The organism is Hydrocarboniphaga daqingensis (assembly GCF_900129825.1).
Classification (GTDB): Bacteria; Pseudomonadota; Gammaproteobacteria; order Nevskiales; family Nevskiaceae; genus Hydrocarboniphaga; species Hydrocarboniphaga daqingensis.
In genome coordinates this window covers 57672-114843 of the sequence record NZ_FQWZ01000005.1, presented here as the reverse complement: position 1 = coordinate 114843, position 57172 = coordinate 57672, and the positions used below count along the sequence as shown (strand labels likewise).

Below are 57172 nucleotides of genomic sequence, written 5' to 3'. Positions count from 1 at the left end.
AAGCGCGGAGCCAGCAACGGTTGGCGCACGCGCTGCTGCTGGCGGGCCCAGCTGGGGTCGGCAAGCGGACGTTTGCCAGCGCGCTGACGCAAACACTGCTGTGCGAGGCGCCCGCCGCCGGTGGTTACGCCTGCCGGGTTTGTCGCAGCTGCGTGCAGTTCGCGGCCGGGTCGCATCCGAACCTGTTCTGGCTCAGGCCTTTGGTCGACGACAAAACCGACAAGCAGAAGCGGGACATCAGCGTCGAACAACTCCGCGACATGGGTGACAAGCTGGTGCTGAGCGCGCATTACGGCGGCGCCAAGGTCGCTCTACTCGACCCGGCCGATGCGCTGAACACCAACGGCGTCAATGCGCTGTTGAAAACCATCGAAGAGCCGCCGCCCAATACCTATCTGCTGCTGATCTCGGAGCGCCCGATGGCACTGGCGGCCACGCTACGCAGCCGCTGTCAGCGACTCAGGTTCAGTCCGCCGTCCTCCGACGAGGCCCAAGCCTGGCTGCAGCAGCAGGAACCGGTACTGACCGGCGCGCTGCTCGAACACGCACTGACGTCCAGCCAAGGTGCGCCGCTCCGAGCGCTGGCCGCGCATCGCTCCGGCCTGCTCGATCTGCAGCGTAAATGGCGCAGCGACTGGTTGGATGTTGCCGCCCAGAAGCGACCGCCGACCGCTGCAGCCGTCGCGGTCGGGAAAGATCGCGAGCAGGTATCGGCGTGGCTGTCCGCCTTCATCGTGTTTCTCGCCGAACTGTTGCGCGTCCGGGTTTCGGGCCAGCCCTCTGCCGACATCGGGGCGATCGCAGCGCGTATCGCGCCCTCGGGCTTGCAAGCGCTGATCGACGAAGCCCATGAATCCGCGCGCCGCATTACCACCAGCGCCTCGCCGCAGCTGGTCGTCGAGTCGCTAATGATCGCGTGGTGGCGCTGGAGCATGGCGCGCGGCGCGGCTGCCCGATAAGGTTGAGCTTCGATTCTTCGCGCAGGCCCGTCGCCCATGGATCCGCAGACACGCGTTGGCACCCAGCCCGGCATCTTGACCTTGAACCTCAAGGACAAGAGCGCGCTCTATGTGTCGTACATGCCGTTCATCAAGAACGGCGGCCTGTTCATTCCGACCAACAAGGAATACCGGCTAGGCGATGAGGTGTTCATCCTGCTGACCTTGCTCGACAACGCCGAGCGCTTGCCAGTCGCCGGCAAAGTGGTGTGGGTGACGCCGCGCGGCGCACAAGGCAAGCGGGCGCAGGGCATCGGTGTGCAGTTCAGCAGTCAGGACAGCGGCGTCACGCAGAAGAAGATCGAGTCGATTCTGGCCGGCGCACTGGGTGCCGAGCGACCCACGCACACGCTGTAGGTTAACGGTTATCAGTAGGCGGCCGCTCGCGCCGCTACTGAAGCGTCGGCGCTGGCGGCGCCGCATCACGCAGCAGCGAATACGCATCCAGCCCATGGTGCATCAGCACTGACGCCGCCACTGCGCTGCGACAACCGGTGTCGCACAGGCAGATGTAGGTGGTATCCCGGCGCAACTCGGTGATGCGTTGGCGAAGCTGGAAGTCGGGGATCCACAGCGCTGATTCCGGCGGGCGAGTGCGCTGCTCGCTGGCCGGACGCACGTCGAGCCAGCAAGCGCTGCCTGCGGCAATACGTTCGCTGGCGTCATAGCCACTCAAGCGACGCGTCCACGACACCGACAGCAAGCGTTTGAAGTCGATCTGCCGCATTTGAAGCAAGGTGACGTCGGTGGCAGCAATGACCGACGCGTTGCGCGGATTGCCCGACAGTAGCGCGTCCTCACCAAAGCAGTCGCCTGGGCCTAGCGTCGCCGCGACGACTGCGGGCAGGTCGGGCTGCTCGCATTCCACACGGCACTGGCCGTCGACGATCACGAAGAATGCGTCGCCGGGCGCGCCTTGGCGCACCACGCGGGTGCCGGCCGGATACCGCACGTGCTGCATGCAATGAAACATTTGCTGAAGCACCGACGGAGACAGGGTGTTGAACCGACGCCGCTGCAACAGCCGTAACATCCAGTCGCCATCATCGAGGGCTGGATCCAGTCCGACTTCGCGGACTTCGACCTTGGGGGGCTCGGCACCCCAGTTCAGCATGACATCGAGCAGACTGGTGTCGACGGTCAGACACTCGACTTCGGTCAGGCAGCGGGCACTGTGCCGATAATGCGGTACATCGGCCAGCGGCTTGGACGCCGCGTCGTCGCCTGCGCTGATCGACCGGCTCAGCAAGCCGGACGGCGTTTCAAAACCGAGCCGGCCACGCAGCAGAAAGTACGTCATCACCGGACGCTCACCGTTGCGATAGAGGTAGCCGTTGACCGGCCACCGCGCGACATTGGCGTGCTGTGCCAACTGCGTCGCGCTTCGGTTGTTCAGGCTCCGCAGCAGCGGATAGCGGGCAAAGAGCGACAAGCTGGCGGCCATCGGAGAACCTCATTTGGTCTTTAAGTAACCCCGCTTTTTTGTGCCACAATGCTGTATTGAATGGCTTGAAACGGTTCACGGTCCCGTTTGGGCGCTGGCCCCAGCAAAACATAGGGATCGGGGCAGGCGGGCGGGGCAGCAAAACGCGAGGGTGACTCCAGAAGTACGCTGCGATCAGATAACGGAGAGATTCGACATGGCGTCCAAAAAGACTTCGAAGTCGGCACCTGCACCAAAAAGCAAATCAGTAGCGTCGGCAGCCAAAAAGCTGGTCAAGAAGTCCGCGGCCGTTGCCAAGGCGGCGTTTTCCAAAAAGCCGGTCAAAGCGGCAGTGAAGACACCGGCAAAGGCGCCCGCGAAAGCGCCGGCCAAGTCGGTCAAGCCGTCCGCCGTCAAGGCGCCGCCGGCCAAACCGGCCAGCAAGCCGGTGGCAAAAGCACCCGCAAAGGCTCCGGTAAAGGCGCCTGCAAAGGCAGCCGCGAAAACCGTTGCCAAACCGGTTCCTAAAGCAGCGCCGAAACCCGCGCCTAAAGCCGCTGGCAATGCGGCACCGAAAGTGACGCCCAAAGCGCCGGCCAAGTCTGCCAAGCCGGTCGCGGCGGCACCCAAGCCGCAGGTCGCTACGCCTGCGCCCAAGCCCGCCGTGGTCTCACCCGCGCCAGCAGCCAAAGTCACCAAGCCCGTCAAGCCTGCCGCGGAGCCGCTTCCGTCGTCCGTCTCAAGTTCTGCAGGCGGCCTGCCGATTGCTAATCAAACGCCTCCCCAAAACCCTGGTCCGGCTGGAACGCCGGCCGCAACAGGAAAGATCGCCAAGATGATGTCAGCGTCCAAATCTTCCTCCAGTGCCAACGCGTCGACGCCGGCGGCCAAGCCGCCCAAGACGGCGGTCCGCAAAGGGGCCGACAATGCCCGGACCCTGACGGAAGACGAGATCCGCAACGCGCCCGCGTCCGACTACATGAACGACGATCAACTCGCATTTTTCCGCGAGCGTCTGCTGCAGATGCGCTCCGAGGTCCTGGCCCGCGAAATCGACGTCAAGGAACGGCTGCATCAGCGCGAAGTGTTCGCCGACCCAGCTGACCGCGCCAGCGCCGAAGAAGAACATTGGCTCGACTTGCGCCTGCGGGAGCGTGAATCGCTGCTGCTGCGCAAGATCGAAGACGCATTCCGCCGTATCCGCGACAAGGAATACGGTTACTGCGAGAAGACCGGCGAGCCGATCGGCATCGCGCGCTTGCTGGCACGTCCGACGGCGACGGTCTGCGTCGACGTCAAGGGCCAGGACGAGCGCGCCGAATCGCAGTACCGGGATCGCTAAGCAACACCCGCGGCCATCTGGTCGGTCGTAAGCGGCAGAATCGGTGAGCACCGGTTCTGCCGTTTTCATTTGGGCTACCAGAGCGTCGCCGCGGGAGGAAATGTTGAGCGTCGTAGGCTCTTTTGCTCCGTCTCCTATCGCCTCGGATATGGACGCATTGTATATTATGTTAAGTGACGCACGTCTAAGTTTGAGGCTGGTTTATGCAAGGTCCGCCTGTTGAACCGTACCCGCTGCTACCGCAGCGGGCTCAGACCAAACTGTCGGCGATCAACGGCCCGCCTCCAGCGTCAGCGCCATGATCTGTTGCGTCGGGTCGCGCTGGAGACGCACGGCGTTACGCGTGCTGGCGAATACCAGCACGCCACCGTCAAGCGCGGGCCAGCCGTTGTTGCCCTTGCTGAGCAACAACTCGGCACCGGACCAGCCTGCATCAACGGACTGACGCGCTGTGCCGATGCGCCAGCGCCAGTCCGCTGACCTCGAATCTGCCCACGCCACGCGCAAGCGGCCGTCAAGCCCCGTCCCGATACGCGGATTCTGGCTAGATCCAAGGCCCTCGTCGGTGATCGCAACGGGCTCGCTCCAACCCGTGACACCGTCCAGAGATTCGCTGCTGAGTACCGCCAGGTTCACGCCGGCTGCGCTGAGCACTTTGCTGTCCCAGACCGCGACCAGTTTGCCGGCCGGGTCATAAGCCACATCGGGATGGCGATCGGCACGATCGGCCGCGCCGAGCGTGATCAGTGCTGACCAGTCCGTCGCACCGGCTGCGCGTTGCCGCAGCCGGATCTGCCAGTCGTCCGGATTGGTGCCTTCGCCGCTACCGGACTGCCCGGTCCACAAGGGATCGGGATCGTCGCGATTGTCCTGCCACGCGATGGCGAAGCGACCATCCGCGGCGACGGCCACGGTGGGCCAGACCGATGCGGGATAGCGCGCGCTGCGCGTATCCAATGGATTGGCCGCGGCAATCGACTTGCCTTCGCCAGACAAATTGATCGGTGCGGTATCGACACCGAGCAACTGCGCATAGATGTCGAATGGTTGGTCGGGCGTGATCTGCTGCCAAGCGACCATGACGCGGCCCTGTCGGTCCACCGCGATCGCCGGATGCTCGGCGCGTCCGTCAGGCTCGGCGATCGTCTGCACCGCCTGCCACTGGCGGCCACCGTCGAGCGATTGCCGCATCAATATACGCGGACGCTGCGGAATCTCGCGCCCGTCGCTGTCTTGCCACACCACGTAAACCATGTCCCCCAATGCCGCCACACGCGGAAAGCGTGCGGCCACGCTGTCGCCCGACAACACCACCGCTGCGGCAGCAGCGTCGTCGGCCCGGCGATACAGCACGCGCGAGCGCCCTGCGTCATGCGCTTCGGCGACCACGTGCAACTTGTTTTGATCGGAAACCGCGATATCGGCAAAGCCGCTGAACTGCCCGATGCTGCCAAGCGCAGCGACGGCTGAATCGTCGACGCCGGTGTCGGCGGGCAACGGAGTGGCGACTTGAGGTTCGACCGGGCCGCTGGATACGAAAATCGGCGACACCATCAGGCGCAATTGCCCGGTCAGCGACAAGGCGCCTCCGAGCACGAACCCCAGCGGATCATCGGCCAGCGCAGCGTAGTCCACTGTTTGTGGTGCGCCGAGGCCTCGAACTTCGAGCCGATACCAGGTCGGCTGGCTCTCAACCGAGACCGGCAGGCTCATCTGCAACTGACCGCTAAAGCCGATCGTCTGCGTCGACACAGCGGCTTGGCTGCGCCCGGGTGATCGGAACACGCGGACGACATCGCCCGGATTGCCGCTGACGTCGTACTGCAGCGTCAGCGCTGTGCCGACTGATGCAACGACCTCGTCACCCGGTTGGGCGGCAATGCCGTCGGCGCTCAGCGTCATCGTGCCCGAGGCACCGCGCTCGTCGGCACGAACGCGCGAGCGACCCGCCCGAAGCCCCGCCACGATCGCGCGCTCGGTCAGCGCTGCGGCCAGTACGCCGCTACGTGGCTGCCCCGGCCCGGCCAGCAGCCACAGCTCTTTGAAATGGTTGTCGCTTGCACCGGCTACGCCGAACCGGAAGCCGGCGTTCCAGCGGTTTTCGGCGTAATCAATCTCGATCTCGGCGTTGCTCGCCTTGTTCCAGACCTCAACCGCATCAATGCCGACGGCATCCGCGAAATCGTTCGGCTGGCCTTGCTCGTCGACCTCTCCGTCATCGGGATGGGCCGTGATCCACACCGCGTCTTGCAGATGCGCATCCCAGATCGATTGCTGCAGGCTGCGGCGCGCCGGTGCACCCGCGACGTCGGCGCCCTGCACCACCGTGTCGACCGCTCCATGCACGGTCGCGTGCGGCGCACCGTTGGCTTCTTCGCCCGGGATCAGCAACAGCGAATCAGAGCGCCACAGCGGGTCGTAATGCTGATCGTAAGTGCGGTGATCGGTCAGCGGCAGAAAATTCAACGCACGAAGCTGCGCGATGCCGATCTGATCGGTAATCGACATATTGCCAGGCAAGCGATCGTCACTCGCCTGGCGAGGCAAGCTGCCGTCAGACGAGTGATCGTCATGGACGTGCAAATCCCCTTCTTGCCAGCTTGGATTCGGGTCTTCGAATGTCGGCGGATTCGATGACGGCGCCGGCGTTGGCTTCGGCCCCGATGCCGTCGGCGGTGGCGTGCCGCCACCTCCGGAATCAGGATCGTCCGGTGATGGCCCACTGCCCGATCCGCACGCAACGAGGAGGACTGCCACCAACGTTGCTACAACAGCGGCCATCGGAAAACGCCCGGTGCGTAGTCCCGATCCACTGGCTTGGCCACGACGGCTCGACGCGCGCGCTATTGAATCCATCTCGATCTGTGGTTTTGATGCAGACCGCTGACGATAGCGAGCGCGCATTGCGAAGCAGTGACGCCTTCCGTTCGACTAGCATCCCGCTATGGATACCCTCGAACTCAGCAGTCCGTCGTCGACACTCCGCGTCGAGAGCGGTGCCATCGTCGCGCTGCGCCTGTTCGACGTTGCGTACTCGATCGACCTTGCGGCTGCTGAATCGGCTTGGGCCCATCACAGTCAGGGCGCCAGTAGTGGCCGGCGTAGCCAGCTGAGCGGTACACCGGCCAAGGCGATCGCGTTCGATGTGCCGCCGGTGTTGCTGCCGTTACCTGATGTCCGCCTGTCACTGAGCATCGGCGACGTCGATGCCCAGGTCAGTGCGCGGCTCTACGATTTCGGTGTGATCGCGCTCGCGATCCGCATCACGGTCAGTGGGCAGACCTGGTCAACTTTCAACGAGTGGCTCGAATCGGTGAGTCAAGCCATTGGCGTGAGCGCGGCGAGCTCGGTGTGGGACCAGACGCTTGCGCATCTGATGCCGCGCATCGACAGCGCGCTGACCCGACCGAACACGTCGACGATCCAGGAAGACTATCTGCTCGGCATCGTGCATCGCTGGAACGAGCCGCTGACCAGCAGCCAGCTACTTGAGCGTGTCGATCTGGTGCCGATGCTGTCGGGCGAGCGACGACCGCTATCGGATGCCGCGCGCCGCGATCTGATGCGGCAGCGCTATTCCTACTATGACGATGATCTGGTGGTGCTCACCTGGGATCGCGCCTTCATCTACGAACCTCGCGGCGATTCCGACGTGGCCGACGTTCTGGAAGTGGCCAACGCGCAGCTGCTCGAGATGCGCTACTACGATGAGCTGCTCGACGACGAACTTCCGCGAATGAACGATCTCGTCGACGCGACACGCGGATCGATCGGCATCCTCGCGCCGCGTCGCTTCGCGCACTTGGCGAGGCGCTTGTACACGCTGGTCGCCGAAGTTACCGAGCTGACGGAGAAAGTCGACAACGCCTTGCAGGTCACCGAAGACGTCTATCTGGCGCGCATCTACAGCGCTGCGCTGGAACTGTTCCGTGTGCCGACGGTGAGCGCAGCGGTGGATCGCAAGCTGTCGATCATCCGTGACACTTACACGGCGCTCTACAACGAGGCATCGGGTGCGCGCGGCGAACTGATGGAACTGGCCATCGTGATTCTGATCGTTGCCGAAATCGTGCTGGCGCTGCTGCGGCATTGAGCCGCAGCAGCGCGCTCTGCAGGTAACCGGCGCGCGTCAACGCCGGCTGAAGATGCCCACGATCGGCGTGCCATGGGCGCGCAGGGCTGGCTCGATGCGACGATGCAGCTCGTGATAGCGGTAAAACGGCACCCGTGGAAACAGGTGGTGGATCGAATGCAGGTTCTGGCCGAACCAGAACCATTCGAGCGGCTTCATCCACTGAGGCATCAGCAGGCTACTGGTGTTGCGATAGCGCGCCGCATCGTTGTACGGAAGATGCGGACGGTATGCGAACCAGTAGACCGTGAAGAACGCGCCGCCGAGATAGCCGGCCACGAGCAGCAACACCGTTGCGGCACTCGGCACCATCCACAGCAAGGCCGCACGCCAGCCGATGGCCAGCGCGATTTCAGCCCAGTACGCGCTGCGCTCGCGCAGCGAGGCCGTGGCCCAGTAGTCGCGGAACAGGAAGGTGTTCTGCACCCACAGAAACCGCAGTGCGCTGCTGATGAACGCAAACGTACCGTTGCGCATATTGCTGACCAGATAATCCGGATCGCGATCAGGCTGATTGGTGTAACGGTGATGGGTGAAGTGCTCCACCCGGTGCGTCGAGTACGGCACCATGATCAGCGGTGCCATCGCGTAGCCGCAGGCATCGTTCAACCACTGCAGATGCGCTTGGCCGCCGTGGATGTTGCCGTGTGCCGACTCGTGCAGCGGTGTGTACGAAACGTACGTCAGCACCGCATACGCCGGAATCGCCACCCATAGCGACACGGCGCCGGCCACGTACAGGCTCATCAGCCCCAGAAACGCGGCGACGACGACCAACACCATCAGCACGGTCAGCCACGCGATCCCGCCGGTGTATTCGCGGGCAGCGGCAATGGCCTGCTGATTGAGTTCGTTCAAGTGCTGCACCGGGGCTGAGCTCATGGCTATGATCGGCAGTGGGTGGGTCAGGTCTGTAAGTTAACCGTGATACTGCCCGCAACACAGCGCACTTTCGGCCTGCGGCCTCGCCTAATCGGCCAGCCGTCCGTTTCGGGGCGCGCCACGCAACGGAGCAGCAGTGGCAGAGGATGTCAGCATCCGTCACCCGGTCGCCATTGGCCAGGTCATGGTCAATTTTGCCGCGCGCTACGGCGTCGATGCCGCGACCTGCCTGCTTGGCACCGGGATCGAGCCGTCGCAGTTGCGCGACGCCGACGCCCTGATCGAACGCGATCAGGAGATGCGGCTGGTCGAGAATCTGATTCTGGCGCTGCCGCATGTGCAGGCGCCGGGCTTTCAGCTGGGCTTGCAGTACAACGTCGCCACGTTCGGCACCTGGGGCTTTGTGCTGCGTATCAGCCGCAACGTGATCGAGGCCATGCGTGCTGCACTGCGGTATCTGCCGCTGAGCACGGCTTACTGCCAGTTCACGACGGTACTCGACGAGCATGAGTTCAGCGTGGTCGCGCACCCGCAGTCGATTCCGCCGCATCTGCGACAGTTTTTGCTGGAGCGCGATACCGCAACAGCGCTGAACCTGTGCCATGAACTCGGCTTGTCGGCATTCCGCGTCAAGCGCATCGAGTATCAGGGCCCTGCCCCGCTGCATGCGGCTCAGATCGAGGCCTTATGTGGCATCGCCCCGGTGTACCGCAGCAGCCGCAATGCCCTGGTACTTGATCGACGCGACGCCGAGCTGCCGCTGCCGATGTACGACCCGCATCTGGTGCGACTGCTCGAAGACGAATGCCGAGCCCAGCTGGAGAAGCGGCAGGTCAGCGGCCTGTCGGGCCAGATTCGCCAGTTGATCCTTGGCCCGCTCGGCTTGGTCGCGTCGATCGACGATGTGGCGCAGCACTTGGCGATGTCGCCGCGCAGCCTGCGTCGCCGGCTTGACGAAGAGCAGACCCGCTTTCGCCAGATCGTCGATACCGAGCGCCGCCAGATGGCGACGCGCTTGCTCGAAACCACCGAAATGAAGCTCGACGAGATGGCCGTGCTGCTCGGCTACAGCGACACGGCGAGCTTTACGCGCGCGTTCCGTCGCTGGTTCAACCGCTCGCCGGGCGACTACCGCAAGACACCTCAGGCCTGAGTCGCCTGCGCCGATCCGCATCGCGTCGCGTCAAGCGAACGCGACCACCGGCGCATGATCGCCTTCAACCACAATGCGGCGGTACTGGCATTCACCCACGCCGCGCTGGAAGGCCGTGTTGGCGATCAGCCAGACGCCCACCACGCGCTGCGGGTCAGGGCCTCCGATCGCCGCCCGGTAATCGGCCAGCAGCGAGCGGCGCTCGGCCAGCCACTGGCCGAGTTGCTGCGTGCCACTGCGCAGCACCCAGTGCGTTTCGCGCTGATCCCACCACGGCAGTGGGCACTGGAACACCGTGCCTTCGGCCAGCGATGCGCTCCACATCCAGGTCAAATCGAGGCCGTTGTCGAACTCGATGGCGATCGACAGGTAGTCGTGTGTGGGCTGGATATGCTCGGGCAGCGCCGACGGCAATCGGTCGACGCACCATTGCCACGACAGTTGCGTGGCGTCGGTCAGTGGAACATCGAGCGGGAATTGCAGAATACCGACGTCGGACGCGGTGCGGCAGCGCAGGCTGTGCTGGCCACCGTGATCGTGGCTGTGGAAGATTTCGCCCTCGCCGAGGCGCCACAGATAATGCCAACCAGCCGGCGGCGTCACCGGCGCGCGCAAGCGCTGCAGCAAAGGGCCGAAGTGCGTCGGATCGACCGCTGCGCAGCGCGCGATCGCCGCCTCGCCATCGTCTTGCCAGCGCAGCACGGCAATGTTGAACGCCCCCGTCATCGGATCACGTTTTTGCGTCGGGTCGAAGTCGCCGTGACGATCGGCGAACTCACCAGGCGGCTTGGTAACGACCTGCAAGGTCCCGTCGCTGTCGGCGGTGAACGTCGAGGCGCTGCCGACGATTTTGCCGACGCGGCCGTTGCCGACACGAAACCAGAGCCCGACCTTCGGGCCGAAGCCGACATCGAACGCTCGCGACAAATGCACCATGCCGTCGGCGAGCAGCGAGCATCGCTGGCCCGCACGCAATTCAACCCCGGTATCGGTCCAGCCGCTGCCGGGCGTCAGCGGGCGCCAGTCACAGCGCACCGCTCCGACATCCAGCGTCGCCAATGCCGCGTCGACCGCATGTCGAAAGTCGGCATCGGGCGTTGGCAGCCCCTGCCGCCAGCGTCGCACCAAGCGCGCGGCCATGAAGCGCAAGGTCGTCGGGACCGCGGAAGGCGCCTGTGAGATCGTCATGAATCGAGACTAGCAGCGATGCGCCCGACCTTGGCCACCCGGACGAGCAGTTGCAAGGCAGCCGTTTGATCCACTACGGTTGCACGCGGTGCAGCGCCGATCCGTCGGCGGCTTGCCACCACCCCACCCGATTCGCGCCGAGCCAGCCACTGCCAGCTTCTGCGCTTCCTGTGCCCTAGGGAGCCTGAAGATGATCACTGTCGCCTCGCCGTCCGCGAGTTTGCATTTCCCCCGCTCCGGTGCCGCTTGCCGGCGCCCGATCTCACGATGAGCGCTTGGTCTCGCGGCCTGCTGGCCGGTCCCGTCGTGTTCGTCACCGCTGCCACCGTAATGGCCGGCGCGGCGCTCTGGCTGCCGGCCGGGCCCGCGCAGATCGACAACCTGGTGTTGCCGATCGTGCTGTTTCCGGCGATCTGGGCAGCGCTGTTCTTCTACGCCTGCCTCGACCGCCGACTGCGCCGCGCCTGGGGCCTGACGCTGCTGCTGTTGCTGGCCAACGCGGCGCTGATCGCCAGTCGCTTCGTCGGCACGCCGGCGGTGCGCCCATGATCGCGCTCGAACGCGACCGTACGCGCACGCTGCTGGCAATCCACGGCTGGGCCGGTGTGCTGCTGGGCTTGCTGCTGTACGTCGTTATCGCCACGGGTGTGGTCGCGGTATTTGCCGACGAAATTGGCGACTGGGCGAGCCCGATCGACCCGCCGGCGGCAGCCCCGTTCCCAGCCGGCCTTGGCTTGCGCATCGCGGAGTTGTCGCGCCAGATCGATCCGGCCTACGTCGACGAACTGAACCTGTATCCGCGCGCCGGTGGACGGATCGAGGCATTTTTTCATCGTCACATCAGCGTCGCAGGTGATGCGCAGCCGCATGCCGAAGGCGCGGTGTTCGAACTGCATCCGCGAACGCTGGAAGTGTTGTCGCGCCGCGACGGCATCGACGACGAGGTCCAGGCCCGCGACGCCAGCAATGCACTGGCGGCGTTCCTGGTGGACTTGCACGTGAGCCTGCATCTACCGACGCCGTACGGCTACTTGGTCACCGGCGTGCTCGGCTTGGCGATGATGGTCGCCGCCGTCACCGGCCTGCTGGTGCATCGGCATCTGCTCAAGGAGCTGTTCACGATCCGCCGCTTCCGCGACGCATTGCTGGCGCGCCGCGACCGGCACGTCGTCGCTGCCAGCTGGAATCTGCCGTTCGCATTCGTGCTGGCGTTCACCGGCAGCTACTTCAGCTTTGCCGGCTCGATCGGCATCCCGGTGATGGCGATGGTCGCCTTCGGCGGCAATCAAACCGCGTTGATTGAGGCCATCGTCGGCACGCCGCCGACGGAGAACCCCGCGCCCGCACCGATGGCAGATCTGGACCGGATGCTGGCCGACGCCGCGCGCCGCGCCGGCACGGCGGCCTCGTTCGTCAGCGTGTCGCACTACGGCCGCGCCGATGCGCAGGTCACCGTGTTCACGCCGCCGGCGGCGGGCGAACTGATCAGCCATAACCTGGTGTACGACGGCAGCAGCGGCGCGTTCGTCCGCGAAAAGCCTGGCCTGGGCTTGGTGCCATCGGCCGGCGGAGCACTGGCCGCTGTGATGGCGCCGCTTCATTTCGGGAACTTCGCTGGGCTGCTGTCGAAGAGCGTCTGGTTCGCGCTCGGCTTTGCCAGCTGCTACGTCACGCTGACCGGCCTGCAGTTGTGGACGACCCGGCGCGCCGAATCGCCGCCATGGCGAGCCGCGGCGCGCGTGGTGATCGGCGTCGGTTATGGCCTGCCGCTGGCGCTGGCGGCAACGCCGATCGGTTACTTCGCTGGGCGGGTCGCCGGCGTCGATCGACTCGAAGCGCCGATGCTGCTGGCGCTGGCGGCTGCCGCCGCGCTGACGGCGCTGCTGGGGACCGGCCGCGTCCCGGCCGAGCGCAACGCGTCCACGCTGCTGCGCCTGACCGGTGCTGTGCTGCTGAGCCTGCCGCTGCTGCGCTGGGCCAGCGGCGGTCCTGGCTGGATCACGGCCAGTGCGCATGGGCTGACCACGCTGATGTCGATGGACGCCGTGCTGATCGTCGGCGCTTGGCTGTGCTGGCGAGCGGGCCGACCGCGCGCCGCGCCGACCGCGCTGGCCACCACCGGCGATGCCGCCGCGCCATTGGAGTCCGCGCCATGATCGCCAGTGCTGCGCTGCCGCTGTTTGCTTGCGCTTGGAGTCTGCTGGCACTGGCCGGCCGTGCCTTGATCGATCCGAAGCGCTTGCGCGCCAGTGGCGCGGCCCGCAGCGACCGACGCCTGACGCTGCGTCCGATCGTGAAGCGCCTGTTGTGGACGCTGGTGCTGGCGCCGGGACTGCTGCTGATCGCGCTCGACGCCTGGCCCGCGCTGCTGATCTGGCTCGGAGCGACGACTGCCATTGGCTGGGGTCTGGCTCATACGCTGGCGCCACCGCCCCGACGTTGACTCCTTGAAGGCCATCGGCTGTCAAGCCCTCGCAGGACGAGTCCGCCGCCCGCCGCCTTGGCTAACGTGACTCCCAAACTCGGGGGAGACGAGGCCATGACGCAAACCAAGCACACGTTCTGCCGCATCTGCGAAGCCTCATGCGGGCTGGTCGCCGAACTCGACGGCAACCGCATCGTCGATCTCAAGCCGAACAAGCAGCACATCGGCACCGATGGCTTTGCCTGCATGAAGGGGCTCAACCAGCACCACATGTACGACTCGCCCGACCGCCTGCAATACCCGCTCAAGCGCGTCGGCGACCGCTTCGAGCGGATCAGCTGGGATCAGGCGTATCGCGAGATCGGCGCCAAGCTGCGCGCACTGCGGGCCGTCAGCGCCGAGTCGATCTCGATGTACGTCGGCACCGCGGCGGGATTCAGCCTGCTGCATCCGATCTTTGCCGAAGGCTTCATGAAAGGCGTCGGCTCGCACAACGTGTTCTCGTCGTCGACGCAGGACTGCGCCAATCGCTTCGCAGCGGCGACCGAGATGTACGGCTTCCCGTTTACACAGCCGTTCGTCGATCTGGATCACGTGCGCTACATGCTGATCGTCGGCACCAATCCCGTGGTATCGAAGTGGACGTTTCTGCAGGTCGCGCACCCGGTCAAGCGCTTGAAGGAAGTACTCAAGCGCGGCGGCCGCATCGTCGTCGTCGACCCGCGCCTGACCGAAACCGCCAAGGTTGCCGACACGCATCATTTCATCCGGCCGAACACCGACGTGTTCTTCTTCCTGTCGTTCCTGCATGAACTGTTCGTGCAGAACGGCGTCGATCGCGCCCACGTGTCGCGCTACATGCGCGGATTGGACGAGGTCGAAGCGCTGGCGCGGCTATGGCCGGCGCAGCGCACCGCGGAGCTGACCGGCGTCGCCGCCGACGCACTGCGCCAGATCGTCGCGGACTACATCGCCGCCGGCGCATCGGCGATCGTCACCGGCACGGGGCTGGGCATGGGCCGCCACGGCACGCTGGCCCAATGGCTGGCCGAGGTCATCAACGCGGTCAGCGGCAATCTCGATCGCCAGGGCGGCGTGCTGCTCGGCGAAGGCTTGTTCGACTTTGCTGCCTACGCCAAGAAAAACCGGCTGTTCCAGCGCCTGCAACGTTCACGGGTCGGCAACTTCCGCGAACTCAACGGCGGATTTCCAGGCGGCATCCTGGCCGACGAAATCCTCAAGCCCGGTGCGCAGCAGATCAAGGCGCTGCTGGTGACCGGCGGCAATCCGCTGATCACGATGCCCAACGCCGCGCGTTTGCGGCGCGCACTTGGTGAGCTGGAACTGCTGGTGGTCACCGACATCTACCTCAACGAAACCGCGAGTCTTGCGCATTACGTGTTGCCGGCGACCTCGCCGCTGGAGCGCGCCGACCTGCCGTTCGTGTTTCCACTGTTTCTCGGCATGCAGTCGCGCTCGTACATCGCGGCGACCGATGCTGTCGTCGAACCCACTGGCGAGCAGCGCGACGAGGCGACGATCTACACGCAGTTGGCGCGACACGCCGGCGTCAGCCTGTTCGGTGCCAAGCCGCTGCAGTGGATCATGCAGCTGATGCTGTGGCTCAACGCACCGCGCCGCCGGGGCCGGCAGCCGTCGCTACCGATCACGCTGATCCTCGATCTGGTACTGCGGGCCAGCAAGATCGGCCGCTTCCGCGACCTGGTGCGGCAGCCACAAGGCCTGCCGTGGCGCGGCGGCCCCAAGCCCGGCAGCTACCTGGGCCAGCGCGTTGTCACGGATGACGGCCTGGTGCAGCTGGCGCCATCGCTGCTGATCGAACAGACCGCGCGGCTCGAGGCGATCTTCGAGGAGGAACGCGCCAGCTACGCGCGCGGCGAGCTGCGGTTGATCTCCAAGCGCATGCACAGCACACACAACTCGTGGACGCAGAACATCGCCGAACTCACCAACGGCGAAATGGGCCAGACCAATTATCTGTACATGCACCCGGACGATGCGCGCGCCAAGGGCCTGGACGAAAAGTCGGCGGCCGACGTGCATTCGCGGACCAACACGATCCGGCTGCCGGTCAAGCTGCTCGACACCCTGATGCCCGGCACCGTGGCGATACCGCATGGCTGGGGACACCAGCATGCACGCGGCTTGAGCGTGGCCAGCAAGCTCGGCGGCGCCAACGTCAATCTGCTGGCGGCCGACGGCCCGGATGCGGTCGAGTCGGTATCGGGCATGGCGCACCTGACCGGCATCCCGGTGCGGGTCGAGCCTGCGGCCGGGCCGATCGACACCGGCAGCTGGACCGGCATCGCGCCGGCCGTGGCCAACGGCTGAGGCCCCTGCAGGACCCCGCGCAGGACCACGCGCTGGACCCCGCGCCGGGCGGCTTCGCGCCCGGCTGCTGACCGCGGACATGCGCTGAACGGCCGCGCCGTGTTGCAAGTTTTTGCATATGCAATCTGTTGCGTATATCGTGGGCTCATCCACCCGTCGTCGAGGTCAACCCATGGCATTGCCCGCATTGCTGCAGAACCGTCTCCGCATTCCCGTCGTCGGTTCGCCGCTGTTCATCATCTCCAACCCGGACCTGGTGATCGCCCAGTGCAAGGCGGGCATCGTCGGCTCGTTCCCGGCGCTCAATGCGCGGCCGGCCGAGATGCTCGGCACCTGGCTGCAGCGGATCAATGAAGAGCTTGACCGCCACAACCAGGCCAATCCGGACAATCCGGCGGCGCCGTATGCGGTCAACCAGATCGTGCATCGCTCCAACAACCGGCTCGATCACGACATCGAAATGTGCGTGCGCCACAAGGTGCCGATCGTCATCACCTCGCTCGGTGCCCGCACCGACGTCAACGACGCCGTTCACTCCTACGGCGGCATCACGCTGCACGACATCATCAACAACCGCTTTGCCAAGAAGGCGATCGAAAAAGGCGCCGACGGCTTGATCGCCGTGGCCGCCGGCGCTGGTGGCCACGCCGGCACCACGTCGCCGTTTGCGCTGATCCAGGAAATCCGCGAGTGGTTCACCGGCCCGCTGCTGCTGTCGGGCTCGATCGCGCACGGCAACTCGATCCTGGCCGCACAGGCAATGGGCGCCGACCTCGCCTACATCGGCTCGGCGTTCATCGCCACGCACGAAGCCAATGCCGACGCCCGCTACAAGGAATGCATCGTCGAATGCGGCGCCGACGACATCGTCTACTCCAACCTGTTCACCGGCGTACACGGCAACTACCTGCGGCCGTCGATCGTCGCCGCCGGCATGGACCCCGACAACCTGCCCGAATCCGATCCGAGCAAGATGGACTTCGGCTCCGGCGGCAATTCCGACGCCAAGGCCTGGAAGAACATCTGGGGCTGCGGTCAGGGTATCGGCGCGGTCAAGAGCATCAGCAGCGCCGCCGATCTGGTCGCGCGTCTGGAGTCCGAGTATCTGGCCGCGCGCAGCCGCTTGTTGGCGGCCTGAGCGCGCGCTGCAGCCTCGTAGCCGGTAGACGGCCGACATGGCGCTGTCGCACGCGATTCTGGTGTCGCTGCTGGACCGTCCGCAGTCCGGCTACGACCTGGCCAAGCGCTTCGATCGCACGGTCGGCTTTTTCTGGAAGGTCAGCCACCAGCAGATCTATCTGGAACTGCACAAGCTGGCGCGCAGCGGCTGGGTGGCGTCGGCGCCGGTCGAGCCCAGTGAGCGGCCTAATCGGATCGCGTATCAGCTGACCGAGGACGGTCGCAAGGCGCTCGACCAGTGGATGCTGGAGCCGACCGAGCCGCCGAATTTCAAGGAAGAAATGATCGTCAAGCTGTTCGCGCTCGAAGCGTCGAACCGCGACACGATCCGCAAAGAGATCGAGCGTCGGCGCGATCTGCACACGCAGCGCCTGGCGCATTACCAGGCGCTGATGGCCGAGCATTACCCCGAGCCGGCGCGTCTATCGGCGCGTCGGCGCGGCCGCTACCTCGGCTTGCGTATGGGCATCGTCACCGAGCAAACCACGATTGCCTGGTGCGAAGAGGCGATCGCCTGCATCGACCTCGACGCGCCCAAGCGGACCAAGTCGGACCCTGCCCGACCGCGCTAAGTGCGGGTGCCGCACAGGCGTCGGACTCAATACACGGCTGCCTCAGCGCCGCAGAGTACGGCGCTGCAAAACCTCACGCGCACCGCGTCGTGCGCGCGCGGCATCGGCAATGCTGCATCAATCGGCCGCCGCCACCGCCGACACGCGCGAGGTCGCCGGATCGGCCGCAGCCACGCCATCGACGGCATAACGATTGGCGCGGCGAAACGTGCCGATGTCGTTGAAACGCACGCCGACTTCGCGCATCACCGCATGTGCGCGACGCGCGGTCAGCTGGCGCACGTAGAAAGTTTCCTTGACGACGAAGTGATGGATGGCGTGCGTGCTGCCGAAGTTGAAGCAGAACAGCTGGAACGGCAGCAACCACCAGGCGTTCAGCACCTGCGTCTGCTGCAGCGGGTTGTTGGTCTGCACATCGCCGTAGTAATGCATGTTGGAGCTGATGAAGTGCAGGCAGAACGTGCGTAGCAAGCTCGGCAGCATGTAGACCACGCCGAACACGTCGAGCCCGTCGAGCGCGGCTTGCAGCGAGCCCGGCAGCGTCATCGGCAGCCCGAGCAGCGGCGCGATCAGCAGCAGCGCATGCGTCGCAACCCAGGTGTGAAACAGCGTGTAGTAGATGACGCCGAGCGGAAAGTAGCCGTAACGCTGCTCATGGGCGATCGCCTTGGCGGCGGCCGGCGTCGCCGGCTTCTGTGCGCGCACATAGGCCTTCACCGCACGGATCATCGTCAGCGGCCGCAGATAGACCGCGAGCAGGTTGTCGCCGGTCATCAGCAAGCGGCGCAGGCCCCAGCGCTCACCGTTGGTGATGCCGCGCTCTTCCAGGTCGGACTCGGTGCCGGAGAACTTGTGGTGATGCAGGTGCAGCTTACGGCGCACGAACGGGTTGATCGTGCTTGCGCGGGCCAGCCAGCCGAGGCTCAGCATCAAGCTGTTCGCCCATGGCGTCTTGCGGAAGTACATCAAGTGAATCAAGTCGTGTTCCAGCTCGTGAATCAACGACGCGAACATCGCCGTCACCGGCACGCAGACCCACCACGGCAGCACACCCTGCACGTACAGCAGCCCGCTGCCGATCATGCCCAGCAGCGACACAGCCATGATCGTGGCGCCGATCGCGTCCTGATGGCGCAGGAACGGATAGCGGCGGCGCACGTCGTCGCTGGCAGCGAGCACCACGTGCTTGACGCGCGCAATGCGCTCGGCATCGGTCATCGCAGCGGGCGCTGCGGCAGCAGCAGATTCGGGTCGGTTCATCGGCATCCTCGTCGTGGCACGGACAACAGGTTTGATGTCGACAGTGTCGCGGCTCGCCCCGCAAGGACGTGATCGCCGCAGGGGACGATCTTCCGGTCATTTGGGGCCAAGCGAGCGGCCCGATCGCCGGTAATCAGGCTCAGCGACGGCTGCGCTGACGCTCGCGGTATGCGCTGGGTGACAGGCCAGTCCAGCGCTGGAACGCACGGCGGAAGTTGGACGGATCGGCATAGCCGACCCGCTGCGCGATGTCGTCGATCGAGCGCTCCGACTCGACCAGCCATTGCAGGCTGTCGCGTTTGCGCACCTCGTCGAGCAGGTCGCCGAAGCTTGTGTTCTGCTCGGCCAGGCGGCGCTTCAACGTGCGTGTCGACAGATGCAGACTCGCCGCTGCTGCGACCAAGTCGGGATAGTGTCCGCCGGTGCAGACCAGCAAGGCGCGGATGCGGTCCGGCAAGCTCTGCGTGTAGCCCAGCAGCGCCATTTCGCGCTCGCACTGCTCGAACGCCATCTGCGCGGTGACCGGGTTGACCGTGGCGATCGGCACGTCGAGCAGCGCGGCGCTGAAGCGGAACTGGTTCGACGGCATGCCGAAGCGCAACCGCGGCAGGCGCTCGGCATAGCGCGCGTAGTACGGCTGTTCGGCCGAGTCGAGCCAGATTTCGGTCAGCGCATGGGCTTCGGCCGAGCCCTGCGGATTGGCGAATGCTCGGCAGATCTCGTAGACCTCGGCCATAAAGTGGTCAAAGCCGAACTGGTGCAGCGGCCCCAGCGGCACCACCTCGCGCGCCTGGACAATCGCCAGCGGCCCTTCGACCGACCTCGACAGCGTGAAGTACGGCACCCGCGTCTGCAGATAGCGAATGCCCAGGTCCGACACCTCGCGAAACGTCGCGCAGCTCATCAGCCCAAAGCCCATCAAGCCCGTCTTGGTCACGTTGGCGCGCAGGCCCAGTTCCAGCCCCACGGCCGGATCGGCGGTTTCGGTCAGCAGGTTGTAGCTGATGATCGCCTGCTGGCGCGGCGTAATCCGCGCGCTGGGCAGCTGCAGCTGTTCCAGGCTCAGCCCCGCATTGCGCAGCACCCGCTCGGCCGGCACGCCCCGCTCCACCGCCAGCTGCAACATCGCCAGCGGATAGATCGCCGATACGGATGGACGATTCAGCGAAATCATTCAGACGGAGGCTGGTGCGACGGCAGGAGACGGTCGTGCATTGTGACCCAGCCTGTCGCCGTCGCGCAGCGCGTCGTCATGTCGGCCACGCTCGCGCGGCCACCCGCTAATCCGCCGCTACTTCTGAGTCGGATCCTTGCCGGCCGCGATCTGCTGCTGCCGCTTCAAGCCGCTGCGGGTCATGCCGGCCAGCGCGCGGGCGCCGAGTGCCGGGAACGCGTTACCGAACTTGGCGATCAAGCCGCGCGACAGCGGCAGCGCGATCTCCATCGGCCGGTCGCGCAGCACCGGGCCGAGAATCGCGTCGACGACTTCACTGACGCCGAGCGCGCGGCGACCGGAGAACGTCAGTGCCGTTTGCGGCTTGCCCTTCTGGATATCGAGCATCGGCGTCTGCACCGCATCGGGACACACGGCCGTGACGGCGATGCCGCGCGCTGCCAGCTCCATCGCAGCGGCCAGCGAATAGCCGCGCACGGCGAACTTGCTGGCGCTGTACAAGCCCAGCCCCGGCACCGGCGACAGGCCGGCCAGCGAGGCGATGTTGACGATATGCCCGCGCCCGGCCGCGAGCATCGACGGCAGCACGGCCTGCATGCCGAAGATCGTGCCTTTGACGTTGATGTCGAACTGGAAGTCGACTTCAGCCGCGCTGGCATCGACGACCCAGTTTTCCTTCAGCACGCCGGCCACGTTGGCCAGCACGTCGATGCCGCCGAAGGTCTCGACGGCGCGGGCCGCGACGCGTTGCCAGGCCGCCGGATCACGCACATCGAGCGCTTGCAGTTGCAACTGGTCGGGCCCGGCCGCGTGCGCGCGCAGCACGTCCATCGCCGCCAGGTTGATATCGCAGGCCAGCACGCGGTCGCCGCGCAGCAGCAGCCGGCGCGCCAGTTCAGCGCCGATGCCGGACGCCGCGCCCGTCACGATCACGCGCAAGGACGCCATCAGTTCAGGCCCCGGCCGTGGCTCGACGGACGCAGCAGCGCGCCGTATTCGTGGTCGCCGACCAGCGCGGTCGGCGACGTGCCCGGAAACAGCCAATGGCCGTGCGACTCGGACGATGGCGCGACGTTCGGGAAGCGCTCGTCGCGCGGATTGGGCCCGGCGAGCGTCTTTTCCATGACCATCGAGATGTACTGGTCGATCACGTATTCCTGCGTATTGCCGTTGATGATCACTTCGGCGCCGGTACGCCGTGCGTAGTCGGCAACGCCGGCGATCTTGGAATGGCGTGGCTCATAGGCGTCGAGGCTGATGCCGTTTTCGCTGGTGACCAGCAAGCCCTGGTCGGTATGCACGACGATGCTGTGGTTGCCTTCGGTGTGGCCCTTGCTGCGGACCAGCGCCACCGAGCCGTCCCCCAGCAGCACGCTATCGTCGAGCAGCTCGACGCGCGATGCCGGCACGCCGGCGATGCCGTCGGGGCAGTACCACTGGTTGTGCCACGGCAGTAGCGACTGCGTGCTTTCCCACTCCTCGCGCATCACCAGCAGCTTGGCATTCGGGAAGATCGCCGAGTGTCCGTTGCCGCCGAGCCAGCGCGTCACGTTCTGCGTATGCAGATGGTCGTAGGTGATGTAGTCGACGTCGCGCGGGTCCAGACCGATTTGGGCCAGGCAGTCGAGCACCGTGGCGGTCTTCTTGAACAGCAGCGCTTCCATCATCGGCGACAGCGGGCCGGCCTTGGCGTCGAGGTCGGCAAAGAACGGCGTCGCGCGCTGATGCTCCCAGTCCGACGGACCGGCCAGCAGCGTCTTGACGCCCTCGGCGCTGTCGAACTGGATCACGAACAAGCGGTTGCACAGATGCAGAAACGGGCTGACGCCGGCGAATGCGTTCAAGTAGCCGAACTTGCTCGGATACGGCACGCGCACCAGCTCGAAGGACTTGTAGAAGCGCAGCTTGGGCCGCGACAGCAGGTCGCGCCGCAACTCGCGTGCTGCATCGCGGACGCGCTCGACCCGGGTCATCGGCCGTGGACTGTCGCGGGTACCGTCGAAATGTCGCAGAGGCTGGATCACCGACATCGTCCTTCTCCGTTATGGCTCGTGTCTGTTGCGGGGGCGGTCGGCAGTGCGGCGTGTGCCGTCTGCGTTGTCGCCGGCCCTGGATTGACTTACTGTAATTCCGACAAGACGTCTTATCAAATACCCGACGATGCCGAAAACCGCCCCACCCGATCCGCCGTCCGCGCCCGATGGCGCCACGGCAGCGCGCCGCCGCTACGGCGGCGTGGCGGCGGAGCAGCGGGCCGATGAGCGCCGCACACGTCTGCTCGACAGCGCGATGACGCTGTTCGCCGCGCAGGGCTACGCACGCACGCCGATCGAACAGCTGTGCGCCGACGCCCGCGTGACCGCCCGGCACTTCTACGAGCTATTCGACAGCCGCGAGGCACTGCTGGCGGCGCTGTATGACCGCATCATCGACGAGCTCAACAGCGAGGCACTGAGCGCGCTGCAAGCCGCGGCGCCGAACCCGCAAGCGCTGGTCACGCGCGTCGTCGGCAGCGTGATGCGCCACTACGTCGGCGATGCGCGGCGCGCGCGGATCGGCGTGCTCGAGGTGGTCGGCGTCAGCGCGGCGATGGAGCAGCGCCGGCGCGCGGCGATCCACGGTGTCGCGCGGCTGATCGAGCAGCACTTGAACCAGCGCGTGCGCGCCGATGAACTGCCACCCCGCAATTACCGACTGATCAGCATCGCCGTCGTCGGCGGCATCAACGAGCTGCTGGCCGAGTGGCTGACGGCGCCCAACCCGCCGCAGATCGACGTACTGATCGATGAAATCGCACTGATGTGCCAAGCCTTGCTGACCGGCGCTGCCGCGTTTGCCGGCAGCACCGCTGCCGCCGCTCCACCCCATTCCATGCCATGAAGCCGATGACCCACACCTCCACCACGATTGCGATTACCGGCATCGGCGGCTTCATCGGACTGCGGATGGCCGAGCGCGCCCGCGCCAACGGCTGGACCGTGCGCGGTCTCGACCTGTCGCCGGCCGGCGCCGAGCGCGCACGAGCCGCAGGTGCCGAGGTCGTCGTCGGCAGCGTCAACGACGCGGCGGCCGTCGCAGCCGCACTGCAAGGCGCCGACTGGGTGTTTCACACCGCGGCCATCGTCGAGGAAGACGGCCCGCGCGACTTGTACGAGCGCGTCAACATCGAAGGCACGCGCACCGTATGCAAAGTGGCGCAGCAGCTCGGCGTGCGGCGCCTGGTGCATCTGTCGTCGGTGATGGTCTACGGCTTCGACTATCCGCAGGACGTCGCCGAAGACGGCCCGGTCGACGGCCAGGGCAATGTCTACAACGACACCAAGCTCGCCAGCGAGCGCGTGGCGCTGTCGTTCAACGACCCACAGCGCTTGGGCGTGATCGTGATCCGCCCCGGTGACGTCTACGGCCGCGGCAGCCTGCCCTGGGTCACGCGCCCGGTGCAGATGCTGAGGCGCGGCGTGTTCATGCTGCCGGGTCGCGGCAGCGGCGTGATCAACCATGTCCATGTCGACAATCTGATCGACGGCGTGATGCTGGCGGTGGACCACGATGCGATCGGCGAGGCCTTCAACATCACCGACGGCGTTGCGACGCGCTGCGATGCGTTCTTTGCCCCGCATGCGCGGCTCGCCGGCGTCCGCCGCGTTCCGGCGCTGCCGACCTGGGCCGTGATGCTGCTGATGCGCCTGAGCCAGCCGTGGTGGCGCCTGCGCGGACAAACGCCGCCGGCGAGCCCGACCGCACTGCGCTTTCTGCTGCGGCGGCATCGCTACTCGATCGCCAAGGCCCAGGCCCGTCTCGGCTACCAGCCACGCATCGATCTCGAGCAGGGCGTGCAGCAGATGCTCAGCGGACCTCCGATCGTCTGAGGCGGTTCGCGTCTAGCTTAGCGGCGGCTGGAACGACGCCAGCAGCGCGTCGAACACCGCGCCTGCCGCGCTGATCCGCGCCACATCGTCGGGCTGCATACGCCGCAGCCCATCGATCAGCCGCGCTACGCCGGGCGCCTCGTCCTCACCGAACTTGCCGTCCTTGAAGTCGAGGTCGTGCACGATGCGGCCGATCATCGCCAGCGCTGGATCGTCGAGCCCGAAGCGGTCGAGCAGCACTTCGAATGTGCAGCGGTCGGCAACATGCGTGAACTCGCCTTGAGTCGTGTCAAAGCGCAGTTGACCGTCAACCGGCGGGTCTTGCTCTGCCGCGAACACGAACCGCGCTTCAGCGTCGATGTGGCGCTGGATCAACCAAGCGCTAGCGATCCGGTCGATGCCGACGTCCGGACGCGTCACCCATGTGCGGCTGCGATAGCCGTGCGCCGACGCGGCTCGGGCCGCGATCGGCTGTGGCCGCAGCGCTGCTTCGCGCTCGGCCAGCAGTGCCGCGCAAGCCCCGCGACCCGAAGCGCCGAAGTAGTCCAGCGCCACGATCTGCTCAAAGCGCTTGCGCGCCTTGCGCAATCGCTGACGCGGCTCGTCAATCGTGGACTCGTCGGCCGGCGCGCCGGTGCTTGGCTCGCGCAACTGCTCGATCAACTGCGCGTAATCCGCGTCGCGCGCGGCGTTGAACAACTCGCGGATCTGGGCGTCACTGACGCCGTCGACGAAGCGTGCTTCGCAGATCGACGCCTCGCCACCGAGCGCCTCGATCTCCTTTTGCAGCCACTGTAGGTCCTCGCGCGACCGCTCGCCGGCCGGTAACACGTAGACCGAGTTCTTGATGGCGACGGCGCCCAGCCCCTGCAAGCGACGCCAGATTTTGACGCGCAGATAGTCCGGCTTGGCCGGCAACAGATGGATCAGCAGCAGCCATTCAGCAAGGTTTTGCACGTTGTATCTTCCCTTTGATACGGTCGTATCATAATATGTCACGATCTGACTGGTTAGGTCGACCACAGCGACAAAGGTTGTTCCCAATGAGCAACGAAGACAGCGACGGCATCCGCCGCCGCGACGTGCTGAGCCTAATCGGCTCGGGGCTGGCGACGGCGGCCGTCGCTGCGCCGGCGCGCGCCGAGTCCGAACCGACGCTGCCGGCTGCTGGTGCATTGCTGATCAAGCCGGCTTTCGCTGGCCAGCACACGGTCCGGCCGCTGCGCTTCGACCCGGCCAAGCTGCGCGGCTTGTCCGAAAAGTTGATCCGCTCACATCACGAAAACAACTACGCCGGCTCGGTCAAAGCGCTAAACCTGATCGAGGGCCGCCTCGCGGCGGCGATGCAGGACGCGGACTTCCCGCCGATCGTCTACGGCGGTCTCAAGCGCGAAGAACTGCACCGCGTCGGCTCGGTGGTGCTGCACGAGCACTACTTCGACAACCTTGGCGGCGACGGCAAGGCTGGCGGCGACGTAGCCAAGGCGCTGTCGCAGGTCTACGGCAGCGTCGCGGCTTGGGAAGCCGAGTTTCGCCGTACGGCGATGTCGCTAGCCGGAGGTTCCGGCTGGTGCGTGCTGACGTTCAACGCCGCGACGGGCGAACTACGCAACCAATGGGCAAGCGACCACATGCACGGCGCGGTGGCCGGGGTGCCGATGCTGGTGCTCGACATGTACGAGCACAGCTATCACCTCGATTACGGCAGCGCCGCCGCGCGCTATCTCGACGCGTTTCTTGACAACGTCGACTGGCAAATCGTCGACCGCCGTTTCCAACTCGCTCTCCACCGCATGGTCTGACTGCTCATGTCCTCATCGCATGCTTCATTTCGCGACGCCTTCTTCGTCTGGCTCAAGATCGGCTTCATCAACTTCGGTGGACCGGCCGGCCAGATCGCGCTGATGCACCGGATTTTGGTCGACGAGAAGCGCTGGATATCGGAGACGCGGTTCCTGCATGCGCTGAATTACTGCATGTTGCTGCCCGGTCCCGAAGCGCAGCAGCTGGCGACCTACATCGGCTGGCTGCTGCACAAGACCTGGGGCGGCGTGATCGCTGGCGTGCTGTTCATCCTGCCGGGCTTCGTGCTGATGACCTTGATCGCGATCGCCTATGTGATCTACGGCAATCTGAGCTGGATGCAGGGCCTTTTGTTCGGCCTGCAAGCCGCGACGCTGGCGATCGTCGTCGAAGCCGTGATCCGCGTCGGCAAGAAAGCGCTGAAACATCCGGCGCTGCACGGACTCGCGGCGATCGCGTTCATCGCGATCTTTGCGTTCGCCGTGCCGTTCCCCGTGATCATCGGCGCCGCTGCAATGATCGGCCTGGCTGGCGCGCGCTGGGCGCCAACGATTTTCCAGACCAAGTCGAAAGCGGCGGCCGGCGATGATGACCATGACGCGATCCCCGATCACGCGCATCCGACCGCCAGCTGGACGCTGCGCGTGCTGTTGGCCGGCGCAGCGCTTTGGGGGCTGCCGGTCGTGTTGCTGCTGGTGACGCTCGGAGCACAGCACGTGTTCACGCAGGAGGCCGTGTTCTTCAGCAAGATGGCCGTGGTCACCTTCGGCGGCGCGTACGCCGTACTGGCCTACATGGCCCAGCAAGCGGTCGAGCGTTATGGCTGGTTGCTGCCGGGCGAGATGGTGCAAGGTCTGGCTCTGGCGGAGACCACGCCGGGGCCCTTGATTCTGGTGCTGACCTACGTGGGCTTTCTGGGCGCGTACCGCGATCCTGGCGCACTGCCGCCACTGCTCAGCGGCATCCTCGGCGGCTCGCTGTCGACCTGGGTCACGTTCGTTCCGTGCTTCCTGTGGATCTTTCTGGGCGCGCCGTACATTGAACGGCTACGCGGCAATGTCTGGCTCGGCGCGGCACTGACGGCGATCACCGCGGCCGTGGTCGGCGTGATTCTCAACTTGTCGATCTGGTTTGCAATCCACGTCCTGTTTGCGCGCGTCGACGAGGTGCAGTTCGGACTGCTGCATCTGCCATCACCGCAACTGGATTCATTGAACATCGTCGCCTTGGCACTGGGCGCCGCGGCGATGCTGGCGCTGCTGCGATTCCATGCCAACCTGCTGCTGATCCTGGCCGCTGCCGGCACGCTCGGCGTTGCCGCCAAGATGCTGGGCTACGCCTAGCGCGAGTCCGGCGACCGGCCATTGGACGCCGTCGCCGGAGTGGATCAACGACGCGCGAACAGCCGATACAAGCCCGGCAACACCAGCAGCGTCAGCAGCGTCGACGATACGATGCCGCCGATGACGACCGTTGCCAGCGGGCGCTGCACTTCCGAGCCGATACCCGTATTGAAGGCCATCGGGATGAAACCCAGCGCGGCAACCAGCGCCGTCATCAGCACCGGTCGCAGCCGGGTCTGAGCGCCTTGCAGGATCGCCTCGTCGATCGATACGCCGCGCTCACGCAACTCGCGGATGAAGCTGACCATGACCAGACCGTTGAGTACCGCGATGCCGGACAGCGCAATGAAGCCGACGCCGGCCGATATCGACAACGGAATGCCGCGCAGCAGCAGCGCGGCGATGCCGCCGGTCAAAGCCAGCGGCACGCCGGTGAAGATCAGCAGCGCATCGCGCATTGAGCCCAGCGCAAGCCACAGCAAGCCGATGATCAGCAGCAGCGTGACGGGCACGACGATCGCCAGCCGTTGCGAAGCGGACTGCAGCTGTTCGAACGTGCCGCCGTAGTCCACCCAGTAGCCGGGCGGCAGTTCGGCATCGCGGGCGACGCGGGCCTGCAGTTCGGTGACGAAGCCGCCAAGATCGCGCTCGCGCACGTTGGCGGTGACGACGACACGACGTTTGCCGTTCTCTCGGTTGATCTGGTTGGGTCCCTGCGCCAACTCTAGTTCGGCCAGCTCGCCCAGTGGGACATACCCGCCGGCATTGGGCAGCGGCACCGGCAGGCGTGCAAAGGCATCGACGTTGCGGCGCAGCGGCTCGGGCAAGCGCACCACGAGATCATGTCGCCGATCACCATCAAACACCGCGCCGACCGATTGACCGCCGTAGGCCGCCGCGACCAGGTTCTGCAAGACGGCGACGTTGAGGCCATAACGTGCCAGCGCCTCACGCCGCGGATTGACGCTCATCACGGGCAGGCCGGTAATCTGTTCGAGTGTTGCGTCCTCGGCTCCCGACACCGTTTTGACGATGGCTTCGATGCGCTCGCCGATTGCTGCCAGCGTTTCGAGCTTGTCGCCATAGACCTTGATCGCCACATCGGCGCGGACACCCGACAGCAGTTCGTTGAAGCGCATCTGGATCGGCTGCGTGAACTCATAGTTGTTGCCGGGAATGGGTCGCACCGTGGCTTCGAGTTCGGCGACGACCTGGGCTTTCGGCTTGCTTGGATCAGGCCAGTGTTCGCGGTCCTTGAGGATGATGAAGTTGTCGGCCACCGACGGCGGCATCGGATCGGTCGCAATGTCGGCCGTACCGATCTTGGCGACGATGTGGTCGACTTCGGGCATGGCTTTCACCGCTGCTTCGAGCTGCTTCTGCATGCCGACCGCCTGCGTCAAGCTGGTGCCGGGAATGCGCAGCGCGTGCATTGCGATATCGCCTTCATCAAGGCTCGGCAGAAACTCCGAGCCCATCTGCGACGTCGCAAGACCGGCCAGCACGACCAACAGCAGCGCACCGCCGGCAACCGGCACGCGCGCGCGCAGCACTGCAGCCAGCATCGGGGCATAGACGCGCTGCGTCACGCGGGCGAACCCGCCGTCGCGATGCGGCTTAGGCACGGTGATCAGCAGCGCCACCGCGGCCGGTACAGCGGTGACCGACAACGCCATGGCCGCCACCAGCGCCATCACCACGGTTTGCGCCATCGGATGAAACATCTTTCCTTCGACACCGCTGAGCGTAAAGATCGGCAGGTAGACGGCGGTGATGATGAACACGCCAAACAGCGCCGGACGGATGACCTCGCGTGTGGCCTCGAACACGGTGTTGAGTCGCTGCTCCAGCGGCATGCGTTCACCGGTGGCAGCTTGCGACAATCGCCGCAGCGCGTTCTCGACGATGATCACCGCACCATCGACGATCAGGCCAAAGTCGAGCGCACCCAGGCTCATCAGATTGGCCGACACACCCGTCTGCACCATGCCGGAGATCGTCAGCAGCATCGTCAACGGGATGACCATCGCGGTCAGCAGCGCAGCGCGCAGATTGCCGAGCATCAGGAACAGCACGACGATCACCAGCAGCGCACCTTCCAGCAGGTTCTTCTGCACGGTGCCAAGCGTCTTGTCGACCAGCCGCGTGCGGTCGTAGGCCGGCACGATCTTGATCCCTGATGGAAGTGAGCGCGCGATCTGCTCGATCTTGGCAGCAACCGCCTTTGCCACCGTGCGGCTGTTCCCGCCGACGCGCATCAGCACGGTGCCGAGCACGACTTCATGCCCGTCCTGGGTCGCCGCGCCGGTGCGCAGATCGGAGCCGATCGCCACTGTCGCCACATCACCGACACGAACCGGCGCGCCCGACACGTTTTTGATCACGACGGCAGACAGATGCTCGATGGCGCCGGTACTGCCATCAACCTGGCCGGGTATGCGCAGCAGCATTTGCTGACCGAAGCGCTCGATGTACCCGGCGCCGCGGTTGCCGTTGTTGGCCTCCAAGGCATCGGTGAGATCGCCGATCGAAAGACCGTAGGCCAGCAGCCGCGACGGATCGGGTTGCACCAGAAACTGTTTCTCGTAGCCGCCGATGGAGTTCACGTCGGCAACGCCCGCCACCCGCAACAGCTGTGGTCGCACGATCCAGTCCTGCGCAAGACGCAGGTCGGTGGCGGTGACGGCGCTGCCGTCGGTATTGCGCGCTCCGGGCTCGGCATCAACGGTGTACATGTAGATCTCGCCCAAGCCCGTCGCTGCCGGCCCCATCTGCGGTTCGATGTCCGCAGGCAGCAAGCTACCGACCGATTGCAGGCGCTCGGCGACTTGCTGGCGCGCAAAGAACGGATCGGTGCCATCTGCGAAGGCCACGGTGACTTGCGAGAGCCCGTAGCGGGAAAGCGATCGCGTGTAATCCAGACCGGCCAGGCCCGCCATCGCGGTTTCCAACGGCAGCGTCACGCGTTGTTCGGCTTCGAGCGGCGTGTAGCCGACGGCCTCGGTATTGATCTGCACCTGGACATTGGTGATGTCTGGCACCGCGTCGATCGGCAGAAACCGATAACTCCAGATGCCAACCGCGGCGATCATGAACACCGCGATCAGCATCGGGACACGATGTCGGATCGACAGCAACAGAATGCGTTCGAGCATGGCGGGCCCCTTAGTGGTCATGGCTCGCGCCGGACTTTTCGATGTCGGCCTTGATCAGGTAACTGTTCTCGGCCACGTAGTCGGCACCCGCATCGATGCCGCCCAGCACCTCTGCGTGGGTTTCGTCCTGACGGCCAAGCTCGAGCATGCGCACCTCGTAGGTTTCGCCGACCTGCTCGAACACCGCGCTAAAGTCTCTAAAGCTCTGAAGACCGCTGCGCTTGACCGCCAGCGGTACGACGGTTTCGCCGATCTGCACGGTGCCCTGCACGAAGAGCCCCGGCGTCCAAGCAGCGCGCTCGTTGTCGAGCACGATGCGCGCGGTATATACGCCGCTGAGCGAGCCATGCTGTGCGCCTTCGGCCGGCGCGATGCGCACGACCTTGCCCCTGCCTTCGATGTCGCCGTCGACTGTTTTCAGCGCCGCCATCTGCCCGACTTTGACTCGCTGCAAGTCGCGCGGAAACAGCGACAGCTCGGCCCACAACTGCGCGTAGTCCGCGATCACGAACAGCGGATCGCTGCCAGCGCCTTCACCGGTATTGGCGTGGCGCTCGACGACGATGCCGGCAATCGGCGACGTCACCGCATACGTTTGCAGGCTGTCGTTACTCTCGACGCTGGCGAGCGTCTCGCCTTTGCTGACCCTATCGCCGACCGACTTGGCCACTGACTTGATGACGCCCGGGAACCGCGCCCTGACGGCGCGCACCTGCTCGGCGTTCGGCACGATGCGTCCGGTCAACGTCACGGTGTCGGCGATCGTCGCGGGTCCGGCCTTTTCGGTTTTGACCCCAGCGTCGGCCGCGATCTTGGCGGCGATGCGGGTACGGCCTTCGAAGCTGTCGAACGCCCAGCGATACGGCTTGCCGTTCGCGGTCGCCGTCACCACCACGCTGAACGAGTGAGGCTCGTTCACGATACCGCTGCCGATCAGATACTCGCCGCGAGGCGAGAACGTGAAGCGGTCGACCTGGTTACCGAGGCGCGTCAGCTCCACGGTGACCGTTGCCGCGTCAGGCGGTAGCGGCTGGTCGTTACGGAACAGGTAGACGTGATACTCCGGCGGCACGCCGTCTTCGAAGATCTGTAGCTCCAGGCCGAAATCACCGTCGCGCAGCAGGCGGCCGCGATGCGGCCCGCGTTCGAACGCCTCGGCCTTGGCGTCTTGCCCCGGTTCGCTGGCGGCTTCGGATTGCGACTTGCAGGCGGTCAGTGCGACGACGGCCAGCAGTCCGGCCGCAAACAGAGTGAGGCATTTCATGGACGGTCTCCAGTCGTGGCCAGGCTTTCGCCGGCCAGGCGCTCGATGTCGATACGGTTGCTGTGGAAGTCGGCAGCGGCGTCAATCAAGCGAACGCGCGCCGTCAGCAGGCGCTGCTGGGCATCGGCCCACTCCAGGTACGAGTAGCGCCCGCGCAGATAGGCGTACCGGGTCTTTTCGAGTGCGCTTTCCAGCTGCGGCAGCACCTCGTCGCGCACCACACCGGCGACGTGCCGGGCATGTTCCATTTCCTGGTATCGCGCGAACAGCTGGTCTTGTGCCTTCAAGAACGCGCTCTGCCGGTCGAACTCGATACGGCCTTGCTCGGCGCGCAGTGCATCAATCTGCGGCGTGGCCCGCGCCGATGCGAACAGCGGCAGTCCGATGCCGGCGACCATGCCGACGTCATCTCCGATCTCATAGCGACGGACGCCTATCGTCGCGCGTAGATCGGCGCGTCGTTGCCGCTCTGCAAGCTGCACTTCGGCATCACGCAGCCGCTGCTCGTCAGCAAAGCGTAGAAAATCGGGTGAAGCCCTCAGCCTTGCGACCCAATCGCCGAACACAGCGGCTGCAGGCAGCAGCAGAAGTTCGCCTTGAGCCTCGCCGAAGTCGGCCTCCGCGGCGCCCGTAGCCGCCGCCAGAGAATGGCGACGCGTTGCCAGATTGTGGATGGCATCTTCGAGGTCCAGCCGCGCTTCGGCGACCGCCACCTGGGCTCGTGCCGACTCGGCCTCGGGCGCGGCGGCGGCGCGCACACGACGTTCGACAGCCAGCGCCGTGCTTTCGGCCAGGCTCAACGACTCGCGTGCGATCAGCACGCGGGACTGCTGGGCCAACGTGGCAATAAAGCGCCGTGCCACCTCGGCGACGATATCGAGTTGCCGAACGGCTTGTTCGCTGCGCTGGCGGTCGAGACGGGCCGCCGCGACGGCACTGCGTGCATCGCGCTTGCCACCGAGCTCGATGACCTGGCTCAAGCTCAGCGTGGTCTGCGCTGATTCGATGCCGGAGCGTGCGCCGGACCCACCGATATCCTCGACCAGCAGGTCCAGCTCCGGAGCCGGACGCAGTTGCGACTGTCGGGACAGCGCCTGCTGGGCTTGGACATCAAAAGCGAAGCCCGCCAACTCGGGATGCGTCTGCAACGCGAGCTGTACGGCGCCGGTCAGCGTCATCGGGGGGCCGGAAGCGACCTCAAGATCGGTGGCTGCCGCAACGGCAGCGAACAGGCCGGTCCACGCCATCGTCAGGGCGCGCGAAAACAGGTACTGCATGGTGGAACTCCCAACGCATCAATCAGCCGCGCGAACGCGGCAAACCCCTCTAGGCAGGACTGGAATCAGCCTGCGAGCGGCGGTGCGTGGGATAGAGGTTTGAAGTGGGTCCAACGACGCTGATGACGATGCTCGCGCCTGGCGTCGGCGTAGCGTGGCGCGCGCCGGGGCAGTAGCAGCAACCCGGCGATCGCCGACAACAAGCCGATCATCAGCATCGGCGGCAGCTTGCCGGTGGTCTTGTCCGGGGAGTCGGCGTCGACTTCACCGTGGGCCATGTGAACCGCCAGATGATCCGAAGCCGTTTCGGCGATCAGCCCGCTGTGGTCATGGCTGTGGTCATGGTCATGCTCGAGCGCCTGTGCGTCGAGGGTCTGCAATGCCGCTACCGCGTCGTGATGACTCGAAGGCATGTAATGCGCGTGCAGGCCGAGCACGCGCGTCAGCGCCAGCAGCAGGCACAGCACCAGCACGATGAAAGGCGGGAGTCGGATCACGACTGCATGCTCGCACGTTATGCCAGCGTCGCCAACGAGCGCGGTGGCGGCGTTCGTGTTCAAGTGTTCGACAGAAACCCTGGCGGACCGGCGCGATCGCACCGGTACGCCAGGGTCATCAGCGACGCACCGCCGCTAGTTGCAGCCGGCGCGGATGTCGTCGCAACGCTGACGCGCACCGCTGCGGTCAGGGAAGTCACGCGCCGACTGGTAGCGGAAGCTGAGCTTGGCCACCGCATCAGGGCTGGCATCGTCGAGCAGCCGCTGATCGGCGTCGGCATGACCGGGCTCGCCTGGCAGTTTCAGCCACCGGTCGAACCAAGCCAGGCTGTAGGCGGTGATCGCCGGACGGCCCCAGCCACCACGGCAAGCGCCGCTGCTGGTGTCCGCGCACCAGGAGCTGGCCGGGAATGACGGCAGCAGCGAGAAATCAAAATGCGTCGTCCCCTGCAGCGTGATGCCGTACGTTGGGACACCCGCCTGCTGCCACAGCTTGATGGTCGACCGATGTGCATCGGCCGGAGGTGGCAGCAGATAGGGCACCGGCGCAAACGCGTAGTCGGCATTGAAGCTCATGGCCGGCACTTGCGGAGCGAAGGCCGGCAGCCCGCCCAGTGCAGCCAACTGGGTCAGCGCGACCGCCAAGCCCGGTGGAATCGGCAGATTGGCCAGCGTCGACAGACCCGAGCCATCGGGCGCGAGCAGACTGTCGTAGGCGATGGCCGCCTTGACCGGGTTTACGCTGTCGATCAGCCCCGGCCAAGGATCGGCACCCGGCGCGCCGTAGCCCTGCACCACCGATACGCCGATGGCGCCCAACGAGTGCCCAGCGATGCCGAGGCGATCGGGATCGAGCTGCTGCCAGATCGGATTGAACGCGGTCGTCTCTGTCGGGTAGGTGCCTTCGCAACGCTGCTGGTGCGGGTACGGGCGCTGCGGCGACGAGCGGAAGAAATCGATGGCATCGACCTGCCCTTCCCAGAACACCTTCGGATTGAAGTTGCTGCCCTGCTGGAACCCCGGCGTCTGCAGATCGCTGCGGCCCTGGCCCCGTGGGTCATAGGTCATCACAGCGTAGCCGGCGCGCACCAGTGCTTGCGCCAACCACCAGTACGCCGTCTCGGGTGCTTGCACCGAACCATTGGTGAAGACCACGGCCGGCAGACGGCGATTACCCGCGCCAGTCGGCAGCCATACGCGACCCGACAAACGCGCACAGTCGCGATCGTAGAACACCACCGGCGTGACACTCGCTTCGTCGGTGTAGAACGCAGCGCCATCAGGCCCTTTGGCATTTGGAAACAGGAACGGGTCGCCCGCGCATTGCAGACTCCAGGTCGCGCACAGCGGGGTCACCGGCGTGTTCAGCGGCAGGCGTGCTGCCGAACTCGGGTCGGCTTGCAGCGAGGCGACCAAGGCTTGCAGTTGTGCGGCCAACGCAGCGGGTTCGGTTAGCACGCCGAGCAACGGCGTGGACGCCAGCAACCAGCTCGGATCCGCCGCACTACGTGCCAGATAGCTCAACAGATTGGTCAGGCTCTGTGTCAGCCAACGCTGCACAAAGGCTGGATTGGTCACCTGCTCGGCTGGTCCACCCAGAGCTTTGGCGTAGTTGGCCGCTTCGCAGGCGGTCCATTGCACCGATGGATACGGTGCCGTATCGCAACGACGATCGACGTTGAGCGCCGTTGTTGCCGTCGTTACAACGGTGGTGATGGGACTTGTCCCAAGCTCGGCTACCGTCGCTGGATTCTCCAGCCCGGACATATCGTCCGACGGACTCGACGCTCCACAAGCCGTCAAAAGCCACCCGCAGCACAAAACCAGACACGTCTGTATACGCATCCTAGCGACCTCGCAGTTCCTTTATCGCGCAGCAGAAAACGGCGGCGCACGTTAGGGCACCGCCGTCCCTGCATCGCTGCGCTAGATCTTGCGCATCGTTGCGTCGTCTGCGACGTAGAACTGGCGGAACCACTTCCGGAACTGTAGCACCGGACCATCACCGTCACAGAGCAGTGGTTTGTGGCGATACTTCTTGTTGTTCCAGACGATGAAGTCGACGCTTTCGAAGCCGGCGCTGGTCTCGCCTTCGGCAGCGCCGATCATGTGGTCGATCAGCTTGCGCGCGATGGCCTGTTCGCGGCTGCCTTCCGGATACACCTGGTGCCGGAAGCTCATGTTCATCTGCGTTTTGTCGCGCGTGATCGGCTGCGTATAGCTGAACAACGTCGCGCTGACGCCTTCCTGCGTGAACGTCACCGTACCGATCGATCCCGGCCCGAATGTTTCGCCGACGATGTATCCGTTGCCGATGTTGAATCGCTGAATGTGGCCTTCGTATTCGGCTGTGATCGGCGGAATACCTGGCGCGCCGTGCAGGAACTTCAGATGCGCGACGTCGACGCTGTTCTCGGTGATTTCCTGGATCGCGGTACTCGCGGTCCAACTGCCGCGGCGTGAGCCGGTCCAGCCTTCATCCTCCATCGCGGCGATATGCGGCAGCTCCCAGGTCGGCGGCTCGTGCTGCGGGTGGAACCACGCGAGGATCAATCCGTAACGCTCTTGGATCGGCAACGCTCGCAGTACGGCTTGCTTCTTGATGATCGGCGGCGCGACCTTGCCGTAGGGAACCTGCTTGCACCAACCCTCGGTGTCGTATTCCCAGTGATGGAACGGACAACGCAGATGATCGCCCGACACGCAGCCGCCATGGCCCATATGGGCGCCCAAGTGCGGACAGAACGGATCGGTCAGACCCACCTTGCCGCTCTCGCCGCGAAACAGCACCCACTCCTGATCAAACAGCGTGATCGTGCGGAGTTCGCCCGCCTTGAGCGAGTCCGAAAAGTCGACGAAGAACCAACCGACCGGAATCGGAAACGGGCAGCGCTCCAGCGATTTGGATTCGAGTAGCTGGGCGAGATTGAGGTCGGCCTTGGCCGCCGTGACGGCGGACGGCGGCTGTGGAAGATCGTTGCTGTTGGCCATCGGAAGCGTCCTAGTGTTGCCAGAGTGCCACGCTAGTAGACCGAGCCGACGCTGCCGAAAACATGCTGCATACGGGTGATAAGTGCAGCGGACGCGAACGCGGGTGCTGAATTTGCCCTGCACATGGGTGAGGAATTGCCGGGCGGCTGCGCTCAAATTGCGGAAGCCGGCCCTGGACGGGCCCACGGAGGCGAGCCGATGAATCCGCGATACGACCGCGACAAGGGCATGCAGATGTTCGACACCGTCTATTGCGGCGATGTGCCGATCCCGACGGCGCCGGGCGAGAGCCGCTTCATCGACTACATGCTGGAGACGCTGTTCGGCACGCTGTGGGCTGATCAAGACAGCTTGAGCATTCGCGATCGGCGTTTGTTGCTGATTGGTGCGATTGCCGCAATCGGCGATGAAACCACCCTCGCGATACAGACCCGCTCGGCACTCAAGCGGGGTGAGCTGGATCCATCGCAACTTGATTCGATCTCGATGTTCCTGACCCAGTACGTCGGCTACCCACTGGGTTCACGGCTGCACCGCGTGTTCAGTCAGCTGCGTGCCGAGATCGCCAGCGCAGGAGTCACACGATGAGCAGCTTGAGCACGCCCATCAGTCAAGCGCGCGATCGTCAGCGAGGGCTACCGGGGTATTGGTTCTCACGCAATCAGGATAAGGCTTGGGCCGAGAAATTCTTCCTACTGTTTCTGCCGGTGTTCGTGGTCATCAACGGCACCATCATGAGCCAAGGCTGGCTCGATGTCGGCAATGGCTGGAATCTGGTGCAGAACCTGCTGATGTGGGTGCCGTACTGCCTGCTGCTGCCGGCCTGGCTGCGCCGCAACAGCGGCATCGCCTGGCATCGTAGCTACTGGTTCAAGTTCAACGTCTACATGTTCGTGTACGTGTTCTTCGCCACGTACTTCCACACCGAATACTTCTTCTCGACGCTCGGCATCCGCTACCACTTCCCGCAAGTGAGCTGGTATCTGGACTCGGCACTGCTGGGGCCGCCGGAGGCCACCGCGCTGGCGACCTACCAGAAGATTCCCCCGGGCATGTACTTCAACGCGATCGCGTTCTTCATCGTCTACCACAGCTGCTCGGTGGTGCTGATGCGGCGCGTGCGGACTTTGACGCTGCAAGCACCGGCATGGCGGCGTGCGGCGCTGTGGGTGCTGACCGTGGCTGTCGCCTCGTACTTTTTCGCCTGGGCCGAAACCTATTTCTACGTCGCCTCGACGGACCTGACGCGCGATAACGTCTGGTACGTCGATCTGCCGCGGATGCTGAGCATCGGCTCGGCCTGCTACGCGCTGTACTTCATCGTCAGCTTCCCGAACGTGTATCGGCTCGACGAAGACGCCGCTGGCGAACGCTGGTCGATCTATCGCACCGCAATGGAAGCCGCTGCCGTCAGCATGGTCGTGCTGCTGCTGCTCGACCTGTTCACCTGGGTCGTTGGGCCCATCGGCTGAGCGAACACACTGGAGCCACACGTGAGTACGAGCGATACGCTGGATCTGTCCCCCACCCCGTCTCAGACGACGCCGCCCCCATCGAGCGACCGCGTTCCGCCGCTGGTCAAAGGGCTGCCGTTGATTGGCAGCACGCTGCCGATGGCGCGTGATCCGGCGCGCTTCTTCGCCCGTTGCTATCGCGACTACGGGCCGGTGTATCGAGTCAATGTATTCGGAAATCAGCTGACGGTGATCGCCGGCGCCGAAGCGGCCACGTTCATGGGCACGCGCGAAGGTCGTGATTGCCTGCGTTCCCGCGAGGCCTGGGAACCGCTGTACAAGGAGTTCGGCGCCAGCAAAATGCTGTCGGCCGAAGATGGCGAGATGCACAAGGCGCTGCGGACTGTGATGAAGCGCGGCTTCTCGAAAGACGCCATCAAAGGTCGCTACCAGGACATGCTCGACATCACCCGTGACACCTTGCTGCGCGACTGGACAGTCGGCAGCCAGGTGCCCGTCGTCGAGGCGATGCAGTTTCTGGTGGTCGATCAGCTCGGCACCGCGTTGACCGGACAGTCGCCACGCGAGTACGTCAAGGACATCCGCACGACGATCCTGTACATCCTCAACGTGCTGGTCACGCAGCAGCGACCCAAGTTCCTGATGAAGCTGCCGCGTTATCGCCGCGCCAAGGCGCGGATGCTGGAGTTGGGCCGGCAGATGGTGCGTGACTACCGCAGCAAGTCGATCGCGACGCCGGATGAATACAAGACGCTGATCGACGACATCATGGACGCGCACCAGCGCGACCCCGAACTGATTCCCGAATCTGATCTGGCGATGCTGATGGCGGGGCCGTATGTCGCCGGCCTCGATACCGTGGCCAACACCACGTCGGCCATCGTCTACACGGTACTGAAGCACCCCGAGGTGCTGCGTCGCGTGCAGGCCGAAGTCGATGCCGTGATGGACGCCCAGCCGATCAACGAAGACGACTACATGCGCAGCATGCCGGCGCTGTACGGCGCGATCATGGAGACGATGCGCTTGTACCCGATCGCCGTCGCGCAGATCCGCATCGCCAACAAGGATTTCAGCTTTGGCGGCTGCCGCATCCACGAAGGCGAGATGATTTATCTGGGCACTGCGGTGCCGCACTTTCAGGATGCGTTCTATCCTGACGCCGAGGTGTTCGACATCGACCGCTATGCTCGGCCGCGCGCCGAACACTTGCAGCCGGGCGCTTACTCACCCTACGGGCGCGGTCATCACACCTGCCTGGGCAAGAGCCTTGCTGAAGTGCTGCTGATGATGAGCATGGCGCAGCTGTTCTACTTGTTTGATCTGGAACTGCCATCGCCGGACTACGTGCTCAAGACCAAGACGGCGCCAACGCCAGGGCCGGCGATGAGCTTCAAGGTCAAGGTCCGCGCGCGCCGACACTGAGCGTCGGCACGGCTGCGGCGCTCAAGCCGCCAGCATCTCGCGCAGCGAGCCCTTGAGTCGCTGCAAATGCTGCTTGACGCTGCGCGCACGACTCTCGAAGACCCGCTCCATCGTCATGCCCATCAGCACGATGTGGACATAGGTCAGCGCTTCGAGCATCTGCGCGCTGCGCTTGTCGACGTCGTGAAATATGTCGCGGAACGCTCGCAAATGGCCGGCGAGCTGCTGCTGTTCCCAGTCACGGCTCGGCCGCGACTCGAAGCCGCGTGATGCCAACAAGATCTCGACGGCGACGATGAACATGTCGGTCTGGTAATGCTTCCACAAGCGCTCGACGAAGGCGTCGACCCGCTCATCGAGCGTGCCCTGACGTAGGGCCGGCGTTTCCATCAGCTGGCTGAAGCGCTGCTGCAGGACCGCCAGGATCGCATCGAGGATGTCTTCTTTCGATCCGAAATGGTGCTGCACTGCGCCCCAGGTGATGCCGGCGCGCTCGGCAATGCGGCTGGAGCTGGCATTGCCGAAGCCGCCTTCCTTGATCAAGCCGATCACCGCATTGACGATCGCGTCGCGCGTGTCGCGCGCCTTCTGCGCCTGCCAGCTGATGGGCGCACTGTCGCCATCGGCAGCGGCTGCAACGACAGACGGGCGGCGCGCCGGCAGATCAGTCCGGCGCGTGGATCGGGGCTTGGCGGGCTTGGGCATCGGGTCCGTGTGACGAGGAACGGCGTAGTTGCTGGCAGGCGTGCTCGGCAGCAAGAAACCCAAACGTCATCGCAGGACCGAGCGTGGCACCAGCGCCGGGATAATACCGTCCCGTCACCGATGCAGCACAGTTGCCGATGGCATAAAGACCATCGATGACGGCGCCGTCGTTCCGCAGTACGCGTGCATGCTCATCGGTACGCAGCCCGCCCTTGGTCCCGATGTCGCCGGGATAAATCTCGATGCCGTAATACGGCGATTCGCTCAACGGTGCCAAACAGGCATTGGGCTTGATCCGCACATCGCCGTACAAGCGATCGTAAGGATTTTCGCCGCGATGGAAGTCCTCGTCGACGCCGCTGCGTGCAAACCCGTTGAAGCGCGCCACGCTGCGCTGCAGCCCATACGCGTCGATCGACAACTGCTCGGCCAATGCTGCGAGCGAGGCCCCGCGCTTCAGTAGCCGGTGCATTTTGGGCGGTTGCAGCCAGTTCAAATGCATGCCGCCGGGTAGCAGCGGTCCAAAGGGATAGTCACGCAAGTAGCGTGCGTCAAAGATCAGATAGGACGGCAGGTTGTCATCGACCAGCATCGCCTGCACGGCGGTCGTATAGGCGACCGACTCATTGACGAAGCGCTCGCCGCGCCGATTGACGACGATGGCACCGGGCATGGACCGTTCGGTAAACAGCATCCGCGCCCGATCCTCGCCTGGCACCACCATCGTCGGCCCCCACCAAGCCTGATCCATCAATGCCGTACCGGCGCCGATCGCCTGCGCCGCCAGCAAACCATCGCCGGTGTTGTGCGGTGATGCGGCCGACCACTGGCGCCGCGTTGGCGATGGCAGATGTTGTTCTCGCAAGGCTTGGTTGAACTCGTAGCCGCCGGTACCCAGCACGACGCCGTGCCGCGCCTTGATGCGGATCGGACGGCCGTTGCATTCGATGATGGCGCCGGTGACGCCCCCTAGGTCGGTTAGTAGTTCGCGCATCGGGCTGTTGCACCACAGCGGCACGGCGGCATCGGCCAGCGAGCGGCGCAGGCGGCCGATCAGGGCATTGCCCATCGTCAGCCGGCGCGACCGCAGCGAGCGCAAGCGCCACGGCAGGTCGAGCAGATAGTCGCGCAGCAGCTTCAGCAGCAGCCCGAACCAGCCGGGCGACTTGCTCAGCAGCACGGCGCCTTCGGTGTTGGTGTAGCCAATCAACCCGAGCACGCGGGTCTGGATGTGCGGCGCTTGCAACTGGGCAAAGTCGCTGCCGAGTTCGCGCGCATCGTAGGCAATCGGGTCGATCGACCGACCACCGGGTTTTGCGCCGTCGAGGTGCTGGTAGTAGTCGGCGTAGTACGCCATTGCTTGGTAGCGAACCTGACTGTGCTCGCACAACCAGCGCAACATGCGCGGTCCACCGTCAACAAAGGCGCGAAGATTGGCATCGGGTACGTCGTCAGCACACAGCGCGCGCAGGTAGCGCAGCGCCTCGTCATCGCTGTCGTCGATGCCGCAATCGCGCATCAAGTGATTGCAGGGTATCCACAGTCCGCCACCCGAGGTTGCCGAGGTCCCGCCGTAGTGTTCGGCCTTCTCGACGATCAGCACCTGTGCGCCGGCGTGCGCGGCGCGTAGTGCGGCGGTCATTGCGCCGGCACCCGAGCCGACGACCAGCAGATCCACCTGATGGTCGTATTGCATCACGCTCGATCCATCCATCGTCATCGCTCCTGACTTGTCGGCATCACGCGCGGTCCGACCTCGCCGTCGAGCGTGAACGCCATGACCGCATCCCCCGGTGTCGTGCCCAGCGGACCATGGCCACCAGCCGCGATGACCACGTACTGGCGACCGCCGTCGCGGCTTCGGTAGCTGATCGGCGTCGCGTTGCCGGCGTACGGTAAGCGGTACTGCCACAGCAGCTCACCGCTGGCCGCATCGAACGCGCGCAGCTGCCGGTCCATTGCAGCGGCAATGAATACCAAGCCACCGGCCGTCTGCAGTGATCCGCCCGAGTTCGGTGTGCCGGTGTCCAGCCAGCGCCCGATCAGCGGTGCGAGCCCCTGCAGCGTACCCAGCGGCTTGCGCCAGATCAGCGCGCCGCTGCGTAGATCGACAGCCGCGATCTCACCCCATGGCGGCTTGATGCACGGCGTCATCAGCGGTGATAGCAGCGGTTCGCGCACCGCCACGTACGGCGTGCCGACTTGCGGATTAAACGCGACCAACTCGTTGGCCGACGCCTGTTGTGGGCCGGTCGCCGCGTTAGCCGTCTGGGCCGACTCGTAAGTGGCGCGCGGCACCAGCTTGATGACAAACGGCACGCGTTGCAGGTTCACGATCGCGCGCATCCGCTGTGGGTCGATCGACGCACCGCCCCAGTTGATGCCGCCACCGAGCCCTGGATACTGCAGTGCACCGCGCAGCGATGGCGGCGTAAACAGCCCCTGATTGTCGAGCGCATCGAACTGTTGCTGACAGCGCCCGCGGTCCCACGGTGTCAGGCCCCACAAGTCGTCACGCGTCAGCGTCGATGGATGCAGGCCGGCCGGCTTGATCGGGAACGGCTGCGTCGGCGCTGCCCTCTCGCCGGGCACCGTCGATGCGGGCACTGCTCGTTCCTCGATCGGCAGCAGCGGCGCGCCGGTTTCGCGGTCCAGTACGAACAAATGCCCGAGCTTGGTGCTGGCCAGCAAAGCCGGCCGGGTGCTGCCGTCAGGGCGCCGGAAGTCGAACAGCAGCGGCTGCGCCCCGACGTCGTAGTCCCACAGGTCGTGATGCACGGTCTGGAAGTGCCAGCGTACGGCGCCGGTCGTCGCATCGAGCGCCACGATGCTGGCCCCGTAGTAATCGCGATCGCCTCTCTCGACACCACGATAATGATCCGGTGCGGCACTACCGGTCGGCATATAGATCAGCCCACGACTGCTGTCGGCCGACATCAAGCCCCAGACGTTCGGTGTGCCCGGCGCCAGCACCGCTCCGGCTGCGACATCGGCGGCCGACACCGATGCCGTGCCGGGCGGCACCGGGTCCCAGACCCACGACAGCGCGCCGCTGCGCGCGTCGTAGGCACGCACAGCACCGCTGGGCGCATCGAGTCGCTGCCCATCCCGAATAAAGGCGCCGGTCACGACGCGATCGCCAATCACCAGCGGCGCCGACGTGGTGTAGACCTCGGCAGGCCGTACCGCGCCGAGCCCGGTCTTCAGGCTGACGCTGCCATCGACGCCGAATTCATCGCAGCGCTCGCCCGTCTGCGCGTCGACCGCGATCAGCCGGGCGTCGAGCGTTGCCTCGAAGATGCGCTCTGCACACCGACGCTCAGTGCCGTGCCGGGTATCGCGCCAATACGCCACGCCACGGCACGTCGGCGTGTAGACGCCCTGCAGGTCAACCTGCGGATCATGTTGCCAGCGCACCGCTCCGGTCTCGGCGTCGAGCGAGATGACTCGGTTGTATGGCGTACACAGGTAAAGGCGTCCGTCGATCATCAGCGGCGACACCTGGAACGCAGTGGCCCCATGCACCTCGTTGCCGGTCGAGTAATCGCCGGTGTCGTACCGCCATGCCGGCTTCAGACGTGAAACATTGCCGAGGTTGATCTCGTCGAGCGCCGCGTACTTCTGCCCCCCTTCGTCGCCAGACACGTGCGGCCAGTTACGAGCCGGACGCGGAGCCTGGGCTTGAGTCGTGTCCCGTTGCTCTGGCGCCGGACGCTGACAGCCTGCCGTCGTCAGCAGCACGCCGATGACCAGTGCCCACGCCATCATGCGTCGGTCTCCGCTTGCCGATGCCCACGACATCATCGCCGCCCCCGTAACCCAGTCGATCATCCGGGCCGAACGCTAACATTCGACCTAAAATGTTTTGTAACCCGGATGGGGGATACTCGCAGGCAAGGCGATGCCGCATCGTGCGACCACCTGCCCTGTCCGGATGCCGCGCCGATGACCCGCTGGATCGACCGCCTGCTGATCGTGCTGTTCGCTCTCGCCTGCTTCGTGTCGCTGTATTACACGCCGAGCTTCCTGCTCGGCTGCGGCTGGGATGGACTCAAGCAAGGTGCTGACGGCAGCTGCAGCCACGACTGGATCGGCCGGGCCTGGCTGGGCTACACGAGCGTCGAACCGATCTATGCCGACTTGCCGTTATGGCTGCGGATGATCAACGAGTTCGATACCTACTTCTTCGGCTGGTTCTACTTGTTGTCGCTGATCGTATTTCTGCGAGGCCGTCAGTCACACACCGGATATCGAGCCGTGGCGACGTTCATGAGCGGCATGATGGCCTACGCGATGATCTTCTACATGAGCTGGGAGCTGCAGACCTACCGCGACACGGGCGCGAATATCCAGCAGGTGATGATCTACAACGGCATGTGGGTGCTGATCTTCGTGCTGCTGATGATCCGGCTGCATTTACTGGAACCGGCGGGCCTCGCCGCACCGAAGAGGGCTTGAGACATGACGTCATCACTCGACCCTGTGCAGGGTGAATCCCGGCTGCTGATCGACGGCGCGCTGGTGGCAGCGCGCAGCGGTCGTCACTACACGACCTACAACCCAGCGACCGAGGCGCCGATCGGTGAAGTGTCCGATGCTGGACTCGACGATGCCGACGCGGCGATAGCCGCAGCGCGTCGCGCGTTCGATAACGGCGACTGGTCAACCAACGTCGCGCTGCGGCGCCGCGTGCTGCAGCAGCTGGCCGCAGGCTTGCGCGAGGCGGCGCCGCAGTTGTGCGAACAAGCGGTGGCCGACGTCGGCGCGCCAATGGCGATCACCCGCAACGGCCCGCAAGGCGACGGACCAATCGCGCTGATCGACTATGCGGTCGAAGTGCTGGAACGCTACGCGTTCGATCGTGAGCTACCGGTCGCCAATACGATGGGCGTGCCGAGCCAGCGTCGGGTATGGAAGGAGCCGGCCGGTGTCGTTGCGGCGATCACGCCGTGGAACTTCCCGTTCCAGATCAACCTGGCGAAGCTCGCACCCGCGCTGGCCGCCGGCTGCAGTGTGGTGTTGAAAGCCGCGCCTGATACGCCGTGGATGGCGACGATCATCGGCCGCATTGCCGCCGAATGCACCGACATGCCACGCGGTGTACTGAACGTGCTGACCTCGTCGGACCCGAGCGCCATCGGCGAGCGCCTGACCCAGGATCCGCGTATCGACGTGGTGTCCTTTACCGGCTCGACGGCAACCGGTCGCCGCATCATGGCCTCGGCGTCCGGCACCGTAAAGAAGGTGTTTCTGGAACTGGGTGGCAAGTCAGCCAATGTGATCCTCGACGACGCCGACTTCGGCAGCGCGCTGCTCAGCGGGCTGGCGGTGTGCTTCCATGCCGGCCAAGGCTGTGCCTTACCGACCCGCATCTTGCTGCCGCGTCGGCGCTACGACGAAGGCGTGGCGATGTTGCAGACGTTCTTCGGTTATCTGCAGTACGGCGACCCGTATGGCGAGCAACAGATCATGGGACCGTTGATCAACGCCCGGCAGCAACAGCGCGTGCTCGACTACATCGACATCGGCGTCGCCGAAGGGGCGCGACTGGTCTGTGGTGGCAAGCGGCCGGCCCACCTACCCCGCGGCTACTACGTCGAGCCGACCTTGTTCGCCGACGTGCGCAACGACATGCGGATCGCACAAGAAGAAATCTTTGGTCCGGTGCTGGTTGCGATCCCGTACGACGATGACGACGACGCGGTCCGCATCGCCAACGACTCGATCTACGGACTGTCGGGCTCGGTGTACTCGGCCGACACGGAGCGCGCCTTGCGCGTCGCGCGACGCATCCGCACCGGCACGATCAACGTCAACGGCGCCAACTTCTTTGCCCCCGACTCGCCGTTTGGCGGCTACAAGCAGAGCGGTATCGGCCGCGAGATGGGGGTCGAGGGCTTTGAGGAATACCTGCAGACCAAAACCGTGGCCTTGCCGGCCTGAGCCACACGCCACGTCAACGAATACGGACCTAAACGATGGTTGCAATCACCTATGTCACCCACGATGGCCAGCGCTACTGCGTCGACGTCAGCGCCGGCATGAATCTGATGGAGGGCGCCACGCTGAACATGGTGCCCGGCGTCGACGGTCAGTGCGGCGGGATCTGCTCTTGCGCGACCTGTCACTGCTACGTGCCCGCGAGCTGGCAGTCACGCGCCGGCCTTGCCGCAGACGGTGAACGCCAAATGCTCGAGCACGCCAAGCATCGCCGCGACGACAGTCGGCTGGGCTGCCAAGTCGTCATCACCGACGCGCTGGATGGAATCGAGATTCACCTGCCGCCCGAACAGGGCGGAATCGGCGACTGAGGTCGCGCAAGCTCAGCTAAGGACACGCAATGAACTGGAAGGGCAAAGTCGCTGTCGTCACCGGCGCGGCGCAAGGTATCGGCGAAGGCTATGCCAACGGGCTGGCCGCGCTCGGCGCGAGCGTCGTTGTGGCCGACATCGACCGTGAACGCGGCGAGCGCGTCGCCGCGCAGTTGCAGCGCGACGGGCACGACGCGCTGTTCGTCGTAGTCGACGTCGGCAGCGAGACTTCGGCGGCGGCACTGGTCGAGACGGTCAAGGCGCGATACGGACGGATCGACTATCTGGTCAATAATGCGGCGCTGTTCGGCAAGCTCGACTTCAACCCGCTGATGAGTGTCGACCTCGGCTACTTGAACAAGGTCATCAGCGTCAACATGCTCGGCGCGGTCGTCATGACGCGCGCCTGCGTGCCGCTGATGGCCAGCGGCAGCGCCATCGTCAACCAGTCGTCGACGGCGGCCTGGATGAACATGGACTACTACTCGTTCACCAAGCTGGCCACCAATGGCATCACCTGCGTACTGGCGCGCGAGCTGGGCCCCAAGGGCATCCGCGTCAACGCGATCGCACCGGGTCCGACCGACACGCAGGCGCTCCGCGACAAAGTACCGCAGGCGTATATCGACATGATGGTCGCGCAGATGCCGCTGGCCCGCTTGGGTACGCCACAGGATCTGCTCAAGGCGCTCGCATTTCTGCTGTCGGACGACGCGGGCTGGATCACTGGCCTGGTGATGAACGTCGACGGTGGCCAGCTGATGCGCGCCTGAGCCGGGCCTGACGATGTCCGACTCCATCGGCTTCATCGGACTGGGCAACATTGGCCGTCCGATCGCCAGACGATTGCTGCAATACGGCGACGCGCTGCGGGTTTATGACGTGTCGACGACCGCCTGTGACGAGTTGGCCGCACTTGGTGCCCTCACCGTATCGCCGGCTGAAATGGCAGCACGCTGTCACTACATCGGTCTTTGTGTACGCGACGACACCGATGTCGAGTCCTTGCTGTATGGCGCCGACGGTCTGCTGGCCTGCGGCCAGGCCGGCGGCATCATCGCCATTCACAGCACGGTCACGCAGGCGGCGCTGCTGCGCTGGCATCGCGATGCGGTCGCCGTCGGCATCACGCTGGTCGACGCCCCGATCAGCGGCGGTGCCAGCGGTGCCGCAGCGGGCACACTGACCTATATGGTCGGCTGTGACGATGCGGCCGTGCTGGCTCGCTGCACGCCGATCTGGAACACCTCGGCGGCGACGATCGTCCATGCCGGATCGGTCGGCGCCGGCATCGCCTTGAAGCTGGCGAACAATCTGATGACCTATGCAGCGTTTGCCGCGATCCACGAAGCCAGCGCCTTGGCAGACGCGATGGGTCTATCGATCGACAAACTGATTGAGGTCGGCAGCGCCAACGGCGTCGTCACGCCGCAAATGCAGGCCTTCATCCGCAACCGCTCACAACTGGCGGCCAGCGGTGGTCAAGCCGCTCTGCATCAGCACTTCGGCCCGTTCGGTGCTTTGGGCCAGAAGGACTTGAACGCCGCACTGGCCTGCGCTGAAGCGCTGCACGTGAAGCTACCGGCGACGTCAGCCTTGGCGCCGAGGATCAGCGCGATCTTCGAAGGCCGTAACGAATAGCGGCTCCGGACCCGATGCGGGTCACGGAGCACGGCCCGGTTGCTTGGTGATCGCCCGACGGGTCGCTCTAAGCGATCACCGAAAACGTCGCCGGGCACGTCGAGAAGCCGCGGACGTTGGGATTGTGCGCTCGCGTCAGACCCGCCTCGACGATCTGATAATCCGGCATCACGCGCAGCACCTCTTCAAACACGATCCGGGTTTCCAATCGAGCCAAGGCCGCGCCGAGGCAGCTGTGCAGCCCAAAGCCGAACGCCATGTGGTCACGAGCGCCGCGACGGATGTCGTAGACGTCCGGATTGGCGTAATGGCGTTCGTCGCGGTTGGCCGAGATCAGGCACAGCCCAACCCGGTCGCCGACTCGAAGTTGCTTGCCGCGCAGCTCGATATCCCGCCCCACACGCCGGACGATGATCTGCGACGACCCGTCGAAGCGCAGCGTCTCTTCGACCGCCTTTTCGATCAGCGAAGGATCTTGCACGCACAGGGATCGCTGGTTCGGGTGCTGCCACAGCCGATACGCCATGTTGCCGATCAGCTTGGTCGTCGTTTCGTTACCCGCGATGGCCAACAGGATCATGTTGCCGATGACCTCCTTGTGGGTCATCGTCCCGTCGGCTCGCGCACTCAACATCAGGCCGAGCATGTCGTCGGATGACGGCATCGCCGCATGCCGGGCAACGTGCTCCTCGAAGTACGTGGCCAAGCCGATGTAGCCGTCGATGTTGCGCTGACTCAACTCGTGCTGCATGTCATCGCGGGCAATCAGATCATCGGCAAGGCGCCGCACCCGATCCTGATCTGCGTCCGGGACGCGGATCATGCCGGCAATGACGTCCATCGGCAGATAGCAACCCAAGTCCGCGACAAAGTCGAAGCGACCGCGCCGCAGATGCGGGGCCAGCAGCTTGCGCGTCTTGTCACGGATCACGCCCGCCAAGGCCGCCAGCGCCGCCGGCGTCATCAGCGGCGCCAGCACCTTGCGCTGGCGCGTATGGTCAGGCGGGTCCGATCCGATGAACATCGGGTACGGCATCACATCGTGCGCCTCTTTCTCCAAGGCCACCGCACCGGTATTGATGAAGGTGCGGAAGTCACGCAGCGCAAGGTTGACGTCGTCCCAGCGCGTCAGCAGCCAGAAGCCGCCCTTCTCGTTGAAATACACCGGATCGGCATCGCGAACGGCGCGATAGTACGGATACGGGTCCCAGTGAAACTCGTGGCTATACGGATCGAGTACCAGCGGGCTCGCGGCGGTGGTGTCAGCTGCAACGGCGGATGTCATCGGCGACGGATTCCTGTAGCGAGGCGCGGCTCAGTGGCCGGCGCGCCCGGCGGCTTCGGGGGTGAATTGCGACGGCGACATCGGCGTGTTCATGCGCCACCAGTCGCCCGGCTGCTCGTTGACCAGATAGCCGGCTTCATAGCCACCGGCCAACAGATCAAGATAGAAGGAAGCACCACGATGGAACGTCGATGCCTCTTGGCTGTAGTGCTGCGTAACCAGCGCGATGCGCCACAGCTGATCGCGCCCGTCGAAGTTGTCGACCCAGACGGCCTGCCAGGTATCTTCATCCAGGTACATCAGCCGACGCTTGTAGATATGCCGCTTGCCTTCCTTCAGCGTTGCTTCCAACACCCAGACCCGGTGCAGCTCGTATCGCAGCAGGTCCGAATTCGGAACACCGGGCTTGATCAGCTCCGCGTACTTCACCGCTGGATCGTTGACCTTGAAGTTGTGATACGGAACGATCATTTCCTTCTTGCCGATCAGCTTCCACGTGTACCGCTCTGGTGAGCCGTTGAATCCGTAGTCGTCATCGACGGTGCGCGCGCCTGCGGGCGGCACCGGATAGTCGAAGCCGATCTCAGGCGCTTGGCGCACGCGGCGCGTTCCCGGCAGGTACTGCCAAGCCTGCGTCGCATCGCGTGCGAAGTTGTTCGGCTGAAAGCCGACGGCGACGTAGCCCTTGTCGCGCTCCGGCAATGAGTAGCGTGCATAGAAGTAGGCGTTGATCCGCTCTTCCAGCGACGGACGCTCGGCACCGGGCTTCATCATCATGTTCATCGTCATGAAGCGTTGCCGGCCCCAAGCGACCGTGCCGTTGCTGTACACATTGGCGATATCGCACACCGCCTTTTCGGTCCAGGGACGGAACGACAGGATGTTGGTCCAAATTGCTTCAAGTCCACTTTGCGGGATCGGGAACACCAGGCCACCGCCGTAACCGCTAACCGCGCGACCATCATCGAGGACCTGCGATGTCGCCGCGTTTTTCTTGGTGGTATCACACACCCAGCTGGGATAGCCGAAGTCGCGATGACTCGGATAGACGTTGATCCGATAGCTGGGGTACTTCTTCAACAATTGCTTCTGACCTTCCGTCAGCTTGTCCTGATGCTGCGCCATGTTGGCGGCGGTGATTGTGTACTGCGGCTTTTCGTCGGCATACGGGCCCGGCTCGTAGCCGCTTTGACCCTTGATACCCGGCCAGGATCCAACCCACTTGCCACTGAACTCCGGAATGCCGCTGGCACTACCCGCCCTCTCGGCGCCGGAGCAGGTCATCTTCGGCCCGTCGAGCTGGGCCAGTTGTTCAGGCGTCAGTCGCGCATGGACCGGCGACGACAGCAGCAACATCAGCGGCAGGGACTGGCATAACAAGCGCAAACGATTCGCAGCTTTCATCGTCTCTCCTCGAAGCGAGCGCGACACGATCGGAGCCGGCGGCTCTCGTCGTGCTTGTCGTGGTGTCGGCCGGAACGCTGCCGCTCGCATTCCATTGCTCCGGTCCGGTCTCGGCGATGGTCACGCCAGCAACGCATCGCCTGCTTCACCCGATTTAAGGGTGGATGCAGGGGCCGACCTCATCTGATCGGACGACATCAGGCGCCATACGTCGGATTACCTCTCAGTTGATCCGCTACCGTCGCCTTACATTTGTGTTGAAATGTTTCGACCGACTAAGCTCGGCACTGCGAACGACTCCCTGGTCGATGACGGATCCAACAGCCGGCGCAGCGAACCTCGGGAGCAAGGAGAACGACATGGCCGTTGTAACCGAGTTGCCGCGCAGCTTGCGCCCGCTGCATCGCCCGCTGCCGGTATCGAGCGAGGTACCCGTACTGAACGTCGATACCGAGCTGGCCGATCTGGTGGCCGCGATCTACACCGGCACGATGGACAACCCGCCGTGGCAGGACTTGATCGAACGGCTGTTGGTACGTTTGCGCGCCAGCAGTGTCGTGCTGATGCTCAAGCCACCTGGACCCGACGGCGGCGGTACGATGATTCACTGCGGACTCGACGACCTCGATGCCAAGGCCTCCTACGAGAATCACTACTTCGCACTCGATCCTTTCGTGCGACTTGACGAGGATCGCGCGGTCACCGTCGAAGAGCTGATCGGTACTGACGCCTGGCTACAGAGCCCGATCTACCGTGAATACATGCGGCCGATCGACGTACGACACATACTCGGTGCCGATGTCTACACGCGCGAAGGCGTCGAGTGTCGGCTGCGCATCACGCGCGGCCATGACGCTGCGACATTCGACGCCGACGACAAGGCCTTGATCCACTACCTGCTGCCGCATCTGAAGCGGGCCTTGCAGCTGCATTCCCGTCTCGACTCGCTGGAATGCGAGCGCCAGATCTTCGCCGGTACTGTCAATCGGATGTTGCTCGGCGTCATCAGCATTGCGCAGAGTGGCGAGATCGTCGAAATGAATCCGGAAGCGCGACGCATTCTGGCGCAGCGTGACGGGCTGTGGTTGTCGGGCCACACGCTTTACGCGGAAAGTCCCAAGGAGCGGCGCGATCTAGCACGCGCGATCCAGCTTGCCATGCCCGGTGCCGTCAGCGGCGACGGCCCAGCGGTCATCGATGCGATGCCGGTAACGCGCCCGTCCGGCAACAGCTGCCTAGTGGTGATGGTCCGATCGATACCGGTCGCGCAGTGGTCGGATAGCCGTACCCGACCGGCGGTGACGGTGTTCATCCGCGACCCGAATGCGAGTGCCCCGCAATCGGCGCATGAACTGGCGCGGCGTCTGTTCGGCCTGACCCGAGTCGAAAGCCGGCTGGCGCTGCTGCTGGTCGACGGACTGACGCTGGACGAAGCCGCGCTCAAGCTCAGCATCCGCCGCAACACGGCGCGCACGCATCTGCGCTCGATCTTCTGCAAGACCGGTGTTACGCGCCAGACACTGCTGGTGAAGCTGCTGCTCAACTCGGTCACTGCACTTGCATGAGGCACCGCCTTGCATCTCTAACCCAAATGGCTGATAGGCACTTCGCCGACCTTTGCGTACAAATGTTTTGTCGCCACCGGGTGACAGACGATGGCATCGCACTTGGAGAGCGAAATGGCGGGAGACTTGAGAACCGGCGGTGATCTGAACCTGCAAGCCGAGAGCTTGCAGCGCAGCAGCGCCACGACCATTGGCCGCAACCTGCAGACGATTCCGCGGCTGGCCGATGGTACGCCGCGCTATGCACGCGGCTGGCATATGGTCGGATGGAGCGACGAGTTCCCGAAGGGCCAAGCAGTTGCACGCGACTACTTCGGCATGCGCCTGGCGTTCTATCGCGGCGATGACGGTCAGCTGCGCTGCCTGGAAGCGTTCTGCCCTCACCTCGGCGCCGACCTGTCGGCCGGCAAAGTGCTGGGTAACGCGCTGCAGTGCCCGTTCCACAACTGGCAGTTCAACGGCGGCGGCGACTGCGTCAAGATCCCGTACTGCGACAAGATTCCGCCGAAGGCCAAAGCTCGCTCGTTTGTCACCAAGGAGATCAACGATACGGCGTTGATCTGGTTCGACCCCGAGCGTGGCGAGCCCGAATACGACATTCCCGCACTGCCAGAATTCGGTGCGGCTGGCTGGACGCCGCAGTGGCACCGCTTCCGCATCACGATCAAGACCCACGCTCGCGAAGTGATCGAGAACGTCGTCGACAAAGGCCACTTGCTGCCGATACACGGCTTCGATGTCGAGCAATGGCTGCCGGTATGGAACGGTCACGTCACCGGAGAGTTGACCTGGGGTAAGCACACTCGCCTCGCGGCCGACGTTCAGGACGACAAGCTGTACGTCCGTAACATCAGCCACGGTCCGGCCTACCAGTACACCTGGCAGATCCAGGATTCCGGTCAGTTCGACTCGCTGATCCTGACGTCTTGGTGTCCCGTCGACGAGAACACGCTGGAATACTGGTTCGGTGTCATCGTCAAAGCCAACAGCACAGCCTTCACCGCCGAGATGCTCGATGCGGCCGCCGAAGGCTACTGCAAGGCGTCGTATGACGCGTTCATGGAAGACGTCTACATCTGGGAACGCAAGCTGTATCGGCCGGAGCCGACGCTGTGCGGTAACGACGGGCCGATTGCCAAGCTGCGGCGCTGGTATTCGCAGTTCTATACGGATCGCGCCCAGGTCAACGTGTCGCAGTTTCACAACGACAACCACCATTGGACGATTCAGGACCTGCGCGATCGCACTTCCGACGTGATCGCCGCCCAAACCCATCGCAGCAGCTGACCGAGAGCACGCCATGTCTGCCGTCACGCCCCGCCCCACCGCATCATCGTTGCAGGATCAAGTCATCGTCGTCACCGGCGGATCAAAAGGTATTGGCTTGGCGACCGCGGCCGAACTGGTGGCGCGCGGGGCGCGCGTGGCACTGCTAGCGCGGGATCAAGCCCGGCTGGACGAGGCGCTGGCGTCTCTGCCGCAAGGGCGTGCCATCGCGGTGCGTGCTGACGTCAGCCGGCGCGGCGACATCGATGCGGCGCTGTCGCAGGTCGCGGCAGCCTATGGCCGGATCGACGGCATCATCAACAACGCCGGCTTCCAGTTTGCGCGGCGCATCGAACTGATGCCCGAAGACGAAGTGCGTCGCATCGTCGATCTGAACTTCCTTTCTGTGCTGTTTTGCTGTCAGTCGGCGATCCCGCATCTGCGCCGTGCCGGTGGTGGGCGCATCGTCAACGTCAGTTCCGCGACGGTGCGCAACGACAACGAGTTTTCGCATCTGGCGGTCTATTCCGCGAGCAAAGCAGCGGTGGAGCAGCTGTCGCGCGAGCTGCGCCATGAACTCAAGCCTGACGGCATCATGGTCACCGTGTTCAGCCCCGGCGCGGTTGCTACCGGCAGCATCGCCAACTTCGATCCAGCGGCTGCCGCCGAGGCGATGCAGGACTGGTTGACCAAGGGCGCTCAATGGGACGGCGTAACCCAGCCCGAGGTCATCGGCCGGGCCATTGCGAGCTGCTTCGAGCTGCCGCCCGGTGTCGCCGTCGAGTTCATGGAAGTGCGCCCGAACATGCCGATGCCGAAGATGCTGGAGTCGGATCTCGGCCGTCAGGCCGCTGCCTGAGGCCGGGCGACGATGGCGCGCTGGGAATGTGAAATCTGCGGCTATATCTACGACGAGGCCGTCGGTGACCCGGAGCATGGGCTGCCAGCCGGCACGCGCTGGGACGAGGTGCCTGATGACTGGCTATGCCCCGACTGCGGCGTCGAAAAGCCGCAGTTCCAGATGGTGCTGATGGGGGCGTGAGCCGCGCCCCTGTGTCGTTGCCCACCCTGTGAGTCTTGAATGAAACGCATCGTTCGCTACGAAGACGTCCGGCACTTCGACCTGACCGCGGACGTCGTCGTCTGCGGCTACGGTGGTGCCGGTGGCTGTGCCGCGCTGGAAGCACGCCGCGCAGGGGCCGAGGTGCTGCTGATCGAACAGGCCAGTGGAGCCGGCGGGTCGACGATGATGTCGGCTTGCGAAATGTTCCTCGGTGGCGGCGGCGGCACCCGTCTGCAGCGCGAGCTGGGCTTTACCGAAACCACCGACAACTTCTATGCGTACCTGAAAGCCTGCTTCGGCGACAACACCGACGAAGCACGGCTGCGACAGTTCGTCGACAACGCAGCAGCGCACTTCGACTGGATGGAAGCGCTCGGCGTGGTCTACAAGCGCGGCTTCTACGCCGGACGCGACGTGGTGGCGATGACCGGCGATTCGCTGCAGTACACCGGCAACGAGCAGTCGTATCCGTTCAACACAGTCGCGGCGGCCGTGCCGCATGGCCATCTGCCGGCCGACGCCAACCACGAAGGCGGACTGCGCGTGATGGCAGCGCTGGTGGCGCGCGTCACGGAGGCAGGCGTTCGTACGCAGTTCGATACACGGGCTCAGCAGTTGATCCAGGACGACAGCGGCCGCGTCCGCGGCATCGTCGCGCGCCGTTTCGGCGAGCGTCAGTTCATCGAAGCCCGGCGCGGCGTGGTGCTGACCACCGGCGGCTTCATCATGAACGAGGCAATGACGCGCCGGCACATTCCATCGCTGGATGCGGTGGCGCTGCGCCACGGCAACCCGGGTGATCGCGGCGACGGCATCCTGATGGGCGTGGCGGCCGGTGGCCAGGCGATCAACATGGGCGAAGCTTTCGTCGGCGTTGCGCACTATCCCCCGGCGCAGCTGACGTACGGCATCTTCGTCAATGCCGCGGGTCAACGCTTCATCAACGAAGACATCTATCTGGCGCGGCTTGGACACTACATCCACGCCCAACCCGATCCACGCGTCTATCTGTTCATCGACAACCGCTTTTTTGATCGCCCGGCCTATATCCAGACCGAGATCGTCGCCGTTGGCGACACGGTGGCCGAAGTCGAGCGTGACGCCGGACTGCCCCCCAGGGCGCTGCAGCAGACCGTCGCGTTCTACAACGAGCATGCCGCGCGCGGCGAGGACCCGCTTTTCCACAAGAGCCCCGACTATCTGGCGCCGCTGACGACACCGCCGTATGCGCTGAGCAGCTATCGGTTGTCCGACCTAAAGCCGCCCGTGTTCACGCTTGGCGGGCTCGACGTACGCCCCACCGGCGAAGTGCTCGACAGCGATGGTGATCCGATTGCGGGCCTGTATGCGGCGGGCCGAACGGTGGCGGGTATCCCGCGCAATTCTCAGGGTTACGCCAGCGGCATGTCGGTGGCGGACGTAACGTACTTCGGGCGCCTGGCGGGCATCCAGGCCGCCGCCGCGGCGCCCGCCTGATCGTCGCGCCTGGCGCCCACGTCGCTCGCGTCTGATAGGCCGCACGGCGCCGCGCAGGCGCTTTCGACTTACCCCGGCTGCCGCTGCAGCAGCCCTTGCTGCAACTGCTGCTGCAGTTTCGGAAAGTCGACCGGCTTGACGAAGTGATGATCAAAGCCGATTTGCAAGGCACGATCGACGTCCTCCTTTTGACCCCAGCCGGTCAGCGCAATCAGCAGCGCATCACGGCCCCAAGGCTGCTGGCGAATCTGCTGCGCCAGTTCATAACCGGTCATGCCCGGCATGCCGATGTCGAGCACCATCGCGGCCGGTTGCAGGTCGAGTGCCTGCGCCAACGCGGCCGGGCCGCTGTAGGCGACGCTGACCTGATAGCCCTGCAAGCGCAGCAGCATCGCCAAGGAATCCGCTGCGTCGCAGTTGTCGTCGGCCACCAGCAGCATCTGACGCATCGTCTGCGCCGCGGCCACGCCGGGCGTCGCCGCCACTGCGGTAACGCCGCCATCTCGCAACAGCCTGCGCGGCAAGCGAATCGTGAACGTGGTGCCCTGCCCCAAGCCTGGGCTGCCGACGTCGATCGTGCCGCCATGCAACTCGACCAAACCGCGTACCAGCGCCAAGCCGATACCCAGCCCGCCTTGACTGCGTTCGAGCGCGCTGTCGATCTGCGAGAACATCTCGAACACGCGCGGGATCGCCTCTGCTGACAGGCCGATGCCGTTGTCGGTGACGCGCACGCGCAATCCGTCGGCGCCGACATCGGCAGCCAGCGTGATCCGGCCGCCGACATCGGTGTACTTGGCAGCGTTGGTCAGCAGGTTGGACAGCGCTTGCGACAGTCGCAACGGGTCAGCGTGCAACACCACCGGCAATGCCGGCAGCTGCAGATGAAGCTGATGCGAGCGTGCTTCGATGAGCGGGCGAGCGGTTTCGACCGCGGCATCGATGATCGCCTTCAGGCTGACATCGTCGGACTTCAGTGCCAGCCGCCGCCGCGTGATCCGCGATACATCGAGCAGGTCGTCGAGCAGCAGCGCCATGTGTTGGACCTGGCGCGCAATAACCTCGCGGCCCCACTGCCGCTGCTCGTCCGTCGTTCCCGGCGCATCGAGCAACTGGGTCGCATGCCGGATCGGCGCCAAGGGATTGCGCAGTTCGTGCGCCAGCGTCGCCAGGAACTCATCCTTGCGTCGATCCGCTTCAAGTAGCGCTTCTTCGGTGCGCTTGAGCCGGCTGATATCCAGATTGATGCCGGCCCAGCCATAGATGCGGCCGTCGTC

49 protein-coding genes (2 of these 49 only partly in view) are annotated in these 57172 nt (G+C 64.9%); 28 read left to right on the top strand and 21 right to left on the bottom strand.

Features of this window, described 5'->3' with window-relative positions; genetic code table 11:
• Nucleotides 1-959, top strand: partial view of a DNA polymerase III subunit delta' gene (gene holB, locus BUB09_RS11110; RefSeq protein WP_072897686.1) — the 3' portion only. 55 nt of this gene lie to the left of the window's left edge; only the last 959 of its 1014 coding nucleotides appear in the window; the start codon falls outside the window, past its left edge; it ends in the stop codon at nucleotides 957-959.
• Nucleotides 960-995: 36 nt separating this feature from the next.
• Nucleotides 996-1355, top strand: coding sequence for a PilZ domain-containing protein (locus BUB09_RS11105; protein WP_072897685.1), 360 nt, complete (start codon nucleotides 996-998; stop codon nucleotides 1353-1355).
• Between the two features lie 34 nt (nucleotides 1356-1389).
• Here BUB09_RS11105 and BUB09_RS11100 read toward each other — a convergent pair whose 3' ends face one another.
• Complete coding sequence (locus tag BUB09_RS11100) at nucleotides 1390-2442, bottom strand: cyclic nucleotide-binding domain-containing protein (protein WP_072897683.1); 1053 nt, start codon at nucleotides 2440-2442, stop codon at nucleotides 1390-1392.
• A gap of 196 nt (nucleotides 2443-2638) precedes the next feature.
• Here BUB09_RS11100 and dksA point away from each other — a divergent pair, with 196 nt between their 5' ends.
• On the top strand, nucleotides 2639-3763 hold the full coding sequence (dksA, locus tag BUB09_RS17510; protein ID WP_245793258.1) for an RNA polymerase-binding protein DksA: 1125 nt from the start codon (nucleotides 2639-2641) through the stop codon (nucleotides 3761-3763).
• Between the two features lie 270 nt (nucleotides 3764-4033).
• On the opposite strand, the gene BUB09_RS11085 is transcribed toward dksA, so the two are convergent.
• A complete protein-coding gene (locus tag BUB09_RS11085) occupies nucleotides 4034-6544 on the bottom strand; it encodes a CehA/McbA family metallohydrolase (protein WP_245793257.1) in 2511 nt (836 codons plus the stop codon).
• A gap of 163 nt (nucleotides 6545-6707) precedes the next feature.
• On the opposite strand from BUB09_RS11085, the gene BUB09_RS11080 reads away from it, so the two are divergent.
• Nucleotides 6708-7856 carry a hypothetical protein gene (locus tag BUB09_RS11080; RefSeq protein WP_072897676.1) on the top strand — a complete coding sequence of 383 codons (1149 nt, stop codon included), beginning with the start codon at nucleotides 6708-6710 and terminating at the stop codon, nucleotides 7854-7856.
• 36 nt (nucleotides 7857-7892) lie between these two features.
• On the opposite strand, the gene BUB09_RS11075 is transcribed toward BUB09_RS11080, so the two are convergent.
• On the bottom strand, nucleotides 7893-8777 hold the full coding sequence (locus BUB09_RS11075) for a fatty acid desaturase family protein (protein ID WP_072897675.1): 885 nt from the start codon (nucleotides 8775-8777) through the stop codon (nucleotides 7893-7895).
• A gap of 136 nt (nucleotides 8778-8913) precedes the next feature.
• On the opposite strand from BUB09_RS11075, the gene BUB09_RS11070 reads away from it, so the two are divergent.
• The gene (locus BUB09_RS11070; protein WP_217650291.1) at nucleotides 8914-9930 is read left to right on the top strand and encodes an AraC family transcriptional regulator; all 1017 of its coding nucleotides are present in this window, start codon (nucleotides 8914-8916) and stop codon (nucleotides 9928-9930) included.
• A gap of 30 nt (nucleotides 9931-9960) precedes the next feature.
• Here BUB09_RS11070 and BUB09_RS16765 read toward each other — a convergent pair whose 3' ends face one another.
• Nucleotides 9961-11118: a DUF3047 domain-containing protein gene (locus BUB09_RS16765; RefSeq protein ID WP_084083366.1), complete on the bottom strand. Its 1158-nt coding sequence runs from the start codon at nucleotides 11116-11118 to the stop codon at nucleotides 9961-9963.
• Nucleotides 11119-11385: 267 nt separating this feature from the next.
• On the opposite strand from BUB09_RS16765, the gene BUB09_RS11060 reads away from it, so the two are divergent.
• From BUB09_RS11060 to BUB09_RS11035, 6 genes are all read left to right on the top strand, one after another.
• Nucleotides 11386-11667, top strand: coding sequence for a hypothetical protein (locus BUB09_RS11060; RefSeq protein WP_072898018.1), 282 nt, complete (start codon nucleotides 11386-11388; stop codon nucleotides 11665-11667).
• Nucleotides 11664-13274 carry a PepSY-associated TM helix domain-containing protein gene (locus BUB09_RS11055; protein WP_072897671.1) on the top strand — a complete coding sequence of 537 codons (1611 nt, stop codon included), beginning with the start codon at nucleotides 11664-11666 and terminating at the stop codon, nucleotides 13272-13274. Before BUB09_RS11060 ends, BUB09_RS11055 begins: the two co-directional genes overlap by 4 nt.
• On the top strand, nucleotides 13271-13561 hold the full coding sequence (locus BUB09_RS11050) for a hypothetical protein (protein ID WP_072897670.1): 291 nt from the start codon (nucleotides 13271-13273) through the stop codon (nucleotides 13559-13561). The genes BUB09_RS11055 and BUB09_RS11050 overlap by 4 nt, the downstream gene beginning before the upstream one ends.
• Before the next feature lie 96 nt (nucleotides 13562-13657).
• Nucleotides 13658-15895 carry a molybdopterin-containing oxidoreductase family protein gene (locus BUB09_RS11045; RefSeq protein ID WP_072897668.1) on the top strand — a complete coding sequence of 746 codons (2238 nt, stop codon included), beginning with the start codon at nucleotides 13658-13660 and terminating at the stop codon, nucleotides 15893-15895.
• Nucleotides 15896-16067: 172 nt separating this feature from the next.
• Nucleotides 16068-17033 carry an NAD(P)H-dependent flavin oxidoreductase gene (locus BUB09_RS11040; protein ID WP_072897666.1) on the top strand — a complete coding sequence of 322 codons (966 nt, stop codon included), beginning with the start codon at nucleotides 16068-16070 and terminating at the stop codon, nucleotides 17031-17033.
• Between the two features lie 37 nt (nucleotides 17034-17070).
• Nucleotides 17071-17646 carry a PadR family transcriptional regulator gene (locus BUB09_RS11035; protein WP_072897664.1) on the top strand — a complete coding sequence of 192 codons (576 nt, stop codon included), beginning with the start codon at nucleotides 17071-17073 and terminating at the stop codon, nucleotides 17644-17646.
• 117 nt (nucleotides 17647-17763) lie between these two features.
• Here BUB09_RS11035 and BUB09_RS11030 read toward each other — a convergent pair whose 3' ends face one another.
• The 4 genes from BUB09_RS11030 to BUB09_RS11015 all read right to left on the bottom strand — a co-directional run bounded on the left by BUB09_RS11030 (nucleotide 17764) and on the right by BUB09_RS11015 (nucleotide 22110).
• Nucleotides 17764-18906, bottom strand: a complete 1143-nt coding sequence (locus BUB09_RS11030; RefSeq protein WP_072898017.1) for a fatty acid desaturase — start codon at nucleotides 18904-18906, stop codon at nucleotides 17764-17766.
• Between the two features lie 139 nt (nucleotides 18907-19045).
• Nucleotides 19046-20080 carry an AraC family transcriptional regulator gene (locus BUB09_RS11025; RefSeq protein WP_072897662.1) on the bottom strand — a complete coding sequence of 345 codons (1035 nt, stop codon included), beginning with the start codon at nucleotides 20078-20080 and terminating at the stop codon, nucleotides 19046-19048.
• A gap of 117 nt (nucleotides 20081-20197) precedes the next feature.
• The gene (locus BUB09_RS11020; protein WP_084083365.1) at nucleotides 20198-21028 is read right to left on the bottom strand and encodes an SDR family NAD(P)-dependent oxidoreductase; all 831 of its coding nucleotides are present in this window, start codon (nucleotides 21026-21028) and stop codon (nucleotides 20198-20200) included.
• Nucleotides 21028-22110, bottom strand: a complete 1083-nt coding sequence (locus BUB09_RS11015) for an MBL fold metallo-hydrolase (RefSeq protein WP_072897660.1) — start codon at nucleotides 22108-22110, stop codon at nucleotides 21028-21030. The genes BUB09_RS11020 and BUB09_RS11015 overlap by 1 nt, the downstream gene beginning before the upstream one ends.
• Nucleotides 22111-22240: 130 nt before the next feature.
• Here BUB09_RS11015 and BUB09_RS11010 point away from each other — a divergent pair, with 130 nt between their 5' ends.
• Both BUB09_RS11010 and BUB09_RS11005 read left to right on the top strand, forming a co-directional pair.
• Entirely contained in the window at nucleotides 22241-22960 is a 720-nt protein-coding gene (locus tag BUB09_RS11010) for a TetR/AcrR family transcriptional regulator (protein WP_072897656.1), read from the top strand.
• 5 nt (nucleotides 22961-22965) lie between these two features.
• Nucleotides 22966-23949, top strand: coding sequence for an NAD-dependent epimerase/dehydratase family protein (locus tag BUB09_RS11005; RefSeq protein ID WP_072898015.1), 984 nt, complete (start codon nucleotides 22966-22968; stop codon nucleotides 23947-23949).
• A gap of 12 nt (nucleotides 23950-23961) precedes the next feature.
• On the opposite strand, the gene BUB09_RS11000 is transcribed toward BUB09_RS11005, so the two are convergent.
• Entirely contained in the window at nucleotides 23962-24906 is a 945-nt protein-coding gene (locus BUB09_RS11000; RefSeq protein ID WP_072897654.1) for a chromate resistance protein ChrB domain-containing protein, read from the bottom strand.
• Nucleotides 24907-24992: 86 nt separating this feature from the next.
• On the opposite strand from BUB09_RS11000, the gene BUB09_RS10995 reads away from it, so the two are divergent.
• Both BUB09_RS10995 and chrA read left to right on the top strand, forming a co-directional pair.
• Entirely contained in the window at nucleotides 24993-25751 is a 759-nt protein-coding gene (locus BUB09_RS10995) for a superoxide dismutase (RefSeq protein ID WP_072897652.1), read from the top strand.
• 6 nt (nucleotides 25752-25757) lie between these two features.
• The gene (gene chrA / locus BUB09_RS10990; protein WP_072897651.1) at nucleotides 25758-27095 is read left to right on the top strand and encodes a chromate efflux transporter; all 1338 of its coding nucleotides are present in this window, start codon (nucleotides 25758-25760) and stop codon (nucleotides 27093-27095) included.
• A 44-nt stretch (nucleotides 27096-27139) separates the two neighbouring features.
• On the opposite strand, the gene BUB09_RS10985 is transcribed toward chrA, so the two are convergent.
• The 6 genes from BUB09_RS10985 to BUB09_RS10960 form a co-directional block, all read right to left on the bottom strand.
• Nucleotides 27140-30250, bottom strand: coding sequence for an efflux RND transporter permease subunit (locus tag BUB09_RS10985; protein WP_072897650.1), 3111 nt, complete (start codon nucleotides 30248-30250; stop codon nucleotides 27140-27142).
• A gap of 10 nt (nucleotides 30251-30260) precedes the next feature.
• Nucleotides 30261-31514: an efflux RND transporter periplasmic adaptor subunit gene (locus tag BUB09_RS10980; protein WP_072897648.1), complete on the bottom strand. Its 1254-nt coding sequence runs from the start codon at nucleotides 31512-31514 to the stop codon at nucleotides 30261-30263.
• Entirely contained in the window at nucleotides 31511-32791 is a 1281-nt protein-coding gene (locus tag BUB09_RS10975; RefSeq protein ID WP_072897646.1) for a TolC family protein, read from the bottom strand. The genes BUB09_RS10980 and BUB09_RS10975 overlap by 4 nt, the downstream gene beginning before the upstream one ends.
• Nucleotides 32792-32856: 65 nt before the next feature.
• Nucleotides 32857-33288: a hypothetical protein gene (locus BUB09_RS10970; RefSeq protein WP_139250256.1), complete on the bottom strand. Its 432-nt coding sequence runs from the start codon at nucleotides 33286-33288 to the stop codon at nucleotides 32857-32859.
• 135 nt (nucleotides 33289-33423) lie between these two features.
• On the bottom strand, nucleotides 33424-34929 hold the full coding sequence (locus tag BUB09_RS10965; RefSeq protein WP_139250255.1) for a hypothetical protein: 1506 nt from the start codon (nucleotides 34927-34929) through the stop codon (nucleotides 33424-33426).
• 285 nt (nucleotides 34930-35214) lie between these two features.
• On the bottom strand, nucleotides 35215-36279 hold the full coding sequence (locus tag BUB09_RS10960) for an aromatic ring-hydroxylating oxygenase subunit alpha (protein WP_072897642.1): 1065 nt from the start codon (nucleotides 36277-36279) through the stop codon (nucleotides 35215-35217).
• 198 nt (nucleotides 36280-36477) lie between these two features.
• Between BUB09_RS10960 and BUB09_RS10955 the strand changes: the two genes are divergently transcribed.
• Genes BUB09_RS10955 through BUB09_RS10945 form a run of 3 tightly spaced genes read left to right on the top strand, consistent with a single transcriptional unit; the run spans nucleotide 36478 to nucleotide 39179 of the window.
• Complete coding sequence (locus BUB09_RS10955; protein ID WP_072897640.1) at nucleotides 36478-36867, top strand: carboxymuconolactone decarboxylase family protein; 390 nt, start codon at nucleotides 36478-36480, stop codon at nucleotides 36865-36867.
• Nucleotides 36864-37751 (top strand): hypothetical protein, encoded by an 888-nt coding sequence (locus tag BUB09_RS10950; RefSeq protein ID WP_072897635.1) that lies wholly within the window; start codon nucleotides 36864-36866, stop codon nucleotides 37749-37751. Before BUB09_RS10955 ends, BUB09_RS10950 begins: the two co-directional genes overlap by 4 nt.
• A gap of 21 nt (nucleotides 37752-37772) precedes the next feature.
• Nucleotides 37773-39179, top strand: a complete 1407-nt coding sequence (locus BUB09_RS10945; protein ID WP_245793256.1) for a cytochrome P450 — start codon at nucleotides 37773-37775, stop codon at nucleotides 39177-39179.
• 21 nt (nucleotides 39180-39200) lie between these two features.
• Here the strand turns inward: BUB09_RS10945 and BUB09_RS10940 are convergent, their stop codons facing one another.
• From BUB09_RS10940 to BUB09_RS10930, 3 genes are read right to left on the bottom strand one after another with little or no spacing between them, the layout of a single operon-like run.
• Nucleotides 39201-39884 carry a TetR/AcrR family transcriptional regulator gene (locus BUB09_RS10940; RefSeq protein ID WP_072897634.1) on the bottom strand — a complete coding sequence of 228 codons (684 nt, stop codon included), beginning with the start codon at nucleotides 39882-39884 and terminating at the stop codon, nucleotides 39201-39203.
• Complete coding sequence (locus BUB09_RS10935) at nucleotides 39844-41598, bottom strand: FAD-binding protein (RefSeq protein WP_072897630.1); 1755 nt, start codon at nucleotides 41596-41598, stop codon at nucleotides 39844-39846. Before BUB09_RS10935 ends, BUB09_RS10940 begins: the two co-directional genes overlap by 41 nt.
• Nucleotides 41599-41600: 2 nt before the next feature.
• A complete protein-coding gene (locus BUB09_RS10930) occupies nucleotides 41601-43652 on the bottom strand; it encodes a pyrroloquinoline quinone-dependent dehydrogenase (RefSeq protein ID WP_175550178.1) in 2052 nt (683 codons plus the stop codon).
• A 177-nt stretch (nucleotides 43653-43829) separates the two neighbouring features.
• Between BUB09_RS10930 and BUB09_RS10925 the strand changes: the two genes are divergently transcribed.
• Genes BUB09_RS10925 through BUB09_RS10905 form a run of 5 tightly spaced genes read left to right on the top strand, consistent with a single transcriptional unit; the run spans nucleotide 43830 to nucleotide 47836 of the window.
• Nucleotides 43830-44342 (top strand): hypothetical protein, encoded by a 513-nt coding sequence (locus BUB09_RS10925; protein WP_072897629.1) that lies wholly within the window; start codon nucleotides 43830-43832, stop codon nucleotides 44340-44342.
• Nucleotides 44343-44345: 3 nt separating this feature from the next.
• A complete protein-coding gene (locus BUB09_RS10920; RefSeq protein WP_072897627.1) occupies nucleotides 44346-45827 on the top strand; it encodes an aldehyde dehydrogenase family protein in 1482 nt (493 codons plus the stop codon).
• 35 nt (nucleotides 45828-45862) lie between these two features.
• Nucleotides 45863-46195, top strand: coding sequence for a 2Fe-2S iron-sulfur cluster-binding protein (locus tag BUB09_RS10915; RefSeq protein ID WP_072897625.1), 333 nt, complete (start codon nucleotides 45863-45865; stop codon nucleotides 46193-46195).
• Nucleotides 46196-46224: 29 nt separating this feature from the next.
• Complete coding sequence (locus BUB09_RS10910) at nucleotides 46225-46968, top strand: SDR family oxidoreductase (protein ID WP_072897623.1); 744 nt, start codon at nucleotides 46225-46227, stop codon at nucleotides 46966-46968.
• A 13-nt stretch (nucleotides 46969-46981) separates the two neighbouring features.
• Nucleotides 46982-47836: an NAD(P)-dependent oxidoreductase gene (locus BUB09_RS10905; protein WP_072897621.1), complete on the top strand. Its 855-nt coding sequence runs from the start codon at nucleotides 46982-46984 to the stop codon at nucleotides 47834-47836.
• A gap of 67 nt (nucleotides 47837-47903) precedes the next feature.
• On the opposite strand, the gene BUB09_RS10900 is transcribed toward BUB09_RS10905, so the two are convergent.
• Nucleotides 47904-49121: a cytochrome P450 gene (locus tag BUB09_RS10900; RefSeq protein ID WP_072897619.1), complete on the bottom strand. Its 1218-nt coding sequence runs from the start codon at nucleotides 49119-49121 to the stop codon at nucleotides 47904-47906.
• A 30-nt stretch (nucleotides 49122-49151) separates the two neighbouring features.
• Nucleotides 49152-50525, bottom strand: coding sequence for a DUF1329 domain-containing protein (locus tag BUB09_RS10895; protein WP_084083363.1), 1374 nt, complete (start codon nucleotides 50523-50525; stop codon nucleotides 49152-49154).
• 359 nt (nucleotides 50526-50884) lie between these two features.
• Here BUB09_RS10895 and BUB09_RS10890 point away from each other — a divergent pair, with 359 nt between their 5' ends.
• The 5 genes from BUB09_RS10890 to BUB09_RS10870 all read left to right on the top strand — a co-directional run bounded on the left by BUB09_RS10890 (nucleotide 50885) and on the right by BUB09_RS10870 (nucleotide 55895).
• Complete coding sequence (locus BUB09_RS10890) at nucleotides 50885-52090, top strand: helix-turn-helix transcriptional regulator (protein ID WP_072897617.1); 1206 nt, start codon at nucleotides 50885-50887, stop codon at nucleotides 52088-52090.
• A 90-nt stretch (nucleotides 52091-52180) separates the two neighbouring features.
• Nucleotides 52181-53377, top strand: a complete 1197-nt coding sequence (locus tag BUB09_RS10885; protein ID WP_072897615.1) for a 3-ketosteroid-9-alpha-monooxygenase, oxygenase component — start codon at nucleotides 52181-52183, stop codon at nucleotides 53375-53377.
• A 13-nt stretch (nucleotides 53378-53390) separates the two neighbouring features.
• Entirely contained in the window at nucleotides 53391-54215 is an 825-nt protein-coding gene (locus BUB09_RS10880) for an SDR family oxidoreductase (RefSeq protein WP_072897613.1), read from the top strand.
• Between the two features lie 12 nt (nucleotides 54216-54227).
• Nucleotides 54228-54398, top strand: a complete 171-nt coding sequence (locus BUB09_RS10875; RefSeq protein ID WP_072897611.1) for a rubredoxin — start codon at nucleotides 54228-54230, stop codon at nucleotides 54396-54398.
• A 39-nt stretch (nucleotides 54399-54437) separates the two neighbouring features.
• Nucleotides 54438-55895: an FAD-dependent oxidoreductase gene (locus BUB09_RS10870; protein WP_072897609.1), complete on the top strand. Its 1458-nt coding sequence runs from the start codon at nucleotides 54438-54440 to the stop codon at nucleotides 55893-55895.
• A 68-nt stretch (nucleotides 55896-55963) separates the two neighbouring features.
• Here BUB09_RS10870 and BUB09_RS10865 read toward each other — a convergent pair whose 3' ends face one another.
• Nucleotides 55964-57172: the 3' portion of a hybrid sensor histidine kinase/response regulator gene (locus BUB09_RS10865; protein WP_072897607.1), read on the bottom strand. 1170 nt of this gene lie beyond the right edge of the window; only the last 1209 of its 2379 coding nucleotides appear in the window; its start codon lies off the right edge, out of view; its stop codon occupies nucleotides 55964-55966.

Bases quoted from the DNA above. Each gene is read 5' to 3' on its own strand.
- BUB09_RS11080 (WP_072897676.1), top strand. From the start codon at position 6,708: ATGGATACCCTCGAACTCAGCAGTCCGTCGTCGACACTCCGCGTCGAG.
- BUB09_RS10935 (WP_072897630.1), bottom strand. From the start codon at position 41,598: ATGGATGGATCGAGCGTGATGCAATACGACCATCAGGTGGATCTGCTG.
- BUB09_RS10890 (WP_072897617.1), top strand. From the start codon at position 50,885: ATGGCCGTTGTAACCGAGTTGCCGCGCAGCTTGCGCCCGCTGCATCGC.
- BUB09_RS10975 (WP_072897646.1), bottom strand. From the start codon at position 32,791: ATGCAGTACCTGTTTTCGCGCGCCCTGACGATGGCGTGGACCGGCCTG.
- dksA (WP_245793258.1), top strand. From the start codon at position 2,639: ATGGCGTCCAAAAAGACTTCGAAGTCGGCACCTGCACCAAAAAGCAAA.
- BUB09_RS11030 (WP_072898017.1), bottom strand. From the start codon at position 18,906: ATGAACCGACCCGAATCTGCTGCTGCCGCAGCGCCCGCTGCGATGACC.
- BUB09_RS10895 (WP_084083363.1), bottom strand. From the start codon at position 50,525: ATGAAAGCTGCGAATCGTTTGCGCTTGTTATGCCAGTCCCTGCCGCTG.
- chrA (WP_072897651.1), top strand. From the start codon at position 25,758: ATGTCCTCATCGCATGCTTCATTTCGCGACGCCTTCTTCGTCTGGCTC.
- BUB09_RS11060 (WP_072898018.1), top strand. From the start codon at position 11,386: ATGAGCGCTTGGTCTCGCGGCCTGCTGGCCGGTCCCGTCGTGTTCGTC.
- BUB09_RS16765 (WP_084083366.1), bottom strand. From the start codon at position 11,118: ATGACGATCTCACAGGCGCCTTCCGCGGTCCCGACGACCTTGCGCTTC.
- BUB09_RS11105 (WP_072897685.1), top strand. From the start codon at position 996: ATGGATCCGCAGACACGCGTTGGCACCCAGCCCGGCATCTTGACCTTG.
- BUB09_RS10885 (WP_072897615.1), top strand. From the start codon at position 52,181: ATGGCATCGCACTTGGAGAGCGAAATGGCGGGAGACTTGAGAACCGGC.
- BUB09_RS10910 (WP_072897623.1), top strand. From the start codon at position 46,225: ATGAACTGGAAGGGCAAAGTCGCTGTCGTCACCGGCGCGGCGCAAGGT.
- BUB09_RS10950 (WP_072897635.1), top strand. From the start codon at position 36,864: ATGAGCAGCTTGAGCACGCCCATCAGTCAAGCGCGCGATCGTCAGCGA.
- BUB09_RS11050 (WP_072897670.1), top strand. From the start codon at position 13,271: ATGATCGCCAGTGCTGCGCTGCCGCTGTTTGCTTGCGCTTGGAGTCTG.
- BUB09_RS10915 (WP_072897625.1), top strand. From the start codon at position 45,863: ATGGTTGCAATCACCTATGTCACCCACGATGGCCAGCGCTACTGCGTC.
- BUB09_RS10930 (WP_175550178.1), bottom strand. From the start codon at position 43,652: ATGATGGCGTGGGCACTGGTCATCGGCGTGCTGCTGACGACGGCAGGC.
- BUB09_RS11010 (WP_072897656.1), top strand. From the start codon at position 22,241: ATGCCGAAAACCGCCCCACCCGATCCGCCGTCCGCGCCCGATGGCGCC.
- BUB09_RS11085 (WP_245793257.1), bottom strand. From the start codon at position 6,544: ATGGCCGCTGTTGTAGCAACGTTGGTGGCAGTCCTCCTCGTTGCGTGC.
- BUB09_RS10870 (WP_072897609.1), top strand. From the start codon at position 54,438: ATGAAACGCATCGTTCGCTACGAAGACGTCCGGCACTTCGACCTGACC.
- BUB09_RS10985 (WP_072897650.1), bottom strand. From the start codon at position 30,250: ATGCTCGAACGCATTCTGTTGCTGTCGATCCGACATCGTGTCCCGATG.
- BUB09_RS11020 (WP_084083365.1), bottom strand. From the start codon at position 21,028: ATGGCGTCCTTGCGCGTGATCGTGACGGGCGCGGCGTCCGGCATCGGC.
- BUB09_RS11005 (WP_072898015.1), top strand. From the start codon at position 22,966: ATGACCCACACCTCCACCACGATTGCGATTACCGGCATCGGCGGCTTC.
- BUB09_RS11040 (WP_072897666.1), top strand. From the start codon at position 16,068: ATGGCATTGCCCGCATTGCTGCAGAACCGTCTCCGCATTCCCGTCGTC.
- BUB09_RS10905 (WP_072897621.1), top strand. From the start codon at position 46,982: ATGTCCGACTCCATCGGCTTCATCGGACTGGGCAACATTGGCCGTCCG.
- BUB09_RS10875 (WP_072897611.1), top strand. From the start codon at position 54,228: ATGGCGCGCTGGGAATGTGAAATCTGCGGCTATATCTACGACGAGGCC.
- BUB09_RS10900 (WP_072897619.1), bottom strand. From the start codon at position 49,121: ATGACATCCGCCGTTGCAGCTGACACCACCGCCGCGAGCCCGCTGGTA.
- BUB09_RS10980 (WP_072897648.1), bottom strand. From the start codon at position 31,514: ATGAAATGCCTCACTCTGTTTGCGGCCGGACTGCTGGCCGTCGTCGCA.
- BUB09_RS11100 (WP_072897683.1), bottom strand. From the start codon at position 2,442: ATGGCCGCCAGCTTGTCGCTCTTTGCCCGCTATCCGCTGCTGCGGAGC.
- BUB09_RS10995 (WP_072897652.1), top strand. From the start codon at position 24,993: ATGAGCAACGAAGACAGCGACGGCATCCGCCGCCGCGACGTGCTGAGC.
- BUB09_RS10940 (WP_072897634.1), bottom strand. From the start codon at position 39,884: ATGCCCAAGCCCGCCAAGCCCCGATCCACGCGCCGGACTGATCTGCCG.
- BUB09_RS10960 (WP_072897642.1), bottom strand. From the start codon at position 36,279: ATGGCCAACAGCAACGATCTTCCACAGCCGCCGTCCGCCGTCACGGCG.
- BUB09_RS11025 (WP_072897662.1), bottom strand. From the start codon at position 20,080: ATGATTTCGCTGAATCGTCCATCCGTATCGGCGATCTATCCGCTGGCG.
- BUB09_RS11035 (WP_072897664.1), top strand. From the start codon at position 17,071: ATGGCGCTGTCGCACGCGATTCTGGTGTCGCTGCTGGACCGTCCGCAG.
- BUB09_RS10955 (WP_072897640.1), top strand. From the start codon at position 36,478: ATGAATCCGCGATACGACCGCGACAAGGGCATGCAGATGTTCGACACC.
- BUB09_RS11015 (WP_072897660.1), bottom strand. From the start codon at position 22,110: ATGTCGGTGATCCAGCCTCTGCGACATTTCGACGGTACCCGCGACAGT.
- BUB09_RS11075 (WP_072897675.1), bottom strand. From the start codon at position 8,777: ATGAGCTCAGCCCCGGTGCAGCACTTGAACGAACTCAATCAGCAGGCC.
- BUB09_RS10925 (WP_072897629.1), top strand. From the start codon at position 43,830: ATGACCCGCTGGATCGACCGCCTGCTGATCGTGCTGTTCGCTCTCGCC.
- BUB09_RS11045 (WP_072897668.1), top strand. From the start codon at position 13,658: ATGACGCAAACCAAGCACACGTTCTGCCGCATCTGCGAAGCCTCATGC.
- BUB09_RS10880 (WP_072897613.1), top strand. From the start codon at position 53,391: ATGTCTGCCGTCACGCCCCGCCCCACCGCATCATCGTTGCAGGATCAA.
- BUB09_RS11055 (WP_072897671.1), top strand. From the start codon at position 11,664: ATGATCGCGCTCGAACGCGACCGTACGCGCACGCTGCTGGCAATCCAC.
- BUB09_RS10920 (WP_072897627.1), top strand. From the start codon at position 44,346: ATGACGTCATCACTCGACCCTGTGCAGGGTGAATCCCGGCTGCTGATC.